The sequence below is a fragment of the Sinorhizobium kostiense genome (assembly GCF_017874595.1).
GTDB lineage: Bacteria > Pseudomonadota > Alphaproteobacteria > Rhizobiales > Rhizobiaceae > Sinorhizobium > Sinorhizobium kostiense.
In genome coordinates this window covers 226,833-284,503 of the sequence record NZ_JAGILA010000001.1, presented here as the reverse complement: position 1 = coordinate 284,503, position 57,671 = coordinate 226,833, and the positions used below count along the sequence as shown (strand labels likewise).

The 57,671-nt window shown below is 62.5% G+C and carries 50 protein-coding genes (2 of these 50 cut by a window edge); 32 read left to right on the top strand and 18 right to left on the bottom strand.

What is annotated here, in order from left to right; translation table 11 throughout:
* From xdhB to J2Z31_RS01230, 3 genes are all read right to left on the bottom strand, one after another.
* On the bottom strand, positions 1-1,960 hold the 5' portion of the coding sequence (gene xdhB, locus J2Z31_RS01240; RefSeq protein ID WP_209600059.1) for a xanthine dehydrogenase molybdopterin binding subunit. The gene continues 398 nt to the left of window position 1, outside the view; the window shows 1,960 of its 2,358 coding nt (coding positions 1-1,960); it begins with the start codon at positions 1,958-1,960; its stop codon lies beyond the left edge, outside the window.
* 106 nt (positions 1,961-2,066) lie between these two features.
* Positions 2,067-3,557, bottom strand: a complete 1,491-nt coding sequence (gene xdhA, locus J2Z31_RS01235; RefSeq protein ID WP_209600058.1) for a xanthine dehydrogenase small subunit — start codon at positions 3,555-3,557, stop codon at positions 2,067-2,069.
* 14 nt (positions 3,558-3,571) lie between these two features.
* A complete protein-coding gene (locus J2Z31_RS01230; protein WP_209600057.1) occupies positions 3,572-4,348 on the bottom strand; it encodes a 3-hydroxybutyrate dehydrogenase in 777 nt (258 codons plus the stop codon).
* A gap of 257 nt (positions 4,349-4,605) precedes the next feature.
* Between J2Z31_RS01230 and glpK the strand changes: the two genes are divergently transcribed.
* The 5 genes from glpK (at position 4,606) to bacA (ending at position 11,046) form a co-directional block, all read left to right on the top strand.
* On the top strand, positions 4,606-6,099 hold the full coding sequence (gene glpK, locus J2Z31_RS01225) for a glycerol kinase GlpK (RefSeq protein ID WP_209600056.1): 1,494 nt from the start codon (positions 4,606-4,608) through the stop codon (positions 6,097-6,099).
* Positions 6,100-6,409: 310 nt separating this feature from the next.
* Positions 6,410-7,465 carry an LLM class flavin-dependent oxidoreductase gene (locus J2Z31_RS01220; protein ID WP_209600055.1) on the top strand — a complete coding sequence of 352 codons (1,056 nt, stop codon included), beginning with the start codon at positions 6,410-6,412 and terminating at the stop codon, positions 7,463-7,465.
* A gap of 66 nt (positions 7,466-7,531) precedes the next feature.
* Positions 7,532-8,281 carry a type I methionyl aminopeptidase gene (gene map, locus J2Z31_RS01215; protein ID WP_209600054.1) on the top strand — a complete coding sequence of 250 codons (750 nt, stop codon included), beginning with the start codon at positions 7,532-7,534 and terminating at the stop codon, positions 8,279-8,281.
* 82 nt (positions 8,282-8,363) lie between these two features.
* Positions 8,364-9,638 (top strand): MFS transporter, encoded by a 1,275-nt coding sequence (locus J2Z31_RS01210; RefSeq protein ID WP_209600053.1) that lies wholly within the window; start codon positions 8,364-8,366, stop codon positions 9,636-9,638.
* Positions 9,639-9,783: 145 nt separating this feature from the next.
* The gene (gene bacA, locus J2Z31_RS01205; protein ID WP_209600052.1) at positions 9,784-11,046 is read left to right on the top strand and encodes a bacteroid development protein BacA; all 1,263 of its coding nucleotides are present in this window, start codon (positions 9,784-9,786) and stop codon (positions 11,044-11,046) included.
* Positions 11,047-11,057: 11 nt separating this feature from the next.
* On the opposite strand, the gene J2Z31_RS01200 is transcribed toward bacA, so the two are convergent.
* Entirely contained in the window at positions 11,058-12,062 is a 1,005-nt protein-coding gene (locus J2Z31_RS01200) for a polysaccharide deacetylase family protein (protein WP_209600051.1), read from the bottom strand.
* Positions 12,063-12,246: 184 nt separating this feature from the next.
* Between J2Z31_RS01200 and J2Z31_RS01195 the strand changes: the two genes are divergently transcribed.
* The 3 genes from J2Z31_RS01195 (at position 12,247) to der (ending at position 15,095) form a co-directional block, all read left to right on the top strand.
* Complete coding sequence (locus J2Z31_RS01195; protein ID WP_209600050.1) at positions 12,247-12,834, top strand: NnrU family protein; 588 nt, start codon at positions 12,247-12,249, stop codon at positions 12,832-12,834.
* A 147-nt stretch (positions 12,835-12,981) separates the two neighbouring features.
* The gene (locus J2Z31_RS01190; protein WP_209600049.1) at positions 12,982-13,650 is read left to right on the top strand and encodes a tetratricopeptide repeat protein; all 669 of its coding nucleotides are present in this window, start codon (positions 12,982-12,984) and stop codon (positions 13,648-13,650) included.
* Between the two features lie 11 nt (positions 13,651-13,661).
* Positions 13,662-15,095: a ribosome biogenesis GTPase Der gene (gene der, locus J2Z31_RS01185; RefSeq protein ID WP_209600048.1), complete on the top strand. Its 1,434-nt coding sequence runs from the start codon at positions 13,662-13,664 to the stop codon at positions 15,093-15,095.
* Between the two features lie 111 nt (positions 15,096-15,206).
* Here the strand turns inward: der and J2Z31_RS01180 are convergent, their stop codons facing one another.
* The gene (locus tag J2Z31_RS01180) at positions 15,207-16,133 is read right to left on the bottom strand and encodes a sugar kinase (protein WP_209600047.1); all 927 of its coding nucleotides are present in this window, start codon (positions 16,131-16,133) and stop codon (positions 15,207-15,209) included.
* Positions 16,134-16,377: 244 nt separating this feature from the next.
* Between J2Z31_RS01180 and bglA the strand changes: the two genes are divergently transcribed.
* Positions 16,378-18,024, top strand: a complete 1,647-nt coding sequence (gene bglA / locus J2Z31_RS01175; RefSeq protein WP_209600046.1) for a beta-galactosidase BglA — start codon at positions 16,378-16,380, stop codon at positions 18,022-18,024.
* Positions 18,025-18,166: 142 nt separating this feature from the next.
* On the opposite strand, the gene ade is transcribed toward bglA, so the two are convergent.
* The 8 genes from ade to J2Z31_RS01135 form a co-directional block, all read right to left on the bottom strand.
* A complete protein-coding gene (ade, locus tag J2Z31_RS01170; protein ID WP_209600045.1) occupies positions 18,167-19,864 on the bottom strand; it encodes an adenine deaminase in 1,698 nt (565 codons plus the stop codon).
* 112 nt (positions 19,865-19,976) lie between these two features.
* Positions 19,977-21,305, bottom strand: a complete 1,329-nt coding sequence (locus tag J2Z31_RS01165) for an aspartate aminotransferase family protein (RefSeq protein WP_209600044.1) — start codon at positions 21,303-21,305, stop codon at positions 19,977-19,979.
* A 189-nt stretch (positions 21,306-21,494) separates the two neighbouring features.
* Positions 21,495-22,031, bottom strand: a complete 537-nt coding sequence (locus J2Z31_RS01160; protein WP_209600043.1) for an ATP-binding protein — start codon at positions 22,029-22,031, stop codon at positions 21,495-21,497.
* Positions 22,032-22,219: 188 nt separating this feature from the next.
* On the bottom strand, positions 22,220-22,561 hold the full coding sequence (locus J2Z31_RS01155) for an ArsR/SmtB family transcription factor (RefSeq protein WP_209601032.1): 342 nt from the start codon (positions 22,559-22,561) through the stop codon (positions 22,220-22,222).
* 119 nt (positions 22,562-22,680) lie between these two features.
* Positions 22,681-23,424, bottom strand: a complete 744-nt coding sequence (locus J2Z31_RS01150; RefSeq protein WP_209600042.1) for a HugZ family pyridoxamine 5'-phosphate oxidase — start codon at positions 23,422-23,424, stop codon at positions 22,681-22,683.
* Between the two features lie 89 nt (positions 23,425-23,513).
* Positions 23,514-24,563, bottom strand: a complete 1,050-nt coding sequence (gene choV, locus J2Z31_RS01145) for a choline ABC transporter ATP-binding protein (protein WP_209600041.1) — start codon at positions 24,561-24,563, stop codon at positions 23,514-23,516.
* Positions 24,560-25,405: a choline ABC transporter permease subunit gene (choW, locus tag J2Z31_RS01140; protein ID WP_209600040.1), complete on the bottom strand. Its 846-nt coding sequence runs from the start codon at positions 25,403-25,405 to the stop codon at positions 24,560-24,562. Before choW ends, choV begins: the two co-directional genes overlap by 4 nt.
* Positions 25,406-25,554: 149 nt before the next feature.
* Positions 25,555-26,511 carry a choline ABC transporter substrate-binding protein gene (locus J2Z31_RS01135; RefSeq protein ID WP_209600039.1) on the bottom strand — a complete coding sequence of 319 codons (957 nt, stop codon included), beginning with the start codon at positions 26,509-26,511 and terminating at the stop codon, positions 25,555-25,557.
* Positions 26,512-26,800: 289 nt separating this feature from the next.
* Between J2Z31_RS01135 and J2Z31_RS01130 the strand changes: the two genes are divergently transcribed.
* Positions 26,801-27,382 carry a thymidine kinase gene (locus J2Z31_RS01130; RefSeq protein ID WP_209600038.1) on the top strand — a complete coding sequence of 194 codons (582 nt, stop codon included), beginning with the start codon at positions 26,801-26,803 and terminating at the stop codon, positions 27,380-27,382.
* Between the two features lie 80 nt (positions 27,383-27,462).
* Here the strand turns inward: J2Z31_RS01130 and J2Z31_RS01125 are convergent, their stop codons facing one another.
* Complete coding sequence (locus J2Z31_RS01125; protein ID WP_209600037.1) at positions 27,463-28,347, bottom strand: helix-turn-helix domain-containing protein; 885 nt, start codon at positions 28,345-28,347, stop codon at positions 27,463-27,465.
* A gap of 153 nt (positions 28,348-28,500) precedes the next feature.
* Here J2Z31_RS01125 and pobA point away from each other — a divergent pair, with 153 nt between their 5' ends.
* The 16 genes from pobA (at position 28,501) to J2Z31_RS01045 (ending at position 47,930) form a co-directional block, all read left to right on the top strand.
* Complete coding sequence (pobA, locus tag J2Z31_RS01120) at positions 28,501-29,676, top strand: 4-hydroxybenzoate 3-monooxygenase (RefSeq protein WP_209600036.1); 1,176 nt, start codon at positions 28,501-28,503, stop codon at positions 29,674-29,676.
* Between the two features lie 89 nt (positions 29,677-29,765).
* The gene (locus J2Z31_RS01115; RefSeq protein ID WP_209600035.1) at positions 29,766-30,527 is read left to right on the top strand and encodes an SDR family NAD(P)-dependent oxidoreductase; all 762 of its coding nucleotides are present in this window, start codon (positions 29,766-29,768) and stop codon (positions 30,525-30,527) included.
* A 9-nt stretch (positions 30,528-30,536) separates the two neighbouring features.
* The gene (locus J2Z31_RS01110; protein ID WP_268828409.1) at positions 30,537-31,331 is read left to right on the top strand and encodes a crotonase/enoyl-CoA hydratase family protein; all 795 of its coding nucleotides are present in this window, start codon (positions 30,537-30,539) and stop codon (positions 31,329-31,331) included.
* 46 nt (positions 31,332-31,377) lie between these two features.
* On the top strand, positions 31,378-32,418 hold the full coding sequence (locus J2Z31_RS01105; protein WP_209600033.1) for a TRAP transporter substrate-binding protein: 1,041 nt from the start codon (positions 31,378-31,380) through the stop codon (positions 32,416-32,418).
* 2 nt (positions 32,419-32,420) lie between these two features.
* Positions 32,421-32,963 carry a TRAP transporter small permease gene (locus J2Z31_RS01100; RefSeq protein WP_209600032.1) on the top strand — a complete coding sequence of 181 codons (543 nt, stop codon included), beginning with the start codon at positions 32,421-32,423 and terminating at the stop codon, positions 32,961-32,963.
* Positions 32,960-34,282 carry a TRAP transporter large permease gene (locus J2Z31_RS01095; RefSeq protein ID WP_209600031.1) on the top strand — a complete coding sequence of 441 codons (1,323 nt, stop codon included), beginning with the start codon at positions 32,960-32,962 and terminating at the stop codon, positions 34,280-34,282. The genes J2Z31_RS01100 and J2Z31_RS01095 overlap by 4 nt, the downstream gene beginning before the upstream one ends.
* Positions 34,283-34,333: 51 nt before the next feature.
* Entirely contained in the window at positions 34,334-34,792 is a 459-nt protein-coding gene (locus tag J2Z31_RS01090; RefSeq protein WP_209600030.1) for a MarR family winged helix-turn-helix transcriptional regulator, read from the top strand.
* A complete protein-coding gene (locus J2Z31_RS01085) occupies positions 34,789-36,603 on the top strand; it encodes a feruloyl-CoA synthase (RefSeq protein ID WP_209600029.1) in 1,815 nt (604 codons plus the stop codon). The genes J2Z31_RS01090 and J2Z31_RS01085 overlap by 4 nt, the downstream gene beginning before the upstream one ends.
* A 12-nt stretch (positions 36,604-36,615) precedes the next feature.
* Positions 36,616-37,491: an amidohydrolase family protein gene (locus J2Z31_RS01080; RefSeq protein WP_209600028.1), complete on the top strand. Its 876-nt coding sequence runs from the start codon at positions 36,616-36,618 to the stop codon at positions 37,489-37,491.
* Positions 37,488-39,062: an acyl-CoA dehydrogenase family protein gene (locus tag J2Z31_RS01075; RefSeq protein WP_209600027.1), complete on the top strand. Its 1,575-nt coding sequence runs from the start codon at positions 37,488-37,490 to the stop codon at positions 39,060-39,062. Before J2Z31_RS01080 ends, J2Z31_RS01075 begins: the two co-directional genes overlap by 4 nt.
* 299 nt (positions 39,063-39,361) lie before the next feature.
* Complete coding sequence (locus J2Z31_RS01070; protein WP_209600026.1) at positions 39,362-40,450, top strand: coiled-coil domain-containing protein; 1,089 nt, start codon at positions 39,362-39,364, stop codon at positions 40,448-40,450.
* A gap of 58 nt (positions 40,451-40,508) precedes the next feature.
* Positions 40,509-41,657 (top strand): hypothetical protein, encoded by a 1,149-nt coding sequence (locus J2Z31_RS01065; protein ID WP_209600025.1) that lies wholly within the window; start codon positions 40,509-40,511, stop codon positions 41,655-41,657.
* A gap of 3 nt (positions 41,658-41,660) precedes the next feature.
* The gene (locus J2Z31_RS01060; RefSeq protein WP_209600024.1) at positions 41,661-43,577 is read left to right on the top strand and encodes an AAA family ATPase; all 1,917 of its coding nucleotides are present in this window, start codon (positions 41,661-41,663) and stop codon (positions 43,575-43,577) included.
* A gap of 19 nt (positions 43,578-43,596) precedes the next feature.
* Positions 43,597-44,886, top strand: coding sequence for a DUF6638 family protein (locus J2Z31_RS01055; protein WP_209600023.1), 1,290 nt, complete (start codon positions 43,597-43,599; stop codon positions 44,884-44,886).
* A gap of 3 nt (positions 44,887-44,889) precedes the next feature.
* Positions 44,890-46,107 (top strand): DUF2333 family protein, encoded by a 1,218-nt coding sequence (locus J2Z31_RS01050; protein WP_209600022.1) that lies wholly within the window; start codon positions 44,890-44,892, stop codon positions 46,105-46,107.
* 143 nt (positions 46,108-46,250) lie between these two features.
* The gene (locus tag J2Z31_RS01045) at positions 46,251-47,930 is read left to right on the top strand and encodes a formate--tetrahydrofolate ligase (RefSeq protein ID WP_209600021.1); all 1,680 of its coding nucleotides are present in this window, start codon (positions 46,251-46,253) and stop codon (positions 47,928-47,930) included.
* A gap of 212 nt (positions 47,931-48,142) precedes the next feature.
* Here the strand turns inward: J2Z31_RS01045 and J2Z31_RS01040 are convergent, their stop codons facing one another.
* Complete coding sequence (locus J2Z31_RS01040) at positions 48,143-48,652, bottom strand: DUF1993 domain-containing protein (protein ID WP_209600020.1); 510 nt, start codon at positions 48,650-48,652, stop codon at positions 48,143-48,145.
* Positions 48,653-48,866: 214 nt separating this feature from the next.
* Between J2Z31_RS01040 and J2Z31_RS01035 the strand changes: the two genes are divergently transcribed.
* Positions 48,867-49,316 (top strand): YiiD C-terminal domain-containing protein, encoded by a 450-nt coding sequence (locus J2Z31_RS01035; RefSeq protein ID WP_209600019.1) that lies wholly within the window; start codon positions 48,867-48,869, stop codon positions 49,314-49,316.
* On the opposite strand, the gene J2Z31_RS01030 is transcribed toward J2Z31_RS01035, so the two are convergent.
* A complete protein-coding gene (locus J2Z31_RS01030; RefSeq protein ID WP_209600018.1) occupies positions 49,313-50,134 on the bottom strand; it encodes an extensin-like domain-containing protein in 822 nt (273 codons plus the stop codon). The genes J2Z31_RS01035 and J2Z31_RS01030 overlap by 4 nt on opposite strands.
* 273 nt (positions 50,135-50,407) lie before the next feature.
* On the opposite strand from J2Z31_RS01030, the gene J2Z31_RS01025 reads away from it, so the two are divergent.
* The 5 genes from J2Z31_RS01025 (at position 50,408) to queF (ending at position 56,689) form a co-directional block, all read left to right on the top strand.
* Positions 50,408-52,528, top strand: coding sequence for a TonB-dependent receptor domain-containing protein (locus J2Z31_RS01025; RefSeq protein WP_209600017.1), 2,121 nt, complete (start codon positions 50,408-50,410; stop codon positions 52,526-52,528).
* Between the two features lie 48 nt (positions 52,529-52,576).
* Positions 52,577-52,699: a trpE operon leader peptide TrpLE gene (gene trpLE / locus J2Z31_RS29700; protein WP_328243157.1), complete on the top strand. Its 123-nt coding sequence runs from the start codon at positions 52,577-52,579 to the stop codon at positions 52,697-52,699.
* A gap of 113 nt (positions 52,700-52,812) precedes the next feature.
* The gene (locus tag J2Z31_RS01015) at positions 52,813-55,002 is read left to right on the top strand and encodes an anthranilate synthase (RefSeq protein ID WP_209600016.1); all 2,190 of its coding nucleotides are present in this window, start codon (positions 52,813-52,815) and stop codon (positions 55,000-55,002) included.
* A 167-nt stretch (positions 55,003-55,169) separates the two neighbouring features.
* Positions 55,170-56,087 carry a cation diffusion facilitator family transporter gene (locus J2Z31_RS01010; protein ID WP_209600015.1) on the top strand — a complete coding sequence of 306 codons (918 nt, stop codon included), beginning with the start codon at positions 55,170-55,172 and terminating at the stop codon, positions 56,085-56,087.
* A 137-nt stretch (positions 56,088-56,224) separates the two neighbouring features.
* The gene (gene queF / locus J2Z31_RS01005; protein WP_209600014.1) at positions 56,225-56,689 is read left to right on the top strand and encodes a preQ(1) synthase; all 465 of its coding nucleotides are present in this window, start codon (positions 56,225-56,227) and stop codon (positions 56,687-56,689) included.
* A 188-nt stretch (positions 56,690-56,877) separates the two neighbouring features.
* Here the strand turns inward: queF and J2Z31_RS01000 are convergent, their stop codons facing one another.
* Positions 56,878-57,354 carry a GNAT family N-acetyltransferase gene (locus tag J2Z31_RS01000; protein WP_209600013.1) on the bottom strand — a complete coding sequence of 159 codons (477 nt, stop codon included), beginning with the start codon at positions 57,352-57,354 and terminating at the stop codon, positions 56,878-56,880.
* Positions 57,355-57,412: 58 nt separating this feature from the next.
* On the bottom strand, positions 57,413-57,671 hold the end of the coding sequence (locus tag J2Z31_RS00995; protein ID WP_209600012.1) for a HupE/UreJ family protein. 323 nt of this gene lie beyond the right edge of the window; only the last 259 of its 582 coding nucleotides appear in the window; its start codon lies off the right edge, out of view; its stop codon occupies positions 57,413-57,415.

Below are 57,671 nucleotides of genomic sequence, written 5' to 3'. Positions count from 1 at the left end.
GAGAGCGGCCGACATCGTGCAGCACGTCGGCGCGCTCCACCTGATACTCTCCCGTCAGCGTGTCGATCGAGACCTCGGACACGGCGGCGCCGTAGGCGAAATAATAGAAGGGGGCGCCGCGACCGCTGCTGCGGTTCCAGTGGATCTTCGGCGTCGCGTAAAAGCCAGCGGCGGAAAGCTGCACGCGTGCCGCGTAGGCTTGGGCGACAAGCTCGGCGAACGGGATCAACTGATCGCCGATCTTCACGTGATTGGGCACGAAGGCGACGTTGTCGACCGTCGTTTGCCACCGCTCGGCGGCGAAGGCCGCGAGCCGCTCCTTGATCTGCCGGGCAGCGTCGAAGGCGGCCATGCCGTTGAGGTCCGAGCCCGAGGAGGCGGCGGTTGCCGACGTGTTCGGCACTTTGCCGGTGGTCGTCGCGGTGATCTTCACTCGGTCGATATCGATCTGAAAACTGTCGGCAAGGACCTGCGCCACTTTGGTGTAGAGCCCCTGGCCCATCTCGGTGCCGCCGTGATTGAGATGCACCGAACCGTCCGAATAGATATGGACGAGCGCGCCTGCCTGATTGAGATGCGTGAGCGTGAAGGAAATGCCGAACTTCACCGGCGTCAGCGCGATGCCCTTGCGGATCACCCGGCTCGATTTGTTGAATTCGATGATCGCCGCCCGCCGCTCCTGGTAGTCTGCGCTTGCCTCCAGTTCGTCGACGATCCGGCGGATGATGTTGTCCTCGACCCTCTGATGATAGGGCGTGATGTCGCGGCCCGACTCCTTGTCGCCGTAGAAGTTCAGTTTGCGGATCTCGAGCGGATCCTTGCCGAGTGCATAGGCGATCTCTTCGATAATCCGCTCGCAGCCGACCATGCCCTGTGGACCGCCAAAGCCACGAAAGGCGGTGTTCGAGACCGTATTCGTCTTCAGCGGCTGCGAGGTCAGCCTCACGTGGGGATAGAAATAGGCATTATCCGCATGGAACAGGGCCCGGTCGGTGACGGGGCCGGAAAGGTCGGCGGAGTAGCCGCATCGCGCGGCATAGTTCGCCTGGACCGCCAGGATTCGACCTTCCTCATCGAAGCCGACGTCATAATCGACAAGAAAATCATGCCGCTTGCCGGTGGCGATCATGTCGTCGTCGCGATCCGGGCGGAACTTTACGGCGCGACGGAGTTTGCACGCGGCGACCGCCGCAAGAGCTGCGAACTGGTTTCCCTGCGTTTCCTTGCCGCCGAAGCCGCCGCCCATGCGACGGACATTCACCGTGACGGCATTGGAGGGCACCCCGAGCACTTGCGCGACCATATGCTGGATTTCGCTCGGGTGCTGGGTCGAGACCCAGACGGTCACCTCGTCGTCCTCGCCGGGGATCGCGAGCGCGATGTGACCCTCCAGGTAAAAATGTTCCTGGCCGCCGATCCGCATCTGGCCTTTGACCCGGCGAGGCGCCCGTTGCAGCTCGGTTTCGGGATCGCCGCGCCCGAGCGTCAGCGGCGGAGTGACGAGTTCGCCGCCTGCAGCTTGCGCTTCGGCCACATCGACCAGTGGCGGCAGGTCCCGATAGGTGAGCCTGGCGAGCCGCGCGGCGCGGCGGGCGATCTCGCGTGTCTCGGCAACGACTGCGAAGGCCGGTTGTCCATGAAACTGCACCCGACCATCGGCGAGCACCGGCTCGTCATGCAGATGCGTCGAGCTGATGTCGTTGGAGTGCGGCATGTCCTTGGCAGTCAGTACGCAGACGACGCCCGGGACCGCGGCAACGGCGGAGAAGTCCATCTCCAGGATCTCGGCATGCGCCCGGTCGGTAAGGCCAAGCGCGCCGTGCAAGGTGCCGACGGGTTCCGGCATGTCGTCGATATAGTCCGCAGTTCCGGCGACGTGCTTGTGGGCGCTGTCGTGGGGGAGCCGCGCGTGCATCGGTCCGACAATGGTGGCGTCGTCTTCGAAGGTGGACTTATCCATCCCGTTTATTCCTTTCGAAGAAAATGACCAGCGCCGCGCTGGTCCCGTCCTCGAGTTAAACCTGAGGAGGGAGGCAATCGCAGGCCATAATTCTCGACCGCCGTCTTCATGCCACTTCCTCGAACCGCCGAAGCTCAGCCGTCTCGCCGGTGCTCTCCAGGAAGAGACGCATCAGCAGGTTCTTCGCCGCCAGCATGCGATAGGCGCCGGTGGCCCGCCAGTCGGTAAGCGGCTGGTAGTCCGTTTCGAAGGCTGGCTGCACCGCACGGATCGTCTCCTCGGTCCAGGGCTGGCCGACAAGCGCGGCCTCCACCGCCTTCGCCCGCTTCGGCGTTGCCGCCATGCCACCATAGGCAATACGGGCTGCGGCTACGCGGTTCTCTTGATCGAGGGAGATGCGGAAAGCGGCAAGGAGGGCAGAGATGTCTTCGTCGCGGCGCTTCGAAACCTTGTAGGCGGCGAAAAGATCACCCGCCGGGAGTGCCGGAACGAAGATGCTTTCGACGAATTCTTGAGGGCTCCGGTCCTGCCTGCCATAGGCCAGGAAGAAATCTTCGAGCGGCAGCGTGCGTGCGCCGGATTTCGAGCGCAGCGTGAGCGTCGCACCAAGGGCGATCAGCGGTGGTGGGCTGTCGCCGATCGGCGAACCGTTGGCGATGTTGCCGCCGATCGTGCCCATATTGCGGACCTGCTCGCCGCCGATCCGGTCAAGCAGGCGGCCGAGGGTGGGATAGGCGGATGTAAGGGCGTCATGCGCCTCGCTATAGCTGACGCCGGCGCCGATCGTCAGGCCGGCATCCGAGCGCTCGATCCGTTGCAGTTCGGCGATGCCGCTGATGAACACGACCGGATTAATGGATCGCAGCTGTTTCGTCACCCAAAGCCCGACATCGGTCGAGCCGGCGACGATGGTTGCGCTCGGATGCTCGGCGAGCACCGTCGCGAGGCCGGCCGCGTCCGCCGGCACGATAAGACAGTCCTCGCCGTTCTGAATGGTGATCGTATCCGTTGCCCGGAGATGCTTCAGCCGTGCCGTCACCGCCTCTCGCGTTCTGGTGATCGGATCGAAGGTCGCCGCGGGCCGCATGCCGGCGGCGGCCTCGGCTGCGCGTACGATCGGCTCGTAGCCGGTGCAGCGACAGAGATTGCCCTGAAGGGCCTTCTCGATTGCGGCGCGACTGGGCTTTTCGTCCGTCAGCCACAGCCCATAGAGCGACATGACGATGCCGGGAGTGCAGAAGCCGCATTGGGACCCATGAAGGTCGACCATCGCCTGCTGCACCGGGTGCAAGGTGCCATCCTTTGCCGCGAGGTGCTCGACGGTCACCACATGGGTCGCGTTCAAGGAGCCGACAAAGCGAACGCAGGCGTTGACCGTTTCATAGACGAGCTTCTCACCGCCCCCGCCGCTGTCGGCAAGGCGGCCGATCAGCACGGTGCAGGCGCCGCAATCGCCCTCGGCGCAGCCCTCCTTCGTGCCGGTCAGGCGGCGCTCGAGTCTCAGGTAGTCGAGCAGAGTTTCGGTCGGCGAAACCTCCGGAAGCGCAACTTCCGTGTCGTTCAGGATGAAGCGGATGCTGCCGGATGCCCTTGTCATAGGCTTTCTTTCGTCTATTGGGCCGTCCAACCGCCATCGATCGAGACATGCGTACCAGTGATCTGGGCGGCCTCGTCGCTGGCGAGATAGAGCGCCAGCGAGGCCACCTGCTCGACGGTGACGAACTTCTTCGTCGGCTGGCCTTTGAGCATCACCTCGTTGATCACCTGTTCCTCGGTGATCCCGCGCGTGCGCGCCTGGTCCGGGATCTGCTTTTCGACGAGCGGCGTCAGGACGTAGCCGGGGCAGATCGAATTGACGGTGATGCCGTTCTCCGCCACTTCGAGGGCGACGGTCTTGGTCAACCCCATGATCCCATGCTTGGCGGCGACATAGGCGGACTTGAAAGGCGAGGCGACAAGGCCGTGGGCCGAGGCGATGTTGATGATGCGGCCCCAGCCTTTCCGCTTCATCGCGGGGACCGCGGCGCGGATGGTGTGGAAGGACGATGAGAGATTGATAGCGATGATCCTATCCCACTGTTCGACCGGGAAGTCCTCGATCTTTTCGACGAACTGCACGCCGGCATTGTTGACGAGGATATCGGTGCCGCCGAAGCGCGAAGCGGCGGTCGCCATCAGCTCGGCAATCTCGTCCGGTTTCGTCATGTCGGCCGGGTGGTGGAGCACCGTGCCGGTAGTCAGGCCTGCGACCTCGTCCGTGACTGAACTGATCTCCTCCGGCTTGCCGAAGCCGTTCAGGACGATATTGGCGCCGGTCTTGGCGAGAGCCTTGGCGATCGCCAGGCCGATGCCGCTCGTCGAACCCGTTATGACCGCTGTTTTCGACATTCTGGATTTCTCCCTTTGCGTCGCGACTGGCACTCTCGTCTCGCCGCTCTATTGCGACGCAAGATCTTCAGCCTACGCGCAAAAGCGCGGCGGTGACAATTGTGTTTTTCGACCGATCAAAGCAGAGTCGAAATGCACTAGGAGCAGGGGGTAGTTGCGTTTTGTTTTCGTTTGACATTCGTTTTTCCATCGTATTGAACTCTTCCGAAGGTCGTCTCTGACCCAATTTCTTGAAGTCGCGTGCCGAGGAGGGGCATATGAGCGGATATATTCTCGCGATCGATCAAGGTACGACATCCACCAGGGCGATCGTTTTCGATGAGCGGCAAAAGGTCGTTGGCGTCGGCCAGAAGGAATTCAAGCAGCACTTCCCAAAGTCCGGGTGGGTGGAGCACGACCCTGAGGAGATCTGGCAAACGGTGGTTCTCACCGTCGCGCAGGCTATGGAGAAGGCCGGCATTGTCCCGCGCGAGGTCGCTGCCATCGGCATCACCAACCAGCGCGAGACGGTCGTGGTCTGGGATCGCGAAACAGGCAAGCCGATCCATAATGCGATCGTCTGGCAGGACCGCCGCACCGCCGCCTTCTGCGACAAGCTCAAGAAGAAGGGCCTGGAAAAAACCTTCGCCAAGAAGACCGGTCTGCTGCTCGATCCCTACTTCTCCGGCACCAAGCTCAACTGGCTCCTCTCCAATGTGAAGGGCGCGCAGGCGCGCGCGGCGAAGGGCGAACTCTGCTTCGGCACCATCGATACCTTCCTCATCTGGCGGCTGACCGGCGGCCAGTCCTTCGTCACCGATGCCACCAATGCCTCGCGCACGCTGATCTACAATATCGTCGAAAACGCCTGGGACGACGAGCTCCTGGACATTCTGCGAGTTCCGCGGGCGATGCTGCCGGAGGTGAAGGATTGCGCTGCCGATTTCGGCGTCACTGAACCGTCGCTCTTCGGTGCCGCGATTCCGATCCTCGGCGTTGCGGGCGACCAGCAGGCGGCGACGATTGGTCAAGCCTGCTTCGAGCCGGGGATGCTGAAATCGACCTACGGGACCGGTTGTTTCGCGCTGCTCAACACCGGCAAGGACATCGTCCGTTCGAAGAACCGGCTGCTGACCACCATCGCCTATCGACTGGACGGCGAGACAACTTACGCGCTCGAAGGCTCGATCTTCGTTGCGGGAGCGGCTGTGCAATGGCTGCGCGACGGGCTCAAGGTCATCAAGGCGGCGCCCGATACCGGCACGCTTGCCGAGAGCGCTGACCCCTCGCAAGATGTCTATCTGGTTCCGGCCTTTACCGGTCTCGGTGCGCCGCACTGGGATCCGGACGCCCGCGGGGCGATCTACGGCATGACGCGCAACACCGGACCGGCGGAATTCGCCCGGGCGGCGCTCGAGTCCGTCTGCTATCAGACGCGCGACCTACTCGATGCGATGTACCGGGACTGGCGGAGAGAGGGCAAGGAAACGGTGCTGCGCGTTGACGGCGGCATGGTCGCTTCCGACTGGACGATGCAGCGATTGGCCGACATTCTCGACGCCCCCGTTGACCGGCCGATAATCCTCGAGACCACGGCACTCGGCGCCGCCTGGCTCGCGGGCAGCCGCGCCGGCGTCTGGCCAGACAGGCACGACTTCGCCAAATCCTGGGCGCGCGACCGGCGCTTCGAGCCGAAGATGGACGGGCCGACCCGTAAGGGGAAGCTCAAAGGTTGGCGCAGTGCGGTGAAGCGGACGCTGATGGCGGCGTAGCCGGCGCGAGCGAGCACGCGGCTTTGCCCCTCTCCTCGGGTTCAACCCGAGGACTAGCCCTCTCCCCGCGAGCGGGGCGAGGGGACTGGGGTTGTGCGGCGCCCCTTTCAGTTAATTCTGCCGCAGATGGCGCGGGGGACTAAGCGTGCTGCTAGTCCCTTCGCCCCGCTTGCGGGGAGAAGGTGCCGGCAGTCGGATGAGGGGCGGCCGGAATGCCATCCGTCCGCGAAACAGTCTGTTTCTGTCACATTCCTTTGCGGTCTGATTGCGAACCGACTATCTCATTGCGAACAGCAAATAGGATAGCGCCATGGAACTCGGGCTTTATACATTCGCGGACGTCGATCCCACGGCGACCGACAAGGGCGCCGAGGCGCGCCGCCGGCTGGCTCATCTCCTCGAGGAGATCGAGCTCGCGGACCAGGTCGGCCTGGATGTCTTCGGGCTTGGCGAGCACCACCGTCCTGACTATGCGGTGTCCGCGCCGGCGGTCGTGCTTGCGGCAGCGGCGGCGCGCACCAGCCGTATCCGCCTGACGAGCGCAGTGACTGTGCTGAGTTCCGACGACCCGGTGCGCGTCTTTCAGCAGTTCGCAACCCTCGATCTTCTCTCGAACGGCCGGGCCGAGATCATGGCCGGGCGCGGCTCCTTCATCGAATCCTTCCCCCTTTTCGGGCAGTCGCTTGATGATTACGACCAGCTCTTTGTCGAGAAGCTGGACCTGCTGCTAGCGATCCGAGAAAGCGAGAAGGTCACCTGGGCGGGCGAGATGCGGCCGGCGATCAACGATCGCGGCGTCTATCCACGGCCGCTTAAGAACCCGCTGCCGTTATGGATCGCCGTCGGCGGTACGCCGCAGTCGGTCGCGCGTGCCGGCGCGTTGGGCCTGCCGATGGCGCTTGCAATCATCGGCGGCGAACCTCGGCGCTTCGCACCGCTCTTCGATCTTTACCGCGAGGCCGCCCGGCGCGCGGGTCAGGATCCGCACAAGCTGAAGACGAGCATCAATGTTCACGGTTTTATCGCCGACACGACGGAAGAGGCCGCCGATCAGTTCTATGGACCGCAGGCCGAGGTAATGAACCGCATTGGCCGCGAACGCGGCTGGGGACCGACGAACCGCGCGCATTTTGACCAGGCACGCAGTCCGACCGGCAATCTCTTCCTCGGCGATCCGGAGTCGGTCGCCCGTAAGATCGTTGCGCATCAAAGGCTTTTCCACAACGACCGCTTCCTCCTCCAGATGGCGATCGGGCCTATGCCGCACGACCAGATCATGCACGGTATCGAGCTTTACGGAACCAAGGTCGCGCCGATGGTTCGGGAGATGCTCGCGGAAGGGCGCCAGCAGGCATCCGGCTCCTGAGGGTTTTTGTCGGCACTGGCATAAGCCGCACCCAGACGCTACATGTCGCCGCGAAAGCGAGACACCATGACCCTCAACAACGACGAAGACCTCGAGCGGCTGAAGGAAATCGGCCGTATCTGTGCCAATGCGCTGCAAGCGATGGGCAACGCGCTCAAGCCAGGTATCACCACGGCGGAGCTCGATGCGATCGGCCGCAAGGTGTTGGAGGATGCGGGCGCGCGCTCGGCCCCGGAGCTCTGCTACAGGTTTCCGGGCGCCACCTGCATCAGCGTCAACGAGGAAATCGCGCATGGCATTCCGGGTAGCCGGGTGATCCAGGCCGGCGACCTCGTCAATATCGACGTTTCCGCCGAAAAGGACGGTCTCTTCGCCGATACGGGGGCGTCCTTCCCGGTGCCGCCGGTGACGGCCGCGATCGATCGTCTCTGCCGTGACGGCAAGCGGGCCATGTGGATGGGGCTCAAGCAGGTGCGGCCAAACCAGCCGCTCGCGGCCATCGGCAACGCTATCGGCGACTTCGCCCGCAAGAACCGCTATTCGCTGGTCACCAATCTGGCGAGCCACGGTATCGGTCGCTCGCTGCACGAGGAGCCCGGCGAGATTGCCACATGGCCCGACCCGTCCGAACGGCGGCGGATGACCGAAGGCATGGTGTTCACGGTCGAACCGTTCCTGTCGATGGGAGCACATTGGGCCGAGGGCGGAGACGACGACTGGACGCTCTACAGCGAACCGCGCGCCCCGACGGTGCAGTACGAACACACGGTCGTCGTCACCAAGGGCGGGCCGCTGGTGGTGACGCTGCCGGGATGAGCTTGGCGAACGTTCGACTTCTTCGATGAGGTGTTCAATTATACTGATTTGTCGCCCTGTTATTGCAATGCAATAACAGGGCATGAGCACGCACCAGAGACTGCCGCACAGCGAGGACGCCCGGTCCGGGCAAGCCGCCACCTGTGATACAGGCGGTCCTGCGCGTGCCGTTTCCAACGGCCGCCTTGCGGCCACAGCCATCGCCGGCGCTGTCGCCATGGCAGTGGCGATGGGTTTCGGCCGTTTCTCCTATACACCGATCTTGCCGGCGATGATGGCCGATATAGGCATTTCCCCGGCAGATGCCGGGCTGATCGCTTCGGCGAATTTCGTCGGCTATCTCGCGGGCGCCGTGCTGGCGGCCTATGGCTGGGCCCACGGACACGAGCGGCGGCTCGGGCTTGCGGCGCTCGTGACGACGGCGCTGCTGCTTGCCGCGATGGGGTTCGGCACGTCGGTTCCCGCCTATTGTGCCATCCGTTTCCTTGCGGGCCTCGCAAGCGCCTTCGCCATGATTTTCGTGTCCGGGATCGTGTTAGGGCAGGGGCTCGCCGGCAGGTCGGAACTGGTGCCGTCGGTGCATTTCGGAGGGGTCGGACTTGGCATCGCACTTTCGTCCGTTTCGGTCTGGGCAGCACCGCTTGCCGGTGTTTCCGGCCTCTCCACCTCGCAAGGAGATTGGTTGACGGGCGCGATCATTGCGCTCGCGGGCACCGCTCTCGTCGCGATGCTGCTGCCGGCCGGCCACCACGTCGAGAGCAGTCGCCCGGAAGAGCCGCTGATCTGGACGCGGCCGCTGAAGATGATGATACTCACCTACGGCTTCTTCGGTTTTGGTTATGTGATCACCGCCACTTTTCTCGTCGCCATGGCGCGCAATCCAGGCGGCGGTCACGGCATTGAATTTCTCGCCTGGCTGCTGACAGGCGTCAGTGCGGCGCTGTCGGTGCATCTTTGGCGCTACGCCGTGCCACGCTTCGGTGAGGTGGGCGTCTACGCGATCGGCCTCCTGGTCGAGGCAATCGGCCTCGTGCTGGCCGTCTCTCTTCCCCTGCCCTTCGCACCGCTCTTCGGCGGACTGATGCTCGGCGCGACCTTCATGATGATCACGGCCTACGGCCTGCAGATCGGACGCCGGCTCGCGCCCGAAAGTCCGCGCCGGGCGCTCTCCTTCATGACTGCCGCCTTCGGCATCGGGCAGATCGTCGGGCCGTTGATTGCCGGCTGGATGGCCGAACGGACCGAGAGTTATACCCTGCCGACATTGGTCGCCGCCATCGTGCTCCTCGGTTGCAGCGCTGTCACGATGCTGGAAACGCGCGGGGTCAAGGCCGCGCTCGCCGCCCGGCGGTTCTGACGGCGCCAAGGCGGACTCCGGGCGCCGCTACGTGAAATAACGTTAACATTCGCATTGTCGAATTGTTGATGCACACGAATTGCCCTAGTTTCGGCGCATCAGGAGGTAAGTCGTTGACCTCCGAGAAAAACGAGAGTGCCGTCCCTTGTTCCAATCCTTCTTTCCCAAACCGAAGCTGTTCTTCATCTCCGTAGTCGCCTGGTCACTATTCGCCATCCTCCTCTGGTACTTCGGAGGCCGCGATTTCGGTGCGGTGGTCGGCTTGCCGCCGCTTCCCGAGGGGGTGGAACCGGTCATCGGCGTATCGGTTTTCTGGTCGGCTCCGTTCCTCTGGTTCTATATCTACTATCTGGCTGTTGTCGTCCTGTTTTCCGCCTTTTGGTTCGCCTACGCGCCACACAGATGGCAAACCTGGTCGATCCTCGGGTCGGCGCTGATTATCTTCAACACCTATTTCTCGGTCCAGGTCAGCGTCGCCATCAATGCCTGGTACGGCCCCTTCTACAACCTGATCCAGGAAGCGCTTGCCAGGACGGCTCCCGTGACCGCCGAGCAGCTCTATACCGGGATGATCGGCTTTGCCGGCATCGCCTTCGTGGCGGTGACCGTCGGCGTGCTCAATCTTTTCTTCGTCAGCCACTACATCTTCCGCTGGCGGACCGCGATGAACGAGTATTACGTCTCACATTGGTCGCGGCTGCGCCATATTGAGGGCGCGTCTCAGCGCGTTCAGGAAGATACGATGCGCTTCTCGTCGACGGTCGAGCGGCTCGGTGTCGGTCTCGTCAGTTCGATCATGACGCTGATTGCCTTCCTCCCGGTGCTCCTCAAGTTCTCCGAGCAGGTCAATGTACTGCCGGTCGTCGGTGAAGTGCCCCATGCGCTGGTCTGGGCCGCGATCAGCTGGTCGATCTTCGGGACGGTTTTCCTTGCCCTCGTCGGCATCAAGCTTCCGGGCCTGGAATTTCGAAACCAGCGCGTCGAAGCGGCTTATCGCAAGGAGCTCGTCTACGGCGAAGATCATGCAGATCGCGCCGATCCGCTGACGCTTGCCGAGCTTTTCGAAAACGTGCGCAGAAACTATTTCCGCCTCTATTTCCATTACATGTATTTCAACATCGCACGCATATTCTACCTGCAGGCCGACAACCTGTACGGCACTTTCGTGCTGGTGCCGGCGATCGTGGCCGGAAAGCTGACGCTTGGCGTCATGACCCAGATTCTGAACGTTTTCGGCCAGGTGCGCGAATCGTTCCAGTATCTCGTCAATTCCTGGACGACGATCGTCGAGCTGCTTTCGATCTACAAGCGCCTGCGCGCCTTCGAAGCGATCCTCTATGAGGAGCCGCTGCCGGAGATCGATCGAGAGTTCATCGACGCCGGCGGCAAGGAAGAGTTGGCGCTGTAACCACCGGGTCATCAGAAGGCGGAGCTATCCGCCTTCTTTCTCGCGCTCTCGATCAGCGGTAGCGCCTCCGTATAGCTGACGCAGGCAACGTCCGGTTTGCTGCAGGTCTCGGTCAGGAACCGGTCGAGCGCCCGCCAATAGGCGCCGCCGTTCATTTCGACGAAATGGAAGCCGAGCTGCAATGGGATGCGCTCGCCGCCATATTCCCTGGCAAAGGCATCGCGATAGGCTTCCAACGTGCGTTCCTCGAAGCGGGCGCTGTCCTTTTTGTTTTCGATCCCCATCGAATGGCGGATGAAGAGATTGTAATCCATGCCGATCACCGGCCGGTGCGACGGCCCCTCGGGGATGAGCGGCAGCCCGAAGCGGGGCAGACCGTCCTCGGATTTCGGCCAGCCGGGCCCCTTGGTGACGAGGCTTGCATCATAAGTGAAGCCGAAGGCCTTGACCGCCGGCATCAAGCCGGCGCTCAACGACAGGTAAGGCGCACGGAACCCCGTAATGCCGGTTCGGGCGAAGTGCGCCCATCCTTCCGGTTCGGCCTGCGCCTTGCCGGCGTTCTTCCAGGCGTCGACGAGCGCCGTGCGGAAGGATGAAAATTCGCTTCTCCAGTCGGCCTCGCTCCACCCCTGGCCGTCGAAATGGCCGCAGGCATGGCTGCCGATGTCGTGGCCTTCGAGATGGGCGCGCCAGATATGGCCGGCGCGTACGGCAATCTCCGCGCGGTCCTGGGCATAGCCGACGTTTGAGCGGCCCGGCTTCTGGCCCGGTGCCTGATAGCCCTTCTTCCCATCGGCCTTCGTCATCAGGAAGGTGCAGGAAAGAAAATAGGTAAAGTGCGCTCCGGTGCGCTTGGCCATGGCAAGGCTCTTCTCCCAGAGCGCATTGTCGTGGGCGCCGTCGAACGAGATAATGACGAGCTGCTTGTTTTCCTTTTCGTTCCCGGCCGACGGCGGCTCGGCCAGCGCAAGCGTGGGAAAAAGGCAAAGGGAGAACGCGAAGATTTTGCGGGACATACGGATTTTCTGGAAAGAATCAGCGAGTGCGACGATTTGTTCGCCGACTTCCCTTCGTCAACAATACGGCAATCCTTTGATCCGTCTGGAATTTCGCGGGGGATCCCGCTATGCGATGGTAAACAAATGGTTGAAGCGGGTGGCGCGCACCGCTCCCTGCCGAATTCCTCATATCGGGTGAGACATGGCGCTTCTGGTTCTTGGTATCGTTGTTTTCCTGGGCATCCACCTCGTGCGCAGCTTCGCTCCGGGCGTCCGCGCGGCGGTGATCAAGCGAAGCGGCGCCGCAAGCTGGCGGGCGATCCACGGCATCGCCTCCGTCGTCGGTCTGGCGCTGATCGCGATCGGCTTCGATCAGGCCCGCGCCACGACCGGAATGCTCTACACGCCGCCGGTCTTCATGGCTCATATAGCGCTGGCGCTGATGCTGATCGCGTCGATCTGTCTCGTCGCCGCCTTCCTGCCGCCCGGCAAGATCCGCGCGGCGACCAAGCATCCGGCAATTCTGGCGATCAAGATCTGGGCGCTTGCGCATCTCGTCGCCAATGGCGAGACTGCGTCCGTCCTGCTGTTCGGCGCCTTTCTCGCCTGGGGCGTGATCCTGCGCATCTCGATGAAGAAGCGCTGGCGCGCCGGCGAGATCGCCAATCCGGCCTTCGTCTCCTACCGCTATGATCTTGCGGCGGCGGTCCTCGGGGCGGCGCTCTACGGCGTGATCGTCTGGAGGCTGCACGAGCTCGTGATCGGCGTCTCGCCGATCACCGTCGGGTAATTGACGTTCTCCCCCTTACAAGCGACGCAAAATCGGGTAGAAGGCGCACAATTCCTGGAGCGGCACCGAGAATGACCGCGCGGCGATCCCGCGCGTTCCCGCTCCAGAACTAAACTAGCTGAAAAGGCCGGGCAGCCGGGACGGGACATGGCGAACCAAGACGACAGCTTTATCCGCGAGGTCAATGAAGAACTCCGTTCGGACCAGATGAAAGCCATCTGGGCGCGGTTTGGCGGGCTCATCATCGGGCTTGCCGCCTTGATCGTTCTCGGCACCATCGGCAAGGTCGGCTACGATTATTGGCAGGAGAGTTCATCGTCGCAATCGGGCGATGCCTTCCTGGCGGCGCTCGATCTCGCCAAGCAGAATAAGTCCGAGGAAGCTTTGGCGGAATTGAACAAGCTGGAACAGGAAGGCTATGGCTCCTATCCGGTTCTCGCGCGCCTGCGGTCGGCGACGCTGCAGGCCGAGAAGGGTGAAACCGAAGCGGCTGCAGCGGCGTTTTCCGAAATCGGCAAGGACAGCCGTATTCCGGCAGCGCTGCGCGACGCCGCAAGGCTGCGCGCGGCCTATCTGCTGATCGATGGCGGAGGTTATGAACAGGTTTCCGCCGAGGTCGAGCAGCTGGCCGTGCCGCAGAACGCCATGCGCCATTCCGCCCGCGAGGCGCTCGGGCTTGCCGCTTACAAGGCGGGCGACTACGCAAAGGCGAAGGGGTGGTTTCAGCAGATCGCCGACGACACCGAGAGCCCGCGCGGTGTCGCGAACCGGGCGCAGATGCTGCTCGACGTGATCGCCGCCAGCGGCAAGGCTTGAGGCACTAGAGGATGAGTTTCACCGTCGCGATCGTCGGCCGCCCCAATGTCGGTAAGTCCACCTTGTTCAACCGGCTGGTTGGCAAGAAGCTGGCGCTTGTCGACGATACGCCGGGCGTTACGCGTGACCGTCGACCGGGCGACGCCAAGCTCGTCGATTTGAAGTTCCGCATCATCGACACGGCCGGCCTCGAACAGTCGGCGCCAGACAGTCTTCAGGGGCGGATGTGGGCGCAGACCGAAACCGCGATCGACGAGGCGGATTTGTCGCTCTTCGTCATCGACGCCAAGGCCGGGCTGACGCCCGCCGACGAGACGCTCGCCGAAATGCTGCGCCGCCGCGGGAAGCCGGTCATCGTCGTCGCCAATAAGGCCGAGGCGCGCGGCTCGGAAGGCGGCTTCTACGATGCCTTCACCCTCGGCCTCGGCGAACCATGCCCGATCTCGGCCGAGCATGGGCAGGGCATGCTCGACCTGCGCGATGCGATCGTCGCCGCACTCGGCGAGGAGAGGGCTTTTCCGCCTGCCGAGGACGTCGCCGTGACCGATGTCGATGTCCGGCCGGCCGAGGTGGGCGAGAGCGCGGAAGAGGAAGAGGCCGAGCCTGCCTACGATGAAACGAAGCCCCTGCGCGTTGCGATCGTCGGCCGACCGAACGCCGGCAAGTCGACGCTGATCAACCGCTTCCTTGGCGAAGACCGGCTCCTGACGGGCCCGGAAGCGGGGATTACCCGCGATTCGATTTCGGTCGAGTGGCAATGGCGCGACCGCACGATCAAGATGTTCGACACGGCCGGCATGCGCCGCAAGGCGAAGGTCCAGGAGAAGCTCGAAAAGCTTTCCGTTGCCGACGCGCTCCGTGCCATCCGTTTCGCCGAAACGGTAGTCATCGTCTTCGACGCGACAATTCCATTCGAGAAGCAGGACCTGCAGATCGTCGATCTGGTCCTGCGCGAGGGGCGGGCGGCGGTGCTTGCCTTCAACAAGTGGGATCTGGTCGAGGATTGGCAGGCGGTGCTGGCCGACTTGCGCGAAAAGACCGAGCGGCTCCTGCCGCAGGCCCGCGGCATCCGCGCGGTGCCGATCTCCGGCCATACGGGCTACGGGCTCGACCGGCTGATGCAGGCGATCATCGAAACGGACAAGGTCTGGAACCGCCGCATCTCGACCGCTCGCCTCAATCGCTGGCTGGAAACGCAGCAGGTGCAACACCCGCCGCCCGCCGTCTCCGGCCGCCGGCTGAAGCTCAAATACATGACCCAGGTGAAGGCGCGCCCCCCCGGTTTCATGATCTCCTGTACCCGCCCCGAGGCGGTGCCGGAATCCTATGTGCGCTACCTCGTCAACGGCCTGCGCAAGGATTTCGACATGCCCGGCGTGCCGATCCGCGTCCATTTCCGCGCCTCGGACAATCCATACGAATCGAAGGCGCGCAAGAGGCGGTGAGGTGGCGGCGGAGGCGGCTTTGGCCCCTCGTCCGGCTTGGGTGGACCGGCCACCTTCTCCCCGCGAGCGTGGGAGAGGGCTACGGTGAGGGGCAAAATTCCTCTTCTGCCGTTAAAGAATACCGTCTGCCATCAGAGTCTCCCGCGCTACCAGCGCCCCGTGATGGCCGATGACCGCGGCGGCGACGCGGGCGGCGAAGGCGGCGGCATCGGCCGGGCTCTCGCCAAGAGCGAGGCGAGCGAGGAATGAACCGTTGAAGCTGTCGCCGGCGCTGGTGGTGTCGACGATTTCGGAAACAGGCTCCGCGGGAACGTGGAGGCGCGTTCCGCTGCCGAACTGCAGCGTGATGCCGTCGGCGCCGTTCTTGACGGCAACGTCCGCGACACCGAGAGCGCGGTAGCGCTCGATCGTCGTCTCGACGGAGGCATCGCCGAAATGCGCCGCCTCGTCGTCATAGCTTGGGAGAACGATTGTCGCTGCCCGGGCGCCGGCCTCGATCGTCGCGCGCATCCGTTTCGCGCTGTCCCACAGGCGGGGCCGGATGTTCGGATCGAAGACGACGCGCTTGCCGCCGGCCTTCGCCCGCCGCAGTTCCGCCAGCAGCGTCTCGGCGGCATCGGGCGAAAGGATCGCAAGCGTGATGCCGGAGAAGAAGGCGATCTCGGCGGCCTCGATCGCGGTCCGCAGCCGGTCGGGGTCATCGGCAAGAAGCCTGGCGGCGGAGGTGGAGCGCCAATAGGAGAAGCTGCGCTCGCCGTTCTTCAGGTGGATCATGTAGAGCCCGGGCATGCGGCCCTCGATCCGGGCAATATGGCCAGTGCCGACACCGGTGCTCTCCATGAAGCCAAGCAACTCGTTCGAAACAATATCGGTGCCGACTGCCGTGAAATAATCGACGGTCCAATCCGTCGGCAGGAAGAGGCGGGCGTAATAGGCGGTATTGAAGGTGTCGCCGGCGTAACCCTTGCGCAACATGTCTCCGCCCGTCTGCATCATTTCGACCATGCACTCGCCGATCGAAAGCATCCTGCCCGCCATTCACCCCTCCCTCTCCGATGATTCGCACCGAATGGGTTAGCGAAGCGCCGCCGGCGGGGCAAGCGAATGTTGCGGCTACCGTTTACTCCTACTGCATGTCTCCTTAAATCGAGCTCGATTTAAGGACAAAGACATGCAGCGTTTCAAAGTGCTACAGCGACCTTTGCGCGTCTGATAAGACGCGCGGCGCTGTAGGGTGCAGGAAGATACATCTCGAACGGATTGCGTCAGCGAGGAAATGTGAATGGCAATAACAACGAGGTCCGGCGACGATTGGTGGCGCGGCGCGGTGATCTACCAGGTCTATCCGCGTTCATTTCAGGACACGGACGGCGACGGCATCGGCGATCTTCGCGGCGTCACGAGTCGCCTTCCCCATATCGCTTCGCTCGGCGTCGACGCGATATGGCTCTCGCCCTTCTTCACCTCGCCGCAGACCGACATGGGCTATGACGTCTCCGATTACTGCGATGTCGATCCTATGTTCGGCACGCTGGACGATTTCGACGAGATGATGGCGGAGGCGCACCGGCTCGGGCTGAAGGTGATCATCGACCAGGTGATCTCGCATACCTCCGACCGGCACCCCTGGTTCGTCGAAAGCCGCGCGAGCCGGAGCAATCCGAAGGCGGACTGGTATGTCTGGGCCGATCCGAAGCCGGACGGAACGGCACCGAACAACTGGCTTTCGGTTTTCGGCGGCCCGGCCTGGGAATGGGATGGCGTGCGCAGACAATATTACATGCACAACTTCCTGACCTCGCAGCCGGACCTCAATTTCCATAATCCGGAGGTCCAGGAGGCCGTGCTTGCGACCGTCCGCTTCTGGCTCGACCGCGGCGTCGACGGCTTCCGGCTCGACACGGTAAACTACTATTTCCATGACGGGCATCTGCGCGACAATCCGCCGCTCGTGCCGGATCCGGAAGCGACGAGCAGCGACGCGCCGGACGTCAATCCTTACGGCATGCAGAATCACCTTTACGACAAGAGCCAGTCGGAGAACATCGGTTTCCTCCGGCGCCTGCGGGCGCTGCTCGACGAATATGGCGGTCGCGCCACCGTGGGCGAGGTCGGCGACGGCGCCCGGTCGCTGAGGACCGTGGCAGCCTATACCAGCGGCGGCGACAAGCTGCACATGTGCTATACGTTCGACCTTCTCGGACCGACCTTCACGGCAAGCCATTTCCGCCGTTGCGTCGAGAATTTCCAGACGATCGTCACCGATGGCTGGGTGTGCTGGGCTTTTTCCAACCATGACGTGATGCGTCACGCCAGCCGTTTCGCGCCGCTCGGGGCCGACCGGGAGCGGGTCGCGAAACTTGCCATTTCGCTGCTCGCCAGCTTACGCGGCTCGATCTGCCTCTATCAGGGCGAAGAACTGGGGTTGCCCGAGGCCGAGCTTGCGCTTGAGGAATTGCGCGATCCCTACGGCATCCGCTTCTGGCCGGCCTTCAAGGGGCGCGATGGTTGCCGTACTCCGATGGTCTGGGAGAGTGGGCGCGCGAATGCCGGCTTTTCCACGGGCATTCCGTGGCTGCCGGTGCGCGAGGACCATCGGTTGCTGGCGGTCGATGCGCAGGAGGGCGTTCCCGGTTCGGTGCTCGAACATTATCGCAGCACGCTTGCTTTCCGCCGGGCACATGCAACCCTCGTCGATGGCGAGATGGCATTCCTCGCCTCGAACCGTGACGTTCTTGCCTTCGTCAGAAAGAAGGGAGGGCAGCGCCTGCTGTTCGTCTTCAATCTGACAAGCAAACCGCAGACCGTGCACCTGTCATCCGACACGATCGTCGCCGAAGCGCTGCCCATGCCCGGCTTTGCGCCCGCCTTTGCCGACAATGTGGTCAAGCTCGAAGGACTCGATGTGTTTTGCGGAAGCTTGCGGTAGCATAGCTTACGACCGAGGACGACGGAGGAGAGGGCACCGGCAGTGCTCGTTCGCTCCAGTCTGAGGACAGCAGCCGAAAAGGTAGGATAGCAACGGAGCAGGTCGGTGAAGCCGGACGAGGGCCGCCAGAGGCGGATAACCCTCAACCGATCAGCGCGAACTTGTCGACGTCCACCAGGCCCCGATCGGAGATCTTCAGATGCGGGATCACCGGCAGTGGCAGGAAGGCGAGCTGCAGGAAGGGTTCTTCCAGTGTAGCCCCGAGCGCGAAGGCCGCCTGGCGTAGGTGGTGGAGAATGTCGCGCACCCTCTCATAAGGTTCGAGACTCATCAGGCCGGCGACCGGCAGCGCGATCTCGCCCAATACATTGCCGTCTTCGACGACGACGAAGCCGCCCTTGATTTCGCCAAGGCGGTTGGCGGCGAGCGCCATGTCCTCCTCGTTGACCCCGACGACGCAGATGTTGTGGCTGTCATGGCCGACGGTGGAGGCGATCGCGCCCTTTTTCAGCCCGAAGCCCTGGACGAAGCCGTTGGCGTGGTTGCCGTTGATGCCGTGGCGCTCGATGACGGCGACCTTGATGATGTCGCGGTCGAGGTCGACACCGGTCTGATTGCCTTCAGTGGGCAGTCGGTAGCGGCGGTGCGCGGTGATGATCTTGCCCGGCAGCACGCCGATCACCGATGTCTCGCCTTCGCTATAGGGGACACCGAAGTCGGCGGCCTTGACCTCGCCGGCCCTGACACTGTCGAGCCCCACCGGCTCGACAGGTTTGCGCTGTGCGAAGAGCTGGTCGGTCACTCGCCGTCCAGCGGAAAACACCAATTGCGCCTTGCAATTCTCCAGGCTGTCGACGACGACGAGGTCGGCGCGCCAGCCGGGGGCGACGAGGCCGCGGTCGCTGAGGCCGAAGGCCCGGGCAGCCGAGATCGAAGCGGCGCGATAGATTGCGAGCGGCTCGACCCCGGCAGCGATCGCCGCGCGGATCATGTGGTCGAGATGGCCCTGTTCGGCAATGTCGAGCGGATTGCGGTCATCCGTGCAGAGCGCCAGGAAGGGTGACAAGCGTTCGGTGATGATCGGCATCAGCGCCTGCAAGTCCTTGGAAACGGACCCCTCGCGCACGAGGATATGCATGCCCTTGCGGATCTTTTCGAGCGCCTCCTCGGCTGTCGTGCATTCGTGGTCGGTGCGGATGCCAGCGGCGAGGTAGCCATTCAGCTCATTGCCGCGCAGAAGCGGCGCGTGGCCGTCGATGTGGCCGCCCTGGAAGGCGTCAAGTTTGGCGAGACAGATCGCGTCCTTATGCACGACGCCGGGGAAATTCATGAATTCGGCGAGACCGATCACCTTTGGATGGTGACGGAAGGGCACAAGCCGCTCGACCGGGAGGTCGGCGCCGGCGGTTTCGAGATGGGTGGCCGGTACGCAGGAGGAGAGCTGGACACGGATGTCCATGATCGTCTCCATCGCCGAATCGAGGAAAAACTGAATGCCCTCGGTGCCGAGGACGTTGGCGATCTCATGCGGATCGCAGATGGCGGTGGTGATGCCGAGCGGCAGGACGCACCGGTCGAATTCGTGTGGCGTCACGAGCGAGGATTCGATGTGCAGATGCGTGTCGATGAGGCCGGGCACGACGATGCGGCCGGCAACATCGATCTCCTCCAGGCCCTGATAGTCGCCGCAGGTGCCGACAATGCGGTTGCCCGAAATGGCGATGTCCGAGGCGACGAGCTCGCCGGTAACGAGATCGAAGAACCGCCCGCCCTTGAGCACGATGTCCGCCGGCTTGCGGCCAACGCCATGATCGATGAGACGTTCCAGCGCTTGCGTCATGAGCTCACTCCGCTTTCCACATTGATTCATGACAATAACCCTCTCCCCACAGACGGGGAAAGGGCCATGGATTGCGAAACCGGGTCTGGCGATCCGCTGGACGTCGTTGGTATCAGATGTTGTCTTTCAGAACGCCGCGCAGCTTGTCGAAGAGCTCGTCGATCTCTTGCTTCGCGATGATCAGCGGCGGCGACAGTGCGATGATGTCGCCGGTGGTGCGGATGAGGAGGCCTTTCTCATAGGCTTTGAGGAAGGCGGAGAAGGCACGCTTCGTCGGTTCTCCGGCAATCGGCTGGAGCTCGATCGCGCCGATCAGGCCGATATTGCGGATATCGATGACGTACGGGCAGTCCTTCAGGGAATGCAATTGCTCTTCCCAGTAGGGTGCCAGCTCGGCGGCGCGCGTGAGCAATCCTTCTTCTTTGTAGGTGTCGAGCGTGCCGAGCGCCGCGGCCGAGGCAATCGGATTGCCGGAATAGGTGTAGCCGTGGAAGAACTCGATCAGGTGCTCCGGCCCGGTCATGAAGGCGTCGTGGATCTCCGAGGTGACAAACACCGCGCCCATCGGGATGACGCCATTGGTGAGCCCCTTGGCGGTGGTGATGATATCCGGCTTGACGTCGAAGTATTGAGCGGCAAAGGGGGTGCCGAGACGACCGTAGCCAGTGATGACCTCGTCGAAGATCAACAGGATGCCGTGCTTCGTGCAGATCTCGCGCAGCTTCTGGAGATAGCCCTTGGGCGGGATAAGCACGCCAGTCGAGCCTGCGACGGGTTCGACGATGACCGCGGCGATCGTCGAGGCGTCGTGGAGTGCAATGATGCGCTCCAGCTCGCCTGCAAGGTCCGCACCGTGCTCCGGTTCGCCGCGGGTAAAGGCGTTCTTCCCGGGCAGGTGCGTGTGGGGAAGATGATCGACACCGGTCAGCAGCGTCCCGAACATCTTGCGGTTGGCGACGATGCCGCCGACCGAAATGCCGCCGAAATTGACGCCATGATAGCCGCGCTCGCGGCCGATCAGACGGAAGCGGGAGCCGTCGCCTTTGGCGCGGTGATAGGCGAGCGCCACCTTGAGCGCCGTGTCGACCGATTCGGAGCCGGAATTGGTATAGAGAACATGGTTCAGGCCTTCCGGCGCGATATCGACGAGCCGGTTGGCAAGTTCGAAGGCTTTCGGGTGGCCGAGCTGGAAGGCCGGCGCGTAGTCGAGTTCACCCGCCTGCTCGCGGATTGCCTCGGTTATTTTCGGCCGACAATGTCCGGCATTGACACACCAGAGGCCCGCCGTCCCGTCGAGCACGGTCCGCCCGTCATGGGTCGTGTAGTACATGTCCTTGGCGCCGACGAAGAGGCGCGGTTCCTTCTTGAACTGCCGGTTGGCCGTGAACGGCATCCAGAAGGCGCTAAGGTCGTTCGGCGTGGTGTTCAGGCGGTTCGACATGTCCGGTTCTCCTCGGCGGATCTTGATTGCCGGCAGCAAGCGGCTGGCCAGCCGGATTCTTTTACCCATTGGTCAAACTATCAGCGGGCCCATAGGCGTCAAGCCTGCGCGTTCTCGCGTCTCGCACCCCCAATCTTGCGATTTCGGTGGCGGAAATCGATCCTGGGGTCGTCTGAAATCGCGAATTTATTATGCCAGCAGGCGAAAACATCCGCTGTTCACGGCCTCGATCACCGCGCTCAGAGTGTCTTCCCGAGTGTGGCCATCGGTTGGCAGGACATGCCGCTCAAGTGCGCCCAGCGATGAAAGCTGTTGATGAAGTGCCGCGATTGGACCGGGGTCGGTCAGCGTGTCCCCACCACGCTCCTGGCAGCGTCGGATGGCGACATCGAGCGGTGGACGTAGAACGACGTAGTGCAGCGGCGCCGTGAGTTTCCGGAATGGTTCCAAGAACCATGGTCCGACAATGCCGTCCACAATGACAAAATAACGGCCGTCGGCATAGGCTGCGGCTACCTTCGTCAAGGCGTCGACGACAACGATGTTTTGTTCATGGGCTTCAGGCAGATAGGGTGGGATGGCTCCGTTCTTGATGAAATGCCAGAAATCATCGCAGTGAAGATGGACCTTCGACGATCCAGATCCTCTGGCAAGCGCCTGCGCTGTCGTCGTCTTTCCAGACCCGGGCGGTCCGGTGAGGATGAGAATTTCACCCGCGTGATTCATAGCGCGACCGTTTAGCACGAAACCGCGCCAAGGTCAGCGATGGCCGGAAGGCGGCACGGGCGGGTGTCCAATATTCTTTGACTTGGGCATGGATTTCTCAGCGAAGCTCGCGCCCCACACAAAAATATAAGCCCCGCGATTGCTCGTCGGGGCTTCTGAGGTTACGTGCGGTGTGGCGTTTAGGGAGGTTACGCCAATTTGCGGATGAGTGGCTTTTCTTCCACCGCAGCGACGTCGCCGTAGATCTCTGCAAGTGCGCCCAAAATCTTCATGACGGCGTCGGAGGAACTTGAATAGTAGATCGTCTGTGCGTCGCGACGGGTGCTGACCAGATTCTGGGCTCGCAGCTTCGAAAGGTGTTGGGAAAGAGCCGACTGGCTCAATCCGACCTTGTTGGCCAATGCGCCTACCGCCATCTCTTCCTTGACCAACGAGTCGAGGATGAGGAGGCGTTTCGGATTTGCCATGGCAGAAAGGAAACCGGCCGCTATTTCGGCTTCCCCATGTTTTTCAGGCGAAAGAGGCTGCATCGCGTGCTCCATGCGAAGATTACATCACACGTAGTTATCTTTGACGAAGCACGATAATTAGACGTGATGCATAAAAGGGCAACCACCCACTGCAAGAAATGGGGGTAGCTAAACGCCATTTAGCGGTAAAGTTTTTTCAAGAGCGGCCGCAACTCGGCCGTGTCCTCAATGGATTTCTCGAACTCCACACGTTTCAGCGATTCGCCATCGGAAAGATCGAGCCCCGCCGAATCAATCCCGACGATCTTCCAGTCGCCGTCGCGAGCCCGACAATGGACCTTTGCATAGTGCTTCACGGCGTCGGGATGATCGGCATTCATGTGCTCGATCGCGCTTGCTTCCATATCGACAAGCGCCGTCGCGGCTGGCGAGGAGATGGCAAAATCTTCGGCCGTCAGCGCATAGGCGCGCCCGAAGCCGCCATTGAGGCTCGCGCGGAGCGGCTTAAGGCGGAAGAAGCTGAAATCCGCAAAATCGGCATAGAGGCTCGCCTTAGGATGGCGCCGCAAGAAGCGCTCTCGGATGCGGGCGTGGTCCGCCGAATCGCGCTGAACCTGTTTCGCCTCGCACTGGAGGGTGAGGCGCGGATGGGCCAAGGGATCGCCGCGTCCCGGTTCGCCCGTCAACAGCGACGCGCGATTGTCGGCAATCAGCGCCTGGGTGTGCGTCGAAAGCCGCGAGACGAGAATCACCGCCGCTCCGTCGATGTCGATGCCGATCAGCACGCGGCTGACGAAGGGGAAGCCGCCGCTGCCGGGCTCGATCGCTCCAAGGGCGCCGCTTTTCGCCGATCGGAGCAGGATCCGGGCAAGCTTGCGTGCCTCGTCATCCGTCTCGCGCAGAACATTGGGTTTCTCGCTCATGGCTGGCCTCCCTTGCCGCCGGTTGTCCCCACCAAAAATAAAAGGCCCGGAGCGGCAGCTCCAGGCCTTTTGACGGATGCTTGCCCGCGTCATTCCCTGCTGCGATGGCGAGTAAGCCCTTCGACGATATTCTGGGCATCGATCGTACCGACGACCGCGCCATTGTCGACGACACCGATGCTGCCCGGCTGGCGCGACATGGCATCGAGGATGTCGATCAGTGGCGTCGTCGGCTTGGCGGTGGCCGTCACGCCAGCGTTCGCATTTGCTCTCTCGACGCCCGTCTGCATCACGTCTTTCGCCGTCAGCATGGTAATCGGGTTCATGTGCTGGACGAAGTCAGCCACGTACTGGTTGGCCGGGTTCTTCACGATCTCTTGCGGGGTGCCGCACTGGATGATCCGCCCGCCTTCCATGATGGCGATGCGATTGCCGATGCGGAAGGCCTCGTCGAGATCGTGGCTGACGAAAACGATCGTCTTCTTAAGCCGCCGCTGGAATTCGAGCAGCTCGTCCTGGAGGCGCGTGCGGATCAGCGGGTCGAGCGCCGAGAACGGCTCGTCCATGAGCAGGATCGGAGCGCCGGTCGCAAAGGCCCGGGCGAGGCCGACACGTTGCTGCATGCCGCCCGAAAGTTCGTTCACCTTGCGATCCGCCCACTTGGTGAGGTTGACGAGTTCGAGCTGCTCGCCGACGCGCTTCTTGCGCTCGGCATCAGGAACGCCGGCAAGTTCGAGGCCGAATCCGACATTGTCGGCTACCGACCGCCAGGGCAGAAGCGCGAATTGCTGGAACACCATGGAGACGGTGTGCATGCGGAAGTCGCGCAGGGCCTTGGCATTGCAGCGATAGGGGTTGAGCGACCCGCCCCCCGTCTTGACCTCGACCTCCCCCCGGACCACCGGAGCAAGACCGTTGACCGCCCTGAGCAGGGTCGATTTTCCGGAACCGGACAGCCCCATCAGCACGAGGATTTCGCCTTCATGGATCGACAGTGAGGCGCCCGCGACGCCGAGAACGAGACCGGTGGCGGCGCCGATCTCATCGCGGCTCTTGCCCTGGTCCACCATCTCGAGTGCGGCCTGCGGATTCTTGCCGAAGATGATGTCGACATTCTTGAAAACGACGGCGTCTGTCATGCGCCTTCTCCTTCATCGGATGAGCGGAACAGACGGTCGAGGACGATTGCCAGGATGACGATGCAGAGACCGGACTCGAAACCCCGGGCGATGTTGACCGTGTTCAATGCCCTGAGCACCGGCACGCCGAGGCCGTTTGCGCCCACGAGCGCGGCGATCACCACCATGGAGAGCGAGAGCATGATCGTCTGGGTGAGCCCGGCCATGATCTGCGGCATGGCGAAGGGCAGTTCCACCTTGCGCAGCACCTGCCAGGGCGTGGCGCCGAAGGATTCGGCGGCCTCGACCAGCGATGGCGGCGTCGAGATGATGCCGAGACGCGTCAACCGGATCGGCGCAGGAATGGCGAAGATCACCGTTGCGATCAAACCCGGTACCATGCCGAGGCCGAAGAGGATCAAGGCCGGGATCAGGTATACGAAGGTCGGTATAGTCTGCATCAGGTCGAGTATCGGGCGCATGAAGGCATAGATCCAGGCGCGCCGCGCTGCGGCGATGCCAAGCGGGATGCCCACGGCCATGCTGACGAAGGTTGCAGCGAGCACCAGCGCCAGCGTCTCGGTGGTTTCCTCCCAATAGCCCAGGTTGATAATCAGCAGCAGACCAAGACAGGTAAAGGCCGCGATGCCGATCGAGCGGCGGAACCACCAGGCAAGCGCGGTCACGATGGCGATGACGATGAGCGGGTGCGGCGTCTGGAGGACATAGAGCAGGGCAGAGATGATCGCCGACAGCACGTTTGCAAGCTGGTCGAAGAAGAGCTCGAAATTGGTTGTCAGCCAGTCGACGAAGGCCTTGGCCCAGGCGCCGATCGGAATGGGATTGTCAGTCAGAAGTTCCACGGGATTGCATCCCTCTCGTCAGGGGTCGAACAGGATCGCATGAAGCGGTGGAATGGCGGGATGCCCAGCGTGCCGCATGTCTCCGGTTATGGGAACATGCGGCACTTCAGCCCTGCGCGTCCAGAGAACGCACGGGTGCCGTGGATCGATCAGAGGCCGAGTTCGGCCTTGACTGCGGCCAGTCCATCGCCACCGTCCTTGGTGGTAACCCCGGCAAGCCAGGGCTCGAGAGCCTGAGGGTTGGCCTTCAGCCACGCCGAGGCGGCCTTTTCCGGATCCTCCCCGTCGTCCAGGATCTTGCCCATGATCTGGTTTTCCATCTCAAGCGTAAACTTGAGATTCTTGAGAAGGGCGCCGACATTCGGGCACTCCTCTATATAGCCGGCACGGACATTGGTGTAGACGGTGGCGCCGCCGAAGTTCGGGCCAAAAATGTCGTCGCCGCCGGAAAGATAGGTGAGCTTGAAGTTTGCATTCATCGGATGCGGCTCCCATCCGAGGAAGACGATCGGCTCGCCGCTTTTCTCGGCGCGGGCGACTTGCGCCAGCATGCCCTGTTCGGAAGATTCGACCACTTCGAAGTCCTTGAGTCCGAAGGTGTCCTTCTCGACCATGTCGATGATCAGGCGGTTGCCGTCATTGCCTGGCTCGATCCCGTAGATCTTGCCGTCAAGCGCATCTTTTTGCGCGGCAATGTCCTTGAAATCCTTTATACCGAGTTCCGCGCCCTTGGCGTTGGTCGCAAGCGTGTATTTGGCGCCTTCGAGGTTCTCGCGCACGGTCTCGACCGACTTGTCCTCGCGATAGGGGGCGATGTCGGCTTCCATCGTCGGCATCCAGTTACCGAGGAAGACGTCGATGTCCTTGTTCTTCAGCGACGTGTAGGTAACCGGGACCGAGAGGACCTTTACATCCGTCTCATAACCGAGTGCTTTCAGGATGGTCGTTGTCGTTGCCGTCGTTGCGGTGATGTCCGTCCAACCGACATCGGAGAAGCGGACGGGGCTGCAGCTTTCCGGATCCGCCGCCGCGGCGTTTCCGGCGGTCAGGGCACCAACGCAAACGGCGCCCGCCAGCATGAGTTTGAGAGAGAGCTTCCTTATCATTGTAATCGTTCCCCTGCTTCCATTTCTTTTGTTTAGCCAAACACCAATGAGACCCGAATTCAAGGCCTTGATGCCCAAAGGCAGTGTATTGTCTCAATACATGGAGGGGGTGCACGGAGCGACGCGGAATGTCGCAATGACCGTAAAAAAGGACGCGCGGCAGCTATCCGAAAAGCGAACGGCGGTTGGTTAGAGACATTGCGAAAAATCTGTGGGTGCTTCGTCCCTGCTCTGGCCATCGATTACAGGCCTCGTCATGTAACGACATTCGATTCCAGAGACGGGGCTGATGGCCAAACTCTATTTCAGCTACGCGACGATGAACGCGGGCAAGAGCACGCTGCTGCTGCAGGCGTCCTGCAATTACCGCGAGCGCGGCATGCGCGTCGCGATGCTGATCGCGGCTTTCGACGATCGCGCGGGTATTGGACACATCGCCTCGCGCATCGGGCTTACGTCGGAGGCGATCCCGTTCCACCGCGACGATGATCTCTACGTTCTCGTCGAGCGCATGAACGGCGACGGTTCTGGCGAGATCGCCTGCGTCTTCGTCGATGAGGCGCAATTCCTCGGGGAGGATCAGGTCTGGCAGCTCGCGCGCGTCGCCGACCGGCTCGCCATTCCCGTGATGGCCTATGGCTTGAGGACGGATTTCCAGGGCAAGCTTTTTCCAGGTTCCATGGCGCTGCTCGCGATCGCCGACGAGTTGCGCGAAGTCAGGACCATCTGCCACTGCGGCCGCAAGGCAACGATGGTCGTGCGCCTGGACGGTGAGGGCAATGTGGTCCGCGAAGGCGCACAGGTCGATGTCGGTGGCAACGAGAAATACGTCTCCTATTGCCGCCGCCACTGGGAAGACCGGATGCGCTAGCTCATCGGCTCGAAAGTTGGACCCGATTTTCGGAAAGCACGATGCGCGGATTCAAAGAGTCACAATGCGCCAAGTGGCGGTCACGCGCCAAGCCTCAGCCGCTCGGCGATGCGCCAAGCGCGCGGCGTCATGCCGTTGTGGCGGACGAAGAAGCGCGAGAAATAGGCCGGGTCGGAAAAGCCCAGACGGAAACTGATTTCCTGCACGCTTGCGCGGGTAAAGACAAGCTCGCGCTGCGCAGCGGTGAGGAGCCTTGCGGCAATGATTTCCTGCACGCTTTTTCCTGTCATCGCTCGGGTGATGCGGTTGAGATGCGTCGGCGACAGGCTGAGTTCTCGCGCATAGAAGGCGGCCGGATGGTGCGTGAGATAATGCTGCTGAAGGAGCGCGTCAAAGAGCTCCATCCGCCGCTCATTATTGGTTTCCCCCAGCCCCTTCTCGTTCGGCGGCGCTTGTGCAAGCCGCTCCGTCAAGGTCAAAACGGTCATCAGATAGCTGTCGAGGAGTACAGTGCGGTGGCTGCGCCGCCCCTCCCATTCTGCCGCAAGACGCTTCAATGTGTCGGCGATATATCGCCCGTCTTCTCCATCACCGAGCGGCGTCAGGCGCGGTGCGGCCAGCCATGCACCCAGCCTGCTTCGTCCGCCCGAAGCCGGCAGATGGGATGCGAGAACCGTGAAGACGAAGCCGTCCACGTCGCGAGAGAAACGAAAGCCGTGACTGGCGCCCGCCGGGACGGTGACGATCGCCGGCGGCAAGATCGCCTCTGACCGGCCGCCGAAGGTCGCATCGCCGGAGCCGCCAGCGATGTACAGGATCTGAAAGAAGTTCTCGTGTCGGTGCAGTCCGATCTCCCAATGGTGAAGGCTGCTGCGCGACGGGATCGTCTCGCAATGCAGCCAAAATTCCGGCCGTTCTCCGGATTCTTCGCCATAGAGCTCATAGGTCGGGACGGGGCGCTTCATCGGACTCTCTCGGGATCAATGTTCGATTTGTGCAATTTGTTGGCGGAAAAGTCCATTGAGGCGCGTACCGACGATGCGCAGAATTTGACAAGTGTCAGGCCCCGATGGCGGCAGGACATCGACCGGGCCGACAGGCCGGTAAGGGAGGAAAGCATGCGTACACGGGTCGCCGTCATCGGCTCCGGGCCGTCAGGCCTGCTGGTCGGGCAATTGCTCACCCGGGCGGGGATCGACAACGTCGTTCTCGACCGTGCGAGCAAGGACTACATTCTCGGCCGGGTACGGGCCGGCGTGCTCGAGGAGGGCACGGTTCGGCTGATGGACGAGGCGAAATCCGGCGCGCGCATGCATGCGGAAGGCCTGCCGCATGACGGCTTCTCACTCGCCTTCGACGGCCGCGATCACCGCATCGACCTCTTCGGCCTGACCGGCGGCAAGCGGGTGACGATCTATGGCCAGACCGAGCTCACGCACGACCTGATGGACCAACGCGAAAAAGCGGGAGCGCTCTCGATCTACGAGGCGGCGAACGTGACGCCTTGCGACTTCGAAGGACATGCTCCGCCCTACGTCACTTATGAAAAGGACGGCGTCACCCACCGCATCGACTGCGATTTCATTGCCGGATGCGACGGCTTTCATGGGGTGAGCCGCAAGTCGATACCGGAAAAGGCGATCCGCACTTTCGAGAAGATCTACCCCTTTGGCTGGCTCGGCATTCTCGCCGACGTGCCCCCGGTGAGCCACGAACTGGTCTACGCCAACCACCCGCGCGGCTTTGCACTCTGTTCGATGCGATCAATGAGCCGCAGCCGCTATTACATCCAATGCTCGCTCGATGAGCAGATCGATGAATGGACCGACCAACGCTTCTGGGACGAACTGCGCCGCCGGCTGCCGGCTCACCATGCCGAGCGCATGGTGACGGGTCCTTCCTTCGAAAAGTCCATCGCGCCGCTACGCTCCTTTGTCGCCGAGCCGATGCGGTTCAACCGGCTATTCCTTGTCGGCGATGCCGCCCATATCGTGCCGCCGACGGGCGCCAAGGGGCTGAACCTTGCGGCGAGCGACGTGCACTACCTGTTCGAGGCCCTGCTCGAATACTATCAGGACCGCTCCAATGCCGGTCTGGACTCCTATTCGGCCAAGGCTTTGGCACGCGTCTGGAAAGCGGTTCGCTTTTCCTGGTGGATGACGACGATGATGCACCGCTTCCCCGACACCAGCGATTTCGACCAGAAGATCCAGGAGGCCGAGCTCGACTATCTCACCCATTCGCGCGCTGCGGCGACGGCGCTGGCGGAGAACTATGTCGGCCTACCCTTCTGAGGGCAAAGCCACCCAGTTTGTTCGCGCGAATTATTGTTCATTGACATAACAATAATTCGACGTAACAAATTGCTGAGGGAGGAAATGCGATGATCAAAGGACACGTGGCTTTAGTGACGGGAGCAGGCAGCGGTCTGGGGGCGGCGACTGCGCGGCACCTTGCTAGCCTCGGCGCCACAGTCGCCTGCATCGATCTGACCGAGGGAGCGGCAGCGGCAGTTGCCGCCGATATCGGCGGATTGGCCCTTGGCGCCGATGTGTCCGACGCGGCGGCGGTGGAGGCGGCATTCGATCGACTCTTGGAAAAGCTCGGCGTGCCGCGCGTCGTCGTCTCCTGCGCCGGCATCGGAACGGCTGCCCGCATCCTGCCGCGTGACGGCAGCCTTACCATCGGTGCGTTCGAGCGCACGCTGCGGGTCAACCTGCTAGGCACCTACACCGTGATGAGCGTTGCGGCGCGGGCAATTGCCGCGGCCGAGCCGCTGGACGGCGATGGTGCAAGGGGTGTAATCATCAATACTGCCTCCATCGCCTATGAAGACGGGCAGATTGGGCAGGCCGCCTATTCTGCCTCGAAAGGCGGAGTGGCGTCGATGACGCTGCCGGCCTCCCGCGAGCTGGCGCGCTTCGGCATCCGGGTCATGACCATCGCCCCCGGGCTCTTCGAAACTTCCATGAGCGCCGGTCTGCCCGACGATGTCCGCGCTGAAATCCTCAAGGCGGTGCCGTTTCCTTCAAGGATGGGCGACGCGAACGAATTCGCCCGGCTAGTGCAATGCATCGTCGAAAATCCAATGCTGAACGGCTCGGTGATCCGCCTGGATGCGGCCGCGCGCATGCCGATCAAATAGGAGATGCCTTTGTCACAGGCGCACGTCACACCCAAAGACGCGGCACAGATCCTGACCGTAGAGATCGATGGCCCGCTCGCCATCCTGACCATGAACCGGCCCGAGAAGCGCAATGCAATGTGCGACTCGCTGCTCGATGCAATCGACGCGTTCCTTGCGAGGCCGCCTGAGGGGGTCCGCGTCGTCATCCTGACCGGCACGGCGGGGCACTTCTGTTCGGGGCTAGATCTCAGCGAGCATGTGGCCCGCGACGCCGAGGGCACGATGCGGCATTCGCGCAACTGGCACCGGGTGATGGATCTCGTTCAGTTTTCGGGCCTGCCGGTCGTTTCGGCCATGTTCGGCGCCGTCATCGGCGGCGGACTGGAGCTCGCCGCCTCGACGCATGTGCGGATTGCCGAGCCCTCCACCGTCTTCCAGCTGCCGGAGGGGCGGCGCGGCATCTATGTCGGCGGCGGCGCCAGCGTCCGCATCGGCCGCATTCTCGGCTCCGACCGGATGTGCGAGATGATGCTGACCGGCCGTAAATATGGCGCCGAGGAAGGATTGGCATTGGGCCTCACCCATTACGTGGTGGGTGAGGGCGAGGCGATGACGCTCGCCCGCGAACTGGCGCAGAGGATCGCGGAGAACGCCCAGCTTTCGAATTTCATGATGATCCAGGCGATCAGCCGGATCTCCGACATGTCGCGTAGCGACGGGCTCTTTACCGAAAGCCTGGCGGCCGCCGTGTCGCAGACCAGCGCGGATGCGCAGGAAGGCCTGCGGGCCTTCCTCGAAAAGCGGAAGCCGGAATTCCGGTAGATCGCAACAGACAGAGTGGAAGGTCGAGATAGAGGGAGGAATATCGATGACCAGCTTTACGAGACGGACGATTTTAGCCTCGATCGGGGCGGCACTGGCCGCGCCCGCAATCCTGACGCGGGCGCATGCCGCCGAAGTGACCCTTCGGCTGCATCATTTCCTGCCGGGCGTCGCCCCGATGCAGACGAAGTTCTTCGAGCCGTGGGCCGCCGAACTGACCGCCGCCTCGAACGGGGCGATCGAGGTCCAGATCTTCCCGGCCATGCAGCTTGGCGGCAAGCCGCCGCAGCTTGCCGACCAGACGCGGCAGGGCATCTGCGACATCGCCTGGACGCTGCCGGTCTATACGCCCGGCCGGTTTCCGGTTGCCGAGACCATGGCGAATCCCTTCATGGTGACCAACGCCGAGAAAACCTCGGTGGCCATGCACAAGCTCATGGACGAGTTCGGCCAGAACGAATACCGCGGCATGAAGGTCCTGGCCTTCCACACCCATGATGGAGGCAAGCTGCACACCCGCAACGCGCCGGTGCGGAGCAAGGCCGATCTGAAGGGCCTGAAGCTCAGGGCGCCGAACCAATCTACCGGCGACCTCCTGGCCAATCTCGGCGCGGAGGTGGTCTTCTTCCCGGTGACGGAAATGGTGGTGGGCCTCTCGAACGGCGTGATCGACGGTTGTTGCCTGCCCTATGAGGTCGTCCCTGCTTTCAAGCTGCAGGAACTGACCTCTTACAGCGCGGCGCCGGCGCCGGCGGCACGCGGGCTCTACGCCAATACCTTTGCACTGGTCATGAACCAGGCCAAATACGAAAGCCTTTCGGACGATCTGCGCGGCGTCATCGACAAGGCGTCCGGCATGGCCTTGTCGCATCGGCTCGGCAAGCAATTCGATGAATTCGAAGCCTCCGGCAAGTCGGTGGTCGAGAAGCAGGGCAATCAGATCGTCGAGATTCCGGCCGAGGAAATTGCAGCCTGGCGAGAGGCCGCGGCGCCGATCTATGACGCCTGGATCGCCAAGCTCAACGATGCCGGCCATGACGGCGCCGCCATTATGGCCCGTGCGAACGAACTGCTCGATGAGGGCTGACCATGGCTGAACGCCTTCCCACCGGGGGCGAGCAGGGGGGAGACTCCCTCCTGTTTCCGCTGCTCCATGTCTCCTGTACGGCACTGGCCGGTCTCGGCGGGCTGGTCGTTCTCGGCGCCGCCTTGATGGTGACCCTGTCGGTTGCCAGCGCCACCTTTGGCCTTGGTGCCATCCGCGGTGAGTTCGAACTGGTGGAACTCTCCTGCGCAGCCTGCGCCTCGTTGTTTCTGCCGCTGTGCCAACTGGTGAAGGGACACGTCATGGTCGACGTGTTCACCAACTGGTTGCCGGGCGCGACCAACCGCACCATCGACGCGATCTGGACGCTCGTCTTCGCGCTGGCCTGGGCCTTCCTGTGCTGGCGGCTCTTTGAAGGCCTGGTCGAAGTGCGTGGCTATGGTGACCGGACCATGCTCCTCAGCGCCCCGATCTGGTGGGTCTACATTCCGGCGGTCCTGGGCACCGGGCTGTCGGCGGTCGTTGCTGCCCTGCAGGGATTTGCTGCGCTGTTCCCTCGCACTTTCCGGATAGGGACCTCTTCATGACGCCTTTTGCAATCGCGATCATCCTGGTCGTCGCGCTGTTTGTTCTGATCTTCATTCGCATGCCGATCGCCCTCGCCATGGGGCTGGTGGGCGCAGTGGGCTACGTCCAGTTGAGCTCGGCAGCGGGGCTGATGGCCTATCTGAATACGGCCTGGGTGGACAAATTCATGTCCTACGACTTCGCCGTCGTCCCGCTCTTCATCCTGATGGGACATCTGGCGACGAATTCCGGCATCTCCGCATCGATCTTTGCCGCGGCGCGGGCCTGGATCGGGCATCTGCAAGGAGGTCTTGCGATGGCGGCGGTCGCCGGCTGCGCGCTATTCGGCTCGATCTCGGGCTCGTCGCTCGCAACCGCCTCGACCATGACCCGCGTGGCCATGCCGGAGATGCGCAAGCACGGCTTTTCCAGCGCACTTTCCTCCGGCGCGCTTGCGGCGGGGGGAACGCTCGGCATCCTCATCCCACCCTCGGTGGTGCTGATCATCTATGCCCTGCTGACCGAGCAGAACATCGTCAAGCTGTTCCTCGCCGCAACCATTCCCGGCATATTGGCCGTCATCGGCTTCATCCTCGCCATTTCGGTCTATGTGCGGCTCTATCCCGATGAGGGGCCGACCAGTGAACGCGCGGACTTGCGTCAGCGCCTCCGCTCGCTGCGCGACATCTGGCACGTGGTCCTGATCTTCGTGATCGTCCTCGGCGGCATCTATGGCGGCTTCTTCACCCCGGCCCAAGGCGCGGCGATCGGCGTGGTGCTGACCCTGATCCTCGGGCACCTCAAGGGCAAGCTCACCCGCCGGAAGGTCATCGACAGCCTCGTCGACACCGCCGGATCGACCGCGATGATCTTTGCGATCGTCTTCGGGGCCGATCTGTTCAACGTGGCGCTGGCGCTCAGCCGCATGCCGGTCGAGGTGGCGGAGTTCTTTGCCGGCTCGGGCATTCCACCGATGCTGATCCTGCTCTCGATGGTGGTCTTCTACCTCGTCATGGGCTGCCTGATGGACAGCCTGTCTATGATCCTGTTGACCGTGCCCGTCTTCTTCCCGACGATCATGGCGCTCGATTTCGGCCTCACCCCCGAGCAGCTGGCAATGTGGTTCGGCATCATCTCGCTCATCGTCGTCGAAATGGGCCTAATCACCCCGCCGGTGGGCATGAACCTCTTCGTCATCTCGGCTCTCGCCAAGGATATTCCCATGATCGAGATCTTCCGAGGCACGCTGCCGTTCATCATTGCCGAATTCACCCGCATTGCCGTCATCATCAGCTTTCCGGCCCTGAGCTACTGGCTGGTCGATATCGTCGCGAACTGAGGAGGTCCGACCATTTCTGCGACCGCCCATTCCGATCCAGTCACGGATGCCGTGGAGCCGGACGACAGGCTGCTGCGCCAGTTCGTCGGCTACAACATGAAGCGGGCTTTCATTCCGGTCCAGGAGGACGTGAGTGAGACGCTTGCAACGCTGGGCCTGCGGGTCGGCACGTTCTCGGCGCTTGCGGTCATCATGGCGAGCCCCGGTATCTCGCAGACCCAGCTTTCGCAGGTCCTGAATATCAAGCGTTCCGGCGTCGTGCTCGTCGTGGACGAGCTGGAGGGGATGGGCGCCGTGGAACGCATGCCGGTCGAGTCGGACCGCCGCGCCTATGCGCTGCAGGTCACGCCGGAAGGGCGGAAGCTGTGGCAACGGGCGGAATCGGCCGTCCAGGCGCACGAGGCCGCGCTGTTTGCCGATCTCGCTCCCGAGGAACTGCGCGTCCTCCGGGGCTTGCTTGACCGCGCCGCCCGCAGCGGGGCGCGGCGTCGACGGGGGGAAAAGCAATGATAGACGCGACGACCCGCCTGCGGATTGTCCCGCATTCCGTTTCCATGCAGCAGCTGGCCGGGCATCTGCTCCTGACCTCGAACGTGCCGCGCGATCCGGTCGCAAGGCGTACCCCCGACTGGCTGCACCGTTGGGCCGAACAGGCGCCCGACCGGGTGTTTCTGTCCGAGCGTGCCGGCGAAGGCTGGCGCGAGGTCACCTATGCCGAAGCACTCGGGCATGTGCGCGCCATTGCCGCCGCGCTCATCGCACGCGGTCTCGGACAGGACACGCCGATCGCGATCCTTTCCGGCAACTCCATCGATCACGCGTTGCTTTCTCTCTCTGCGCAATACGCCGGCGTGCCGACGGTGCCGCTCGCCGAACAATATTCGCTTATCCCCGAGGCCCATGCGCGGCTCGTCTACGTTATCGAGAAGGTCCGGCCGAGGCTCGTCTTTGCCGACGATGCGGGGCGCCATGCCGGCGCGCTGGCCCTGCCGCAGTTCGACGGGATCGAGATCGTCGCGACCAGGACCGAGGGCGCCTCCCGGCCCGTGACCGCCTTCGCGGAGTTGCTCGAAGGGGACGCGTCGGCCGATATAGGCGGTCGCCTTGCCATGGTCGGTCCGGATACGGTTGCCAAGATACTCTTCACCTCCGGGTCTTCATCCGATCCGAAGGGGGTATTGACCACCCAGCGCATGTTGTGCGCGAACCAGTCGCAGCTCGCCTCGGTGCTGCCCTTTCTCAAGGAGCGGCCGCCGCGCATCTGCGACTGGCTGCCATGGAACCATGTCTTCGGCGGCTCGCACAACGTCAACATGATGCTGGCGCATGGCGGAACGCTGAGCATCGACAACGGCAAGCCGACCAAGGCGCTGTTCGAGGAAACGGTACGAAACATCATTGCAAGACCCGGAACGCTGTCTTTCAACGTGCCGGCCGGCTTCTCGATGCTGGTGCGCGAAATGGAAACGAACGATGCCCTTCGCGAGGCCTATTTCCGCGATCTCGACATGATCTTCTATGCCGGCGCGTCGCTGCCGCAGGACGTCTGGACGCGCCTCGAGACAATGGCAAAGGAGGTTAGCGGGCGCATCCCGCTGATGATATCGAGCTGGGGCATGACCGAAACGGCGCCGGCCACCATCATGGTACATGAGCCCATCGGGCGTTCGGGCGTCATCGGCGTGCCGCTGCCCGGAACCGAGGTCAAGCTGATCCCCGATGGCGATATGCGCTGCGAGCTGCGCGTAAAGGGGCCGAACATCATGCCGGGATATTTCGGCGATCCGGCCAAGACCGCGGAGGTCTTCGACGAGGAGGGCTTTCTGCGGACGGGCGACGCCGTCCGCTTCGTCAGTGGCGACGATCCCGGGTGCGGCCTCACCTTCGACGGCCGCGTTTCGGAGGATTTCAAGCTCCAGACGGGCACCTGGGTCCAGGCCGGCAAGCTGCGGCTGGAAGCTCTGGAAGGCCTGCGGGGGCTGGTGCAGGACGTCGTCGTCTGCGGTCACGACCGCGATGCGATCGGTCTCTTTATCTTTCCGCGCCCCGATCAGCTGCATGGCATCAACAGTTCGGATGGCGCCGTGATCAATGCGGCGCTGCAAGCCGGGATCGAGACGCGGCTGCGCGAAATGGCCAGAGCGGCAACCGGATCGGGCCGGCGCATCAGCCGCGCGATCATCCTTTCCGAGCCGCCTTCGCTCAAGGACGCGGAGATCACCGACAAGGGCTCGCTCAACGTGCGCAAGATCATCACGCGCAGGGCCGCGCTGCTCGAGCGTCTATACGACAACGAAGACCCGGCGCTGATACGCGTCTGACGGAGGTTAGAAATGGTGGATTTTGCCAAGGTCCGCGCGATCGACATCCATACTCATGCCGAAGAGCCCTGCGGCTGCCACGCGGATGATGGCTATGACGAGTTGCAGTCAACGATGGCGAGCTATTTTGGCGCTCCATGGAAGCACCCGCCGACCATTCCGGAAACGGCCGCGCATTACCGCGCGATGAACATCGCGGCGGTGATCTTCCCCGTCGACGCCGAACGTGAGACGGGCTATCGCCGTTACTCCAACGACGAGGTGCTCGAACTCGTCAAAGAGAACGACGACGTCCTGATCCCCTTCGCCTCGATCGACCCCTGGAAGGGGAAGATGGCCGTGCGCGAGGCGCGCCGGCTGATCGAGCAGCATGGCATCAAGGGGTTCAAGTTCCACCCCACCATGCAGGGCTTCTATCCCAACGACCGGATGGCCTATCCGTTCTACGAGGTGCTTGCCGAACACGGTTGCGTCGCGCTTTTCCACACCGGCCAGACGGGCGTGGGATCCGGCATGCGCGGCGGCAACGGCATGCGCCTCAAATACTCCAACCCGATGTATCTTGACGACGTAGCCGCCGATTTCCCCGACATGAACATCATCGCGGCCCATCCGAGCTTTCCCTGGCAGGAAGAGGCGCTGGCCGTCGCGCAACACAAGCCGAATGTCTATATCGACCTGTCGGGATGGTCGCCGAAATACTTCCCGCCTATCCTGGTGCGCTACGCCAACAGCCTCCTGAAGCACAAGATGCTCTTCGGCTCCGACTGGCCGATGATCGCGCCAGAGAAATGGCTCGACGCTTTCGACAAGGCGGATTTCAAAGACGATGTGCGCCCGCTCATCCTCAAGGAGAATGCGATGCGGCTTCTGGGTGTCGGCACGTGATCTCCTTCACCGCGCCGGTCGACGACATCCTGTTCTCGCTGCGCCGGGTGGCCGATGCCCCCTCACTGCCGGATTGGGACGACGAGCTGGCCGAGGGGATCGTCGCTCATTTCGCGGCCTTTGCCGAAGGGGTGATCGCGCCGCTCGACGAGCTGGGCGATCGGCAGGGCTGCCGGCTGGAGAATGGTCGTGTCCGCATGCCGGACGGCTTCGGCGAGGCTTTCGGCCAACTCGCGGAGATGGGCTGGCAGGGGCTGAGCGCGCCGGAATCCTTCGGCGGCATGGGGCAGGGCCCCCTGATCGCCGCAATGGTGTCGGAAATTTTCTCCGGCGCCTGCCATTCCCTTCAGATGGTCTGCAATCTCGTTCCGGGCGCCATTTCCACACTCCTTCAGTTTGGCACCGAGGCGCAACAGGCGGTGTGGATACCGCGCCTGGCGGCAGGTCACGCGCTGTCCACGATGTGCCTGACCGAGTCCGGCGCCGGGTCGGATCTCTCACGCATCCGCATGCGGGCGAGGCGGCAGGCCGATGGCTGGCGCATCGACGGGGAAAAGATCTTCATCTCGGGCGGCGATCAGGACATGTCGGAGGATGTCCTGCATCTCATTCTTGCCCGCACCGGCACGATCGACGACGGGGTGAAGGGCCTTTCACTCTTCCTCGCCAGCAAGTCACAGGCGGGTTCATCGATCAGGATCACGCGCATCGAGGAGAAGCTCGGCCTCCACGCCTCGCCCACCTGCCAGATGGCCTTCGATGCCACTCCGGCCGAATTGATCGGTGCGGAGGGCGGGGGGCTGAGGGCCATGTTCACCGTGATGAACCACGCAAGGCTCGATGTCGCCTTGCAGGGGGTTGCCCACGCGGCACGGGCATTTGCCATCGCCTCCGCCTATGCGGCCGAGCGGACGCAGGGGCGCCGGGCCGACGGCAGCGATGCGGTGCTTGCCGATCACGCCGATGTGCAGCGGATGCTCGATGAGCAGCGTGCGCTCGTCCTCGGCGCCCGGGCCATGGTCCATGTGACGCTGGTGGAGCAGGCGCGCGGCGAAACAGAGGCCCTCGCGGACTTCCTGACCCCGGTCTGCAAGGTCTTCTGCACGGATGCCGGAATCAGGGCGGCCGATCTCGGCATTCAGATCCTCGGCGGTTACGGATATCTCACCGAATATAGGGTCGGCCAGACATGGCGCGACGCCCGGATTTCCTCGATCTACGAAGGGGCGAACGGCATTCACGCTTTGGCGACCGCCACCAGGGGCTTGCGTGCACAGCAGGGGGCGGGTGCCGATGCTTTCGATGCGCTGATCGGCCGGCTGTCCGATCGCCCTCAGATCATGGTCTTGCGCCAGACGTGGCGCGAAGCCCGTGCCCTCGTTTCGGCAACTGCCGATCCGGCGACGCTCGCGCATGATTTCACCGCCTTAACCGCCATCTTGTTCTACAACGCAATTTGGGCCCGATTCCGAGCCGTGAGCGACGACGCGGACATCGCCCGACTGGCGGAACGAGTTTTGTCGGCGCCGCTGGCTGTAGCCCTGCCGATGAAGAGCACTACCGGTATGTAAGCTCAAGGGGGTGAGGCCATTCCCATGGATGGTTTCGGGTCAGGACGGTTACATTCGGGCACGGCCCCGAGCCGCTTCAGCGCGTCGCAGGGCTAGCGCATTGGCCACAGCGTAGGTGTCCTGCAGGACGCCCTGCGCGGTAGGGCTAACGCTTCACTTCCCCTTGCGATGCGATGGAGCGAAAAAAGCCCGATTGCGTCTTGTCCTCGCCTGCCGGACATCCTTTATATAACTGCAATTGAAGGCTGAGTAATTTGGTCCGCTGACGTATCTGTCGGTACGGATGAAGGGGGTGGGAAATGGCAACTCTTCAGAATTTTGACGCTGAGATCGAGAAGACGAAGAGCGTCGTCGACGAGATGCGCAGCAAGCTTCAGCAGTCCGGTGTCGTTCTCGAACAGTTCGCCAAGGCCGACACTAGGCTCGGCGACGTCAATTTCGACATCGAGAATGCCCGCATTCAGGACGTCATCCAACAGCAGAAGGTGATGGAGGCCAATATCGCCGACCTGATCATCGGCCTCGAAGACGCGACCAATGTTTTCGGCGCCGAATTCGAGAGCATGAAAGGCTATACCGGATACGAAAAGTTCATCGGCATCTTCTCGAAACAGTCGATGCAACGCATGCGCACCGACCGCGTGCGCAACATGTCGCTCGCCGGAAACCTTCAGGAACTGCTTGCCAAATCCGATACGATCGTCGGCATCCTCAAGGAGCAGAGAGCGATCCTCGACCAGCGCTACAAGACTTCAGAGCAGAGCCTCATCCAGGTGATCGAGCGGCGCAAGGGCACGATGGCGGCGCTCGAGGAAACGCAGAAGCGTATCGAGGAGCTCAATCCTCTGCTACTCGATATCGAGAACCGGATCGCGGCCTCGACGGACCAGATGGCCCGCACCGAACTCGAAGGCGAGCGCTCGCGGCTTGCCACCGAATATAACGAGAAGCAAGCCAAGGAACAGGAGCTGCTTGCCGAGAGCCAGACATTCGAGCGCTACACGGCAATGTTCCAAACCTTCGTCGATTCGCTCAACAACCAGATTGCCGCCCAGAACACGCTGATCAACAAACTGACGATCGATACCGAACAGCGTATCGTGCTCTACAAGGCGCTCGAGGATTCCTTGAAAACGGCGGCGCAGCAGGATGTCGCCCACAGGATCAACACGCTCGGCAGCCAGGTCGACACCGCCGCTGAGGAGACAATGGCGGGAATCGGTGCGGCGGCGCAGCGCCATATCGGCGACCTGCTTGAAATGCATGAAAAGAACATGCTGGCGACGCAGGACATCCAGAGGCGCAAGAAGCTCGCCGACGACGCCTTCGCCCGTCGCTTCCAGGCAGTAATGGAAAAGCACAATGCGGCAAATTACGTGAAGCAGTGACCGGCAGGCGGCAATGACGAGTTCCGGCCGCCTTTCGGCATCTGCCGGGAGGAGTTCAATGAACGCCGCGGCTTCTCCTGCCGTCAGGCAATATTTCACATCCATCCGGGCTGCGCTGGCGGGGCTGGACCTGTTCCTTGGCGACCGCAATTCGCCGCTCTATCGCAACCCTGTCGTCGGCGAGGTGATCGCCTCCTATCTCGCGCGGCTGAAGGCATCGGTCACGTGCTGGGAGAACCGCATCGGCTTCGTCGAGCAGTTCCGAATCTCGCGCGCGGAAAGCGGCTTTCCCGTCTTCCAGAATGTGCTGGAACTCGAAAACGACCGGCAGAGCGCCGAAAAGCGGTTGGCGAGCATTCCCCCCGCAGACGGGTTACGGGAGGAGATGGTTGATTTCATTCTCCGGCAGAAGGCCTTTCCGGAGGCCCTGCAGACCCGGATGGCCGAGCGGCTCTATCTCGAGCAGATTGGCAAGGGCGACATCTTCTCGCCCTTCATCCTACCGGAGACAATTCGCGTTGCCGTCAATCCGAAGACGATGCGGCCCTTTTACGTGGTCTCCTGGGGTGCCTTCGACGGTACCCAGACGCTGCCGATGATCTACATTGCGACAATCGAGGATTCATCCGAAAACATTGTCGAGATGTTGGTCACCAGAGACGGCAAGCTCAACCCGGACATCGAAGTTCCGCTTCCGGTCGGCGGCCTGCTCAATCCGGAGCTCGCCAGCCGCTTCGACGATTTTGCCTCCAAGCACAGCGCTTATTCGCTAACGCCGGCAACGATCGCTACGATGCTCGACCAAGATTTTCCCGAGCTGCACCCGAAACAGCTTCGGCGCATCGTGCTCGGACCGTTCTATTCTGCGGGGATCACCGAGAACAATGCGAAGATCAACGAAATCCTGTCGAAGGTGCGCAAATCGGAGAATGCATGGCTGTTGACCTGGACCGTGCAGGAAGTCTTGTCCAAGGCCGAGCGTCCAGCCAGCAGCGGCTTCTGGTCCTCGACGCCGGCGCGGGAGGAGTTCCATATCGACACCGACAATCTTGAGGCCGCCCGCATGGGTGTTAGCGCCTATGAGAAGCATGCTCTGGTGCCGCACGACGCCTATCAGGCGCTCTACGCTTCCGGCGAGGCGGCCGCGGTGTTCGGCGATTACAAGGTGCATGTGATTTCCGGCAACCAGGTGGTGAGCGAGGTGTGACTGATGACGTTGAATACGGGGCTCACGACTCTGCACGAGGACGACATAGCCAGGCATCAGGCGATCGCCCAGAGCCTTGTCACCAAGCTCATGATCCTCGAGCGGGGCGATACGCCAGCGGGAGCGCCGCTTGCCGGAACGGGGCGTCGCTTCGTCTCGACCGTGTCGACCGGCGGCCAACGCCGTACCCGAGAGGTCGAACTCGCCCGTACCATCCAGTCGATCCGCAGCGGCGATCCGCTGCTCTCTCCGGCGCAGCACGCCGTGCTCTACCGCACCCGCCGCGGCATTCAGGTGGCGCTTGCCGTTGCCGAGCTCTTCTCGCGGCAGACCAATCTCGAACAATTGCAGGCGCGCAACTCGACCGCAGCGCTCACCGGCGATGATGCGGAGCATTTCAAGGCGCTGCTTTCAGCTTCGGCTTATGTTGCCGCCTTCACGCTCGCCGCGTATCTCGGCGCGACCTTGCAAGGGGAGGGCGAGCCGGTCGATGACGCCGCCGAGCCGGATTTTCTCTTCGACACGCCGCAGGATGCGATGAAAAGCATTGTGGCGGCGCTCGACCGCAGCATCGCCGGCGCACCCGACGAGCTTGCCATGACGGCACGCGCCCGGGCCCTTTCTCGTGTGGCGCTCGAGGGATTGCTCTCACGTAAGGCGCGCTTCACCGGCTTGCAGAATTTCGAGAATGTGCACATCCGGCTCGACCAGGATGACTTCACCCTCAATGGCTTCGACGTCGCGCCCGGACAGAAGCGCAAGCCTCTTGTGATGACCTTCAAGAAGCCGGAGGAGATCATCGGCAACCACATCGCCAAGTATCAGGCGCTGAAACTTGCCAAGATGCTGATGGCCTACGACTTCGACCGGCAGATGAACCCGTTCGTCGAACTCGGCGGCTTTCTCTTCACCTTCATCGGCGACGGCATGCCCGGGACCGGCAAGACGATCCTGATACAGATGCTTGCCGGCATCCTCCACGATTATTGCGGGGTGGCCGGCTACGCCTTCCATTATGAGAATTTCGGCGTCGACCAGATTTCGTCCTATCAGGGCAAGTCGGGCCAGAACTGCAAGGAGTTCGTCAACAATGTCATGAACCCGCGAGCGATCGGCTTCGGCACGATCGACGATGTCGACCAGGTAACGGCGAAGCGCTCCGACGACCGCGCCTCGGCCGGCCAGCACGAGGTGACGGCGGTGCTGATGGAGAGCTTCGCCGGCGCCTCGACGGTCATACGCGGCAATTGCACTTTCGGCATGTTCTCCAATTATCCCGAGAATGTCGATGATGCGCTGCGTCAGCGGGCCGGAGCGCGCTGGCTGGTGGACGGGCCGCAAACCGAGGCGGATTACATCGATATCTTCGCGCTGCTCGTCGGCAGGAATCACCAGATCCCCCTCGGCCAGCACGATCTCTATGCCGGGCAAGAGATCAAGCGCGCCGTATCGCAGTCTTACGCAGCGCATTCACGGCCGCTTGAGGAGGGGCTCCTTGCCGTCTGGGAACGCTACCAGAAGGAGAGGGGCAAGATCGCCACGCTTGCGGATGTCGGAGCCTACCTGCACTTGATCAAAGAGGCGGAGCCGCGCTTCACCGGCCGGGCGATCAGGAACATTACTGACGCTATAAAGATGCGGGCGATGGACGTCGAACTGCCCGACGACTGGTTCAAGGATACAGGCGCCTTTATGCACAAATCCTACGACGAGAAGAAAGCCATGATCGAGGAACTGCGCGGCCCGATCACCATCGACATGGTGCTGCAGGAAATCAACCGCTACGCCGACAGTGAATTCCGCTATACCGACAAGTCGGACGACGCAGCAATCGCCGACCTCATCCGCCGCGAACGCCAGCGCGAAAAGGCGATCCGCGAGATCGAGACAATGAAGCGCGAGGGCAGATGGCAGAGTTGATGCAAGAGAGCCCTTCCGCATGAAGCGCCTTCTCGAAGCCGAGCTCATCTACGGACGGCTGCTCGACGTTTCCGAGCCGCACCTTGTCTCCCGCTACAACAGGGCGCTCGGAGGTTTCGGACTTAAGCCGACGACACTTCAGCGTTTCAGCATCGATATGACCGGCTTCTCGCCGGAGATCGCATACGAGCTCGGGGACCAGGACTATCTCGATCCCAATCGGGTGAACCGGCGCTTTATCATCCTGACGCCGGCGCAGGCGGAGCTGCCGGTCGTACACACGAGCTTTTCCAACACCGCGGCGCTGATGCACGAATTCTTCAACGCCAACAGCCGCGCGATCAACGCGGTCACGATCAAGGACGCGCTTTACGGGGAGATCGAGGACTCGGTGTCGGTGGTCGAGGACATCGAGGATCTCTTGTCGATCAATGAAGTCCGGTTCCGGGTGCTCTCGGCCGAAGGCATGCTCGGCAAGGCGGCTGAGCTTCGGGAGCTCATCGACCGCTTGAAGACCGTGCCCAACGCCTGGGCGGACGATGCCATGCTCGAGCGGATGGTGGAACTGGCGCAGTTTACGGGGGACATCCGGCAGAACGCGCTGGTACCCGATCAACTGGTCTTTCGCCACCAGGCCTTCTGGGCGAACCACTTCGGCGGCGTCTATGTTTTCATGGACGAGAAGACGACGACGGTGATTTGCGATCCGTCCGCGCCTGGCTTCCGACGTTCGCGGCCGTGGCAAGTGAGCTACATAGCGATCATGGATCATGCGCGTATCTACGACTTCCTCGCCGCGACGAACCGGCTTCAATTGCCGCAGGCCTCTTGGGTGCAGGAATCCGGTCTGTTCCAGCACCGGGCGGACATGGGGATCCGCGGGCTGGTCAATGAGGCCGAACCGGACGTCGATCTCGCCAAGGTCGACCGCATCTGGCTGCAAACCTGGATCCACCGCAATGCAGCGCTCGTCGCGCGCGACGGAACCTATCCCTTCCTTCAAGAAATGGCGCGTGCAATTGCGCAGACCGGAACGGTCAAGATGCAGGAGATGGCGCCCGCAAATCGCTTCCTGCTGGTCAGGGCCGCGCCCGATCATCCCGACCAATGGCTGGTCAACCGGTTGATCTCGCAGCTCGTTCCGCGCGATTTCGTTTCCCGCTTCGTCTTCGACAAACAGGGATTCTACAGCACCTACGAGAAATACGGCGAAAAGTTCCGGGAATATGTTGTTGCGACATTGACGGCCACATATCTCAAGGACAAGGCCGACTTCCGTCGTAAACTCTACGGCCTCAAAGAGGAATAGAAGATGTTCGATCCGATCGTTGCGTTCTTCCAGCGTGTTTTCACGGCGATCGGCCGTGGCATCGGGCTGGTGGTGGCGTGGCTTCTCTGGCCTTTCGTCGCGCTCGGCACCTGGTATCGTGGGAGAAGCTGGATCATCCAGGGACCGATCGCACTGGTCCTGCTCGCGCTCGTCCTCTTCTACGGCTATTTCGTCTGGCAGACGCAATCCTGGACCAATTTCGATCCGGACTACGTCGACCGCTACAGCCTCGCCGGACGCAAGACGCCGGCGGGCTCGCCGATAAGCGGACCGGAGGCTACGACCACGGGGCAGTCGGCGGAGTTGACACCCGCCAATCAGGCCGCGATGGATGCAGGGACGTCGACGACCGAAGCGCTCGCCGTGGCGCAGCTGCCCGCCGGGACCGCTTGCCAGCCTTCGGCGATCGTCGATGTCGCGGCCGATCTCATCGACTTCAATGTCAACCAGAACGCCTGGGTCTCGTCGATGCTTGCCTACAAGCTGGGCCTCTTCGGGCTTGACTGGGACGACACCCCCTGGCTCGACAACAAGGCATCGTTCCAGCGCGGCGTCAACCAGGCCGTGCGCCGGACGGCGGTGGAGTTGGTCGATTCGCTCGGCCGCGTTCGTGGCACCTCCGGCATCAACAACGATCTGCAGAGCGCGCGCGGCTACATCCAGTTCGATGAGGAGACCTGGTATTTCGCACTGAGCCCCTTCGGCCCGAAGACCCCGACGCCGACCGTCTACCGCACCGCCATTGGCCATCTCAAGAAATTCAACGCCTCGCTCGGCAAATGCGACGCGATCTTCGATGGCCGGTCGGACAACATGGTCGAATTCCTCGACCGTATCGCCAATGACCTCGGCAATACCTCGGCAATCATTCGCGAGCGCTCCGAATTTCACAATGGCGGCTGGTTCGACACACGCGCCGACGATCGCTTCTGGTTCGCCTTCGGCCAGCTTTATGGCTATTACGGCATCCTCTCGGCGGCCGGCGCTGATTTCCAGAACGTTATCGCGCAGCGCGGGCTGACGCCGATCTATACGGAGACGCTGAAGCAGCTTCGCGCCGCACTGCGCATCCAGCCGCTGATCATCTCGAATGGCCGCGAGGACGGCTGGATCATGCCGACGCATCTCGCAACCATGGGCTTCTATATTCTGCGCGTCCGGTCCAATCTCGTGGAAATGCGCGATATCCTTGCCCGCTGAGCGGCTTCGTGCCAGCGTAAGCACAAGGAAACGGAGCGCGAATTCGGCGGAGGAGGCTGGGTGCGCGGTGGAGCGGGGATGAGGAGATGTGTGCGCGGTTTTCCGCGCCGCATCCCGCGCCCGAACAATGAAGGGGGGGAGCCATGGGGGAAGTCAAATCCGACATCGAGATCGCGCGCGCCGCGAAGAAGAGGCCGATCCTGGAGATCGGTGCGACGCTCGGCATTCCGCCCGAGCACCTGCTTCCCTATGGCCACGACAAGGCGAAGGTGAGCGCCGAGTTCATTGCCGCCCAGAAGGAAAAGAAGAACGGCCGCTTGATCCTGGTGACGGCGATCAATCCGACGCCGGCGGGGGAAGGCAAGACCACGACGACCGTCGGGCTCGGCGACGGCCTCAACCGCATCGGCAAAAAGGCGATCGTCTGCATTCGTGAAGCCTCGCTCGGGCCCTGCTTTGGCATCAAGGGCGGTGCTGCCGGCGGCGGCTATGCCCAGGTCGTGCCGATGGAGGATATCAACCTCCATTTCACCGGCGATTTCCACGCCATTACCTCGGCGCACAACCTGCTCGCGGCACTGATCGACAATCACATCTATTGGGGCAACGAACAGGCGATCGATATCCGCCGCATTGCCTGGCGGCGGGTGATGGACATGAATGACCGGGCACTGCGCCAGATCGTCGGCGCACTCGGCGGCGTCGCCAATGGCTATCCGCGCGAGACGGGTTTCGACATCACGGTCGCCTCGGAGGTGATGGCGATCCTCTGTCTTGCGACGGATATCAGGGACCTCGAAAGGCGCCTCGGCAGCATTATCATCGGCTACCGGCGCGACAAGAGCCCGGTCTATGCCCGCGACATAAAAGCCGACGGGGCGATGGCCGTTCTCCTCAAGGACGCGATGCAGCCGAACCTCGTGCAGACGCTCGAGAACAGTCCGGCCTTCGTGCATGGCGGACCCTTTGCCAATATTGCCCATGGCTGCAACTCGGTGGTGGCGACGGCGACAGCGCTGAAGCTGGCGGATTACGTCGTGACGGAAGCCGGTTTCGGTGCCGATCTCGGGGCGGAGAAGTTCTTCGACATCAAGTGCCGCAAGGCCGGCCTCAAGCCGGATGCCGCGGTGATCGTCGCGACAGTCAGGGCGATCAAGATGAATGGCGGCGTGAAGAGGGAGGATCTCGGCAGGGAAAATGTCGAGGCGTTGAGGAGGGGATGCGCCAATCTCGGGCGGCACGTGCAGAACGTCAAGAAATTCGGCGTGCCGGCCCTGGTTGCGATCAACCATTTCACGACAGACACGGAAGCCGAGGTCCAGGCGATCAAGGATTATGTCAGAACGCTCGGTTCGGAGGCGGTGCTCTGCAAGCACTGGGCAGAAGGTTCGGCCGGCATCGAGGAGCTCGCGTACAAGGTCGTCGATCTCGCCAATGCCGGCCATTCGCAATTCTCGCCGCTCTATCCCGACGACATGCCGCTCTTCCAGAAGATCGAGACGATCGCCAAGGACATCTATCATGCGAGCGAGGTCATTGCCGACAAGGTGGTGCGCGACCAGCTCAGAACCTGGGAGGACCACGGCTACGGCCACCTGCCGATCTGCATGGCCAAGACCCAATATTCCTTCTCCACCGACCCTAACCTGCGCGGCGCGCCGAGCGGACATACGGTGCCGATCCGCGAAGTCCGGCTTGCGGCCGGTGCCGGCTTTGTCGTCGTCATCACCGGCGAGATAATGACGATGCCGGGCCTGCCGAAGGTGCCGTCCTCGGAGAGGATACGCCTCAACGAGGCGGGGTATATCGAGGGGTTGTTCTAGCTTGCAGATGCATGACTGGGGCGGGGCGCTGCCAGCACCCCCTCCTGGCCTGCCGGCCATCGCCCCACAAGGGCAAGATCCCTACCCGGCACGCCCAGTGCGCTAAGCTTTTCAGTTGGAGCGATTGCGTTGCGGCGGGTCGATCTTCCCCTTGTGGGGGAGATGGCCGTCAGGCCAGGGGGTGAATGCACGAGCTACTTAACCGAGCCGATTTAACCGAGCCCGCCGATGAAATCCGCCTTGCCGATCGGCACGCCCTTGTGGCGCAGGATGTCGTAGGCAGTCGTCACGTGGAAATAGAAGTTGGGCAGCACGAACTGCAGGAGATAGGCCTCGCCGCTGAAGGTCACCTTCAGGTTGGGGAAATTGAGCGTAACCTCGCGGGTCTCGCTGCCATCGAGGTCTTCGGGCTTCACCGTTTCCAGGTATGCGACTGTCTTGGCGATCCTCTCGCGCAGGTCGGCGAAAGTCTGCTCGTCGTCCGGAAGACGGGGCGCTTCGAGCGCGGACAGTCGGCCAATCGCGTTCTTGGACGTGTCGCTTGCCCGCTGGATTTGGCCGGAGAGCGGCAGCATGTCCGGCGCGAGCCGCGCATCGAAAAGCTCGGCGAGCGGCATCCCCCTATCGGAGGCGAAGGCTTCCGCCTTGTCGAGCAACCCGTAAAGGGCCGTGAAGCCGCGGGTGAAGGCGGGGACGGAGAGTGCGTATATGGTGAGCGGCATGGAGGCTTCCTCGATGAGGGTTGGCGGGAATGCGATGCTTCAAGACGTGTGGCATCTCGGGCGCGTTGCCGGTTGATGATTTCGGGTTGCCGGGCCGCATTTTCAACCTGCAACCGGTGATCTTCGTGCTGAGCCTCGATTTGCTCGTGCTCAGGCGCTACGTCTTCGCGGTCGATGTTCGCCGAGCTATCGGCTGGCTCTACAGTGAGGCACGATGTCCCCTTCTGAATTGCAGGCCTACCTGCACGCACATATCCCGCTTTCCGCCGCCATGCAGGTCGAGGTTGCGGCCGCGGACTGGAACCGTGTCCTTCTTTCGGCGCCGCTCGCGCCCAACATCAATCACCGCGAAACGGTTTTCGGCGGCAGCGCCTCGGCACTCTCTATTCTCGCCGCATGGTCGCTCCTGCATGTGCGGTTGCGCATGAGCGGCATCGCGAGCCGCCTGGTGATCCAGAGCAACCGCATGGATTATCTGAAGCCGATCGCGAGTTCCTTTTCGGCACGCTCGTGCCTTGAAGACGACGATCAATGGTCTCGCTTCATCCGCCTGCTCGAGCGGCACGGCCGGGCGCGACTGGCGGTGACGGCCGAACTCCTCGGCAAGGAGGAGGTAGCGGGCCTCTTTTCGGGCGAGTTCGTCGCGCTCGGAACGGGGCGCTAGCGACAATATCGATAGCCGCCCTTTCGTTCGATGACGTCGAGATGCAAGTGATCCTCATGCGCCGCGTCGCTGCCGGGATCGAGCACGGTCGTGAAATAGAGGCAGGCGGAGGCGGTGACGGTGCGTTGGAAAGCGCCGGTCAAGGTACCGTCCTCGTCGCGGGGCTGGATTTCGATGGTCTTGCCGCCCTTCAGCGTGAACGAGGCGATGTCGACGGCATTGCCGCGCGCATGTTCTGAGATCTTGCCGGTGCTCCCATTGTTCCTCAGGCGGCAGACATAGGAGGAGGCCTGGTTGAGGGTCGCGATGGCCGCGTCGGACCCGAAGGCGGCCTTCGCGGCCGGAGCCGCGGTCTCCTTCGTCCAGCGGGCGAGCGCCAGGGCCGTTTCGCAGCGCATCGTCCCCTGTGGCTCCAGCGAGACGCCGGGCAGGATTTGCCTCACGCCAATCGGCTTATCGATGCCGCAGCCCTCGCCGTCATCGATGTGTGCTTCTTCCGTGACACTGCTGCCGATCGCCCGGAGCGAGTCGAGGCAGGACGCGTAGGCCGCCGGGTCTTCCTTCTCGATTTCGAGGACCGGCTCCGGAACGGCGTCGACGGCATCGTCCTTCCAGTCCGGCGGCAGCTCTCCTCTGGCCCTGCCATCGGCTTGCCTGGTTGCGTCGTCGCCATTCTCCCCCGGTGCCGCCGGTTTCGGCGCCGGCACCGGCTGCTCGCCACGGGTCACAGGCTTCTCTGCCGGCACGGGACCAATCCTCGGCAGGCTCGCTCCGGACGCGATCAAAGCGCAGAAAAACACTCCGGCGGCATGGCGCATGCGGGGGCCTCTTCGTTGCTTCGCGGCAGAATCCGCCAGCTTTCGGGAGCAATCCTCATTCAAAATGTGCTGAAACTGAGGAGACGCGAGTAGCCCGTGTGCAAAACTGGTGCCCGTTAAGGGCCCTCAATTATATATTGACAATACTCATGTTTTTTATGTGGCCTAAACAAGGCGATGACGCGACCGTCGCGCCCGATCCGACATGCCCAGCCAGCCCTTGAGTTCGCCGCTCAACAGCAAGCCCGGCCACATCTTCAAAAGGACTGGTCCATGCTCAACCGGCACTATCGCCTGGCTCTTCTCGCATGCAGCGCGACAATTGCACTTTCCGCAACATCCAAGGGCTTCGCTCAGAATGCGACGGCATCCCAGCCAGCGGAGACCGAAACGACGGTTGCCGCAAAGGAAGGGGAGACCTATCTCTCGACGATCGTGATCAAGGGTGGGCGCGATGCGGATCCCTATGCCAAGCCCGGGCCGTCGAGCGTCGTGAGCATGGACGAAATCAATCTGCAGGCCGGCCAGGAAACCGACGATTTGCTGCGGGGTGTTCCCGGCACGTCGACGGCGAATAATCCGCAGAACCCCGGCGTTGCGGTCAATGTTCGCGGATTTGAAGGATCCGGCCGCGTGAACATGATGATCGACGGCGTCCGTCAGAATTTCCGCTTCACCGGGCACGAGGCCCAGGGCTTCGCCTATATCGATCCCGCCTTTCTGTCCGAGATCGATCTCACGCGCGGTGCGGTCACCGGTGTGGGTGGTGGTGCGCTGGCTGGCTCAGTCAATTTCAGGACCTACGATGTCGAGGACCTGATCCAGGATGGCAAGAACTATGGGGGGCAGGCGGCGATCACCTACGGCAGCAACGGTACCGGCTTGTCGGAATCGCTGTTGGGAGCCTATCGCTTCAACGACGCCGTCTCAGTGCTCGGCGGCATCAGCAAGAGCGACCCGGGCAATTACGACAACGGCGACGGCATCGAAGTGCCCTTCACTGAAGAGGATTTGCTTTCCGGCCTGCTGAAGGCTGAGATCACGCCGGACAAGGACCATTCGTTCAAGTTCAGCGCAATGTCCTACGACAATGATTTCTTCGCGAACTCCTATTTCCAGAACGTGACGAACCAAACGATCGGCGCAAACTATGCCTACACGCCGGACAATGATCTCATCGATTTCCGCGCGAACGCCTATTACAACCGCGTCAGGATGAAATATGACGGCAATATCAGCGGTGCCGGAGCCGCGCAGGGGCGCCGTATCACCGATACCGGCACCGGTTTCGACGTTTCGAACACGTCTGTCTTCGATCTCGGGGAGGTCGCCGTCCGCTCCAGCTACGGCGTCGAATATTTCCAGGACGACTACGATGTCATCAACAGCGCAGCGCAGCCGAGCGGCGGCGTCAACGGCAGTGGCAAGAATTCGACGGCTGGTATCTTCAAGACCACCACTTTCACCTACGGCATCGTCGATCTGACCGCTGGATTGCGTTATGACCGCTTCACGCTCGACGGCTCCGGCTCGGTCGTTGCGGGCAATCCGCTCGGGCTGCCCGCGGGCACCTATAACGTCGATCGCTCGGATGGCCGCCTTAACCCCAGCATCACGCTCGCCATCAACGCCACCGAATGGCTGCAACCTTACCTGACCTATGCCGAGTCGTCGCGTTCGCCGACAATCAATGAAACCTTCGTGGGTGGCACGCATCCGGGAGCGATTCCGCAAAGCTTCTTTCCCAATCCGTTCCTCGATCCGGAAATTTCGAGAGGCTGGGAGGTCGGCGCCAACCTCAACCTCGATGGTATTCTCGATGCCGGCGACAGCTTCCGTCTGAAAGCCAATTACTTCCATACCCGAGTAGACAACTACATCACCGGCGCGATGCAGATGAGCATATTCGGGCCACGAATATTCTTCGTCAACAATCCCGGGACATCCACGGTTCAGGGCTTCGAACTGCAGGCCGCCTATGACGCCGGTTACGTCTTCGGCAATCTCGCCTACACTCATACGGACAGCGAACTCCCATCGCAGATCAATGGCTTCGGGGTCCAGAGCTTCTTGCCGGACGATATCTTCAGCGCCACTGTCGGCGGGCGCTTCCTTGAGGACCAGCGCCTGACCGTGGGGACACGTTTCTACGCGGTTTCGGCAGCCTTCATCGGTGACGTGAATGTCTCGCCGCCAGCGTCGGCGTTCGTCAATGGTTATGGACTGGTCGACCTCTTCGCGAACTACAAGTTCGAAAATGGTCTCGAGCTGACGGGAAGCGTGACGAACCTGTTCGACAAGGCCTACACGCCGGCCTCGAGCACGATCGCCGGCAACACGGTCGACACCGGTCGCGGCCGGACTTTCCTCGTCACGGCAAAGGCGAAGTTCTGATCCTCGTCCTTGGGAGTCCGATAGGAGCGGTTCGAAAGAACCGCCCCTATGTGTGATCATACCGCGACAGTAACATGCGACTTTCCCGCTTGCGCGCCATCGCAAGGCAGGCTAACACTTTTGCCCATGGCAAACGCACGCAACATTTCGGTCTGGTGGTGGGCCCGCTAAGGCGGCCTTGACCAGTCATGCGTGATTGAGACATGGAGCCGCCCGGAGATTTCGAGGCGGCTTTTTCGTATTCGGGCCGCGTGGAAAGACCGGGCTTTGACGGAGCGAGACGAATGGCAACGGTAATTCTGGAAGACGGCGCGGAAAGGTACACCACCAAAGGCGGCATTGTGGTCACCCGCAGGCGGCGTGAAGCATCCTACTCGGACGCGATCGCCGGCTATGTCGCAAGGCTTGACGAGCGCCGCGGCGCGGTCTTCTCGTCGAACTACGAATATCCGGGCCGCTATACACGCTGGGACACCGCCGTCGTCGATCCGCCTCTTGCCATCTCCTCTTTCGGACGTTCGCTCTGGATCGACGCCTATAACCAACGTGGTGAGGTGCTGCTCGCAATTATCGCCCAACACCTCAAAGCCGTTGCCGATATCACGCTCGGCCCGCTTACCGCCCGCCGTCTCGACCTCACCATCAACGAGCCCGACCGCGTCTTCACGGAGGAAGAGCGCTCGAAGATGCCGACCGTCTTCACGGTCCTGCGCGCGGTGACAAGCCTCTTCCATTCGGAAGAGGATTCGAGCATCGGCCTCTACGGCGCCTTCGGCTACGATCTTGCCTTCCAGTTCGACGCGATAGATCTCAAGCTGAAGCGCCCGGAAGACCAGCGCGATATGGTGCTCTTCCTGCCGGACGAAATCCTCGTCGTGGACCACTACTCGGCCAAGGCCTGGATCGACCGCTACGACTTCGCCAAGGACGGACTTTCAACCGAAGGTAAGGCGGCGGAGATTGCGCCGGAACCGTTCCGCATGGTCGACAGCATCCCGCCGCATGGCGATCACCGGCCGGGCGAATATGCCGAGCTCGTCGTCAAGGCGAAGGAGAGCTTCCGCCGGGGCGATCTCTTCGAAGTGGTGCCTGGGCAGAAATTCTACGAGCGCTGCGAAAGCCGGCCTTCTGAGATCTCCAACCGGCTGAAGGCGATCAACCCGTCGCCCTATTCCTTCTTCATCAATCTTGGAAATCAGGAATATCTCGTCGGCGCCTCGCCGGAAATGTTCGTGCGCGTTTCCGGCCGCCGCATCGAGACTTGCCCGATCTCCGGCACCATCAAGCGCGGCGACGATCCCATCGCCGACAGCGAGCAGATCCTGAAACTCCTGAATTCCAAAAAGGACGAGTCCGAGCTTACCATGTGCTCCGACGTCGATCGCAACGACAAGAGCCGCGTCTGCGTCCCGGGTTCGGTGAAGGTGATCGGCCGCCGCCAAATCGAGATGTATTCGCGGCTGATCCACACGGTCGACCACATTGAAGGGCGGCTGCGCGACGATATGGACGCCTTCGACGGCTTTTTGAGCCACGCCTGGGCGGTGACGGTCACCGGCGCGCCGAAGCTCTGGGCGATGCGCTTCATTGAAAACCACGAGAAGAGCCCGCGCGCCTGGTATGGCGGCGCCATCGGCATGGTTGGCTTCAATGGCGACATGAATACGGGCCTGACGCTCCGCACGATCCGAATCAAGGACGGGATTGCCGAGGTGCGGGCGGGCGCAACGCTGCTCTACGATTCCAGCCCGGAAGAGGAAGAAGCCGAAACCGAATTGAAGGCATCCGCCATGCTTGCAGCCATTCGCGACGCGAAATCCGCAAACAGCGCCAAGGCGGCGCGCGACGTCGCGCCGGTCGGCGCCGGCGTCAACATCCTCCTCATCGACCACGAAGACAGTTTCGTCCATACGCTGGCGAACTACTTCCGTCAGACAGGGGCGTCGGTAACGACGGTGCGCACCCCGGTTGCCGAGGAGATTTTCGATCGGGTGAAGCCGGATCTCGTCGTGCTTTCGCCTGGCCCCGGCAGCCCGAAGGACTTCGACTGCAAGGCAACCATCAAGAAGGCGCGGGCGCGCGAGCTGCCGATCTTCGGCGTCTGCCTCGGCCTGCAGGCGTTGGCGGAAGCCTATGGCGGAGATCTCCGTCAGCTGGCGATTCCGATGCACGGCAAGCCGTCGCGCATCCGCGTTCTGGAGCCGGGCATCGTCTTCTCCGGCCTCGGTCGCGAGGTGACGGTCGGGCGCTACCACTCGATCTTCGCCGATCCATCGAGCCTTCCCCGCGAGTTCATGATCACGGCCGAAAGTGAGGACGGGACGATCATGGGGATCGAGCACATGAAAGAGCCGGTGGCGGCTGTGCAGTTCCATCCGGAATCGATCATGACGCTCGGCGGCGACGCGGGCATGCGGATGATCGAGAATGTGGTGGCGCATCTCGCCAAGAGGGCGAAGATCAAGGCGGCCTGACGGTAAATTCGTTCGGAGAGGCGCGCAGGCGCCGATCGCCTTTGACAATCGGGGTGAGATCGCCCATACGAGCTTGAAAACCCGCCTGCGCGAAAACCCGCGCGGGCGGTTTTGCGTTTGAACAGGCATGCATTTGCAACTCGTTTGCAGCTGCAGAAGGAACGGGAATGACCGTGCTCGACAACCGGACAGTCTTGCGGTTTGCCTTCTGGGGCATACCGCTGTCCCTCGGCGTCATGGGGCTGAAGATGCTTGCCTGGTGGGTGACCGGGTCGGTCGCGCTCCTTTCCGACGGGCTCGAGTCCACGGTAAATGTGATCGCCGCCGTGATTGCTTATGCAATGATCGGATATGCGGCGAAGCCGGCGGACGCATCCCACCCCTTCGGCCATCACAAGGCGGAGTATTTTTCCGCAGTGATCGAGGGCGTGCTGATCGTGGTTGCGGCGCTGACGATTCTGTGGGAGGCGATACCGGCAATGACGGCGCCGGTACTCATCGAGGCGCCGGTGCTGGGTCTCGCGATCAATCTTTCCGCCGGCGTGATCAACGCCATCTGGGCCTGCCTGCTGATCCGGGCGGGCACGCGCCATCGCTCGCCGGCCCTCAGTGCCGATGGGCACCATATCCTGTCGGATGTCGTGACCTCCGCGGGCGTTCTCGTCGGTCTTGTGCTGGCGCTTGCCACGGGCTATGCCATCCTCGATCCGCTGCTTGCGGTGGTCGTCGCCGGCAATATCCTGTTCCAGGGTTGGAAGGTCATCTCACGCTCGATCGACGGGCTGATGGACAGGGCCGTGCCGGCGGAAGAGGAAGAGGCGATCAAGCGGGCGATCGCCACCAATGCGAGTGGCTCGCTCGGTGTTCACGATCTGAAGACGCGGCAGGCCGGTCCGGCGACCTTCGTCGATTTTCACATGGTCGTGCCGGAGGCGATGCCGGTCGGCGAGGCGCATGATATATGCGACCGCATCGAGGACGCCATCCGCGCCGTCCAGCCAGGCGCGAGGATTGCCATTCATGTCGAGCCGGAGGGCGAGAAGGCGCATGGGGTGCGCGTCAAGACCGCAGCGCCGCGCGTCTGAACATATGAAAAACGCTGCTGCAGCGCTTTGCATTGCTGAAATGATCTTAAGGATCAATGCACCAGCGGGACGAGGAAGAGAGCGTGCAGTCGTTTGCCCGCATACCCCGTCTCAACTGACATTGGAGAACGACGGAAATGACGAAAACGGACGTATCAGGACTTTCACAACTGGGGGCGAAGGTCGACTTGCCGCAGAGCCCGGAGGAGGCGGTGCTGGAAAGGGTGCCGAGCGGCCATGCGGGCGCGGATTTCGTGGTCCGCTTCACCGCGCCGGAATTCACCTCGCTCTGCCCGATGACCGGACAGCCGGACTTCGCCCACATCGTCATCGACTACGTGCCGGATGGCTGGCTGGTCGAGTCGAAATCGCTCAAGCTTTTTCTGCACTCCTTCCGCAACCACGGCGCCTTCCATGAGGATTGCACCATGGAGATCGGCAAGCGGCTGGTGTCGCTACTGTCGCCGAAATGGCTCCGCATCGGGGCTTACTGGTACCCGCGAGGCGGCATTCCGATCGACGTCTTCTGGCAGACGGGCAATCCGCCCGAAGGCGTCTGGCTGCCGGACCAGGGTGTGCCGACCTACCGCGGCCGCGGGTGACCGAGGGCGCGGGACAAGACGCCTCCCCACAAGGGGGAGGGGGGAGGGGCTAGGCGTCCGCGGCGATCGCCTGCCCATTGTTGGCATTTGCGTCTGGCGGCAGCGTTGAAACAGAGACGGCGAGAGGCGGCAGGTTAAGTCCCTTCCCCTCGAGGGTTGGGGAGGGGTAACGCGCGCGCCGATTGGCCTCAAAGAGGCCTTGAGAGACCAATCTTCTCCAGATTGGTCTCGAGGATCGGATCGTACAGGGCTCCCCTCCAAACCTCGCGGTATCCGAGATGCAGATAGAGCTGAAGGGCGCGCTCGTTCAGGGCGGCCACCTGAATATGCGCCTCGGCATAGCCTCGACCGGCGATCTGCGCCTCGAGCGCTCGGATCAGAGCCGATCCGGCGCCACGTCCTTCGAAGGGCGGTGCCACCCAGACGTCGCTGATGGTATCGTTGTCACCCTCGCAGGCGCCGAGACCCGCGGGTTCGCCATCAATCTCGGCGATAAGCACACGCGGACCGAGTTTCTGCAGGAACGGCAGGAAGGGATTGCTTGCGGCAATCCTGGCGGCCACCTCGGCCGAGACGAGTGGCCTTATCCCCTTCAGCCAGGCTGTGAGGCCGATCTCGGCAAGGATATCTTTCTCCTGCGGGAGTGCAGGGCGGATCATCAGCATTCAGGCGCCGTTCCCGAAGGGGCCGGACCGAAGCCCAGCTCTCTTACTCTTCATGCAATCATCCCAAGATCAAGACCGCGCCCGCGGCGGCGGTGAGGCCGCCAAGAAGGCGGGCGACACTGCTGCCGCCGCCCGGCAGCTTGCCGAGCAGCATGCCGAGGCCGATGCCGGCTGCATGCAAGAGAGCGGTCGCGATTGCGAAGCCGGCCGCGAAGGAGGTTATTGCGGCTGCGCCGATCTCGCCGCCATGAGCATGGCCATGGAATAGTGCAAAGGCGCCGACGATGGCTGCGGCCTTAGCGGCATCGAGCCGCATC

Bases quoted from the DNA above. Each gene is read 5' to 3' on its own strand.
- xdhA (WP_209600058.1), bottom strand. From the start codon at position 3,557: ATGACAAGGGCATCCGGCAGCATCCGCTTCATCCTGAACGACACGGAA.
- J2Z31_RS01230 (WP_209600057.1), bottom strand. From the start codon at position 4,348: ATGTCGAAAACAGCGGTCATAACGGGTTCGACGAGCGGCATCGGCCTG.
- glpK (WP_209600056.1), top strand. From the start codon at position 4,606: ATGAGCGGATATATTCTCGCGATCGATCAAGGTACGACATCCACCAGG.
- J2Z31_RS01220 (WP_209600055.1), top strand. From the start codon at position 6,410: ATGGAACTCGGGCTTTATACATTCGCGGACGTCGATCCCACGGCGACC.
- map (WP_209600054.1), top strand. From the start codon at position 7,532: ATGACCCTCAACAACGACGAAGACCTCGAGCGGCTGAAGGAAATCGGC.
- J2Z31_RS01210 (WP_209600053.1), top strand. From the start codon at position 8,364: ATGAGCACGCACCAGAGACTGCCGCACAGCGAGGACGCCCGGTCCGGG.
- J2Z31_RS01200 (WP_209600051.1), bottom strand. From the start codon at position 12,062: ATGTCCCGCAAAATCTTCGCGTTCTCCCTTTGCCTTTTTCCCACGCTT.
- J2Z31_RS01195 (WP_209600050.1), top strand. From the start codon at position 12,247: ATGGCGCTTCTGGTTCTTGGTATCGTTGTTTTCCTGGGCATCCACCTC.
- J2Z31_RS01190 (WP_209600049.1), top strand. From the start codon at position 12,982: ATGGCGAACCAAGACGACAGCTTTATCCGCGAGGTCAATGAAGAACTC.
- der (WP_209600048.1), top strand. From the start codon at position 13,662: ATGAGTTTCACCGTCGCGATCGTCGGCCGCCCCAATGTCGGTAAGTCC.
- J2Z31_RS01180 (WP_209600047.1), bottom strand. From the start codon at position 16,133: ATGGCGGGCAGGATGCTTTCGATCGGCGAGTGCATGGTCGAAATGATG.
- bglA (WP_209600046.1), top strand. From the start codon at position 16,378: ATGGCAATAACAACGAGGTCCGGCGACGATTGGTGGCGCGGCGCGGTG.
- ade (WP_209600045.1), bottom strand. From the start codon at position 19,864: ATGACGCAAGCGCTGGAACGTCTCATCGATCATGGCGTTGGCCGCAAG.
- J2Z31_RS01165 (WP_209600044.1), bottom strand. From the start codon at position 21,305: ATGTCGAACCGCCTGAACACCACGCCGAACGACCTTAGCGCCTTCTGG.
- J2Z31_RS01160 (WP_209600043.1), bottom strand. From the start codon at position 22,031: ATGAATCACGCGGGTGAAATTCTCATCCTCACCGGACCGCCCGGGTCT.
- J2Z31_RS01155 (WP_209601032.1), bottom strand. From the start codon at position 22,561: ATGCAGCCTCTTTCGCCTGAAAAACATGGGGAAGCCGAAATAGCGGCC.
- J2Z31_RS01150 (WP_209600042.1), bottom strand. From the start codon at position 23,424: ATGAGCGAGAAACCCAATGTTCTGCGCGAGACGGATGACGAGGCACGC.
- choV (WP_209600041.1), bottom strand. From the start codon at position 24,563: ATGACAGACGCCGTCGTTTTCAAGAATGTCGACATCATCTTCGGCAAG.
- J2Z31_RS01135 (WP_209600039.1), bottom strand. From the start codon at position 26,511: ATGATAAGGAAGCTCTCTCTCAAACTCATGCTGGCGGGCGCCGTTTGC.
- J2Z31_RS01130 (WP_209600038.1), top strand. From the start codon at position 26,801: ATGGCCAAACTCTATTTCAGCTACGCGACGATGAACGCGGGCAAGAGC.
- J2Z31_RS01125 (WP_209600037.1), bottom strand. From the start codon at position 28,347: ATGAAGCGCCCCGTCCCGACCTATGAGCTCTATGGCGAAGAATCCGGA.
- pobA (WP_209600036.1), top strand. From the start codon at position 28,501: ATGCGTACACGGGTCGCCGTCATCGGCTCCGGGCCGTCAGGCCTGCTG.
- J2Z31_RS01115 (WP_209600035.1), top strand. From the start codon at position 29,766: ATGATCAAAGGACACGTGGCTTTAGTGACGGGAGCAGGCAGCGGTCTG.
- J2Z31_RS01105 (WP_209600033.1), top strand. From the start codon at position 31,378: ATGACCAGCTTTACGAGACGGACGATTTTAGCCTCGATCGGGGCGGCA.
- J2Z31_RS01100 (WP_209600032.1), top strand. From the start codon at position 32,421: ATGGCTGAACGCCTTCCCACCGGGGGCGAGCAGGGGGGAGACTCCCTC.
- J2Z31_RS01095 (WP_209600031.1), top strand. From the start codon at position 32,960: ATGACGCCTTTTGCAATCGCGATCATCCTGGTCGTCGCGCTGTTTGTT.
- J2Z31_RS01085 (WP_209600029.1), top strand. From the start codon at position 34,789: ATGATAGACGCGACGACCCGCCTGCGGATTGTCCCGCATTCCGTTTCC.
- J2Z31_RS01080 (WP_209600028.1), top strand. From the start codon at position 36,616: ATGGTGGATTTTGCCAAGGTCCGCGCGATCGACATCCATACTCATGCC.
- J2Z31_RS01070 (WP_209600026.1), top strand. From the start codon at position 39,362: ATGGCAACTCTTCAGAATTTTGACGCTGAGATCGAGAAGACGAAGAGC.
- J2Z31_RS01065 (WP_209600025.1), top strand. From the start codon at position 40,509: ATGAACGCCGCGGCTTCTCCTGCCGTCAGGCAATATTTCACATCCATC.
- J2Z31_RS01060 (WP_209600024.1), top strand. From the start codon at position 41,661: ATGACGTTGAATACGGGGCTCACGACTCTGCACGAGGACGACATAGCC.
- J2Z31_RS01055 (WP_209600023.1), top strand. From the start codon at position 43,597: ATGAAGCGCCTTCTCGAAGCCGAGCTCATCTACGGACGGCTGCTCGAC.
- J2Z31_RS01050 (WP_209600022.1), top strand. From the start codon at position 44,890: ATGTTCGATCCGATCGTTGCGTTCTTCCAGCGTGTTTTCACGGCGATC.
- J2Z31_RS01045 (WP_209600021.1), top strand. From the start codon at position 46,251: ATGGGGGAAGTCAAATCCGACATCGAGATCGCGCGCGCCGCGAAGAAG.
- J2Z31_RS01040 (WP_209600020.1), bottom strand. From the start codon at position 48,652: ATGCCGCTCACCATATACGCACTCTCCGTCCCCGCCTTCACCCGCGGC.
- J2Z31_RS01035 (WP_209600019.1), top strand. From the start codon at position 48,867: ATGTCCCCTTCTGAATTGCAGGCCTACCTGCACGCACATATCCCGCTT.
- J2Z31_RS01030 (WP_209600018.1), bottom strand. From the start codon at position 50,134: ATGCGCCATGCCGCCGGAGTGTTTTTCTGCGCTTTGATCGCGTCCGGA.
- J2Z31_RS01025 (WP_209600017.1), top strand. From the start codon at position 50,408: ATGCTCAACCGGCACTATCGCCTGGCTCTTCTCGCATGCAGCGCGACA.
- trpLE (WP_328243157.1), top strand. From the start codon at position 52,577: ATGTGTGATCATACCGCGACAGTAACATGCGACTTTCCCGCTTGCGCG.
- J2Z31_RS01015 (WP_209600016.1), top strand. From the start codon at position 52,813: ATGGCAACGGTAATTCTGGAAGACGGCGCGGAAAGGTACACCACCAAA.
- J2Z31_RS01010 (WP_209600015.1), top strand. From the start codon at position 55,170: ATGACCGTGCTCGACAACCGGACAGTCTTGCGGTTTGCCTTCTGGGGC.
- queF (WP_209600014.1), top strand. From the start codon at position 56,225: ATGACGAAAACGGACGTATCAGGACTTTCACAACTGGGGGCGAAGGTC.
- J2Z31_RS01000 (WP_209600013.1), bottom strand. From the start codon at position 57,354: ATGCTGATGATCCGCCCTGCACTCCCGCAGGAGAAAGATATCCTTGCC.